Below are 50,792 nucleotides of genomic sequence, written 5' to 3' on the forward strand. Positions count from 1 at the left end.
TTCTGATTTTAGAGGATCGTACCAAAAACCACCATTTTAAATGGATAATGTAACATCAAGAACAGTATAAGTTTGTGTAACAAGTGAATTTTAAAAAAAAGGTGACTAGAAATTAATTTAAAGAAAGTAATTAAAGAAGGTAGGGTTAATGTCGAGTGTCCTGTTATAGGTATAGTAACAAACAAGTTAATTAAATAATTACTATGAAAACTCTAACAAAATTACCAACGTTTTTTTTAGCTATATTAAGTGTCTTCTTTCTTTTTTCGTGTGAGCAAGAGGCTGAAACGGAATCAGATATGGTTTTGGAATCAGAAATAGCCAAAGAAAATGAATGTCCAAATCCTAGTTTTGAAATAAAGACCTTTGAAGAAGAAAATAATTATGATATTTTATTAGTTGCTGCCCCTATTGAAAATGCAACTAGTTATGTATGGGAAGTAACTACTGGCAGCGAAAAACAAACATTTGAAAAAGATAGTAATACACTTGGTTGGGGTCCAAAAGAAGGGGATACTACATTTTGTTTGTCAGTGATTACCTCAGATTGTTCAGGTTCTGAAAAGGTTTGCCAAACATTTACAAGAAATAGGATGCTTGATGAAGATGCAGAAGTTTGTCCAGCAATAGAATTAACTGTAAATAATGGATTACCAGTAAAACAAGTAAATTTTTCAGAAGTTTCTGAAGCTAGAATTACTAAAATACCAGGAGCTGTATCATATGAATGGACCGTAAACGGAGTTGAAACGGAAGATTTTGAATTTGATTTTGATGACTTTAAAATTGACGAAAGATTACTTTCGGGACCTACAGGTAAAACAGCTCGTGAAATTATTGAAACTTTAGAAAATTCGTTAACTATTAGGTTTGATCGTTTTGAAGATGCCGAAATTTGTGTAACCGTGGTAACTGATGCTTGCAAAGAAGGTGTCACTGTTTGCAAAGATTATAAAAAATCTCCTCCTGTTGATTATTGTGCAATCCCTGATTATTTAATTGATTTATCAAAAGATTTATCAAATATGATTGTTACGCTAAGGAATTTTTCTGGAAACCCTAATTTTAAAGTTTGGACAGCTATTTTAACAACGGCTGATGGGGTGTCAAAAGAATTTGAAATAAGAAATGGTACTATTTTTAATTTAGAACTAGGGATTTACGAAATTTGTGCAAACCCAATACCTGTGACCTGTCCGGAGGGAACATCAATTTGTAAAAAAATTGAATTAACTCAAGAAATCTTAGATCAAATTAAGGAAGAAGCTAAAGATGATACATTGGGGCATATCAGAATAAAACTTAAAGAAAAAGAAGCAGGTTTGTACATTCCAATATACGCCAAATAGTATCGCGTTTTTAGAATATTAATTATTTAAAATTGCAAATGGAATTAAAAAAAACCGAGTAGTCTCAGGACTGCTCGGTTTTTTATATTTATGGTAGCGCCATAGTGAAATTGTTTGTAAAAATTAAATTTCTATTCAAAAAGGTTCTTTTTAGCTTGATGCTTCCACAAATACTACATTAACGTAGCTGAGGTTGCGCCTATTCAAAACGAAAAGGAGTGTAAAACTAAAAAAAGCGGTACCCTAAATTGATGCCCCAGTTGATAAAAAAATCAGGAGATGCTTTTTCAATTTTAAAATTACGACCCACATTAGCGCCAATATCTACGCTAAATCCATTTTTAGTTAACCATTTCATTCCTCCTCCAAAACCAATTCCAAGATCGTTATAATCATCAAGTTTGTCGCGTTCGGTAGTGCCTAAAAGTTTGGTGTCATCATTGCCAGTGGCATATTGTAATAAGGCTTCAATGTAAAATCCTTTTTGTCCATATTCGCGATTGTTATAAAAATACTGACGAAAAAAAGGAGCTATTGAAAAAGATCTAAAGTTATCATTGGGTTTATTGAATCTGAAAAATGAAGCTATACCTACGCCTGAGGTGTTTCCTATAGCGTATTCGTAACTAAGTTCAATTGCAGGAGTAACTAAGGCAGATAGCGCATCAATTTTTATTTCATGCGCCTTATCAGTTTGCGACCAACTTATTATGGTGTTCATGAAAAATACAAAAGCAAGAATTTTTTTCATAGTGTTAGTTAATATCGGCAATGATACAATTAGCTTTTTTTGAAAAACAGCATTGTTCTTAATTAAAATCTTAAACAATTGAAATACTTTTTTATTTGATCATTATTACAGCAAACATTTTTTTAACTAATTTATCTCCGATATTTCGGAAGTGAGTTCTGCAATTTTCACAATCACCTCACTGGCTTTTTGCATGCTTTCTACAGGAATGTATTCATATTTGCCATGAAAATTATGACCTCCTGCAAAAATATTTGGGCACGGAAGTCCCATAAAACTCAATTGAGAACCATCAGTGCCGCCACGTATTGGTTTTATAAGCGGTTTTATTTTTAAGGCTTCCATTGCTTTTTTCGCAATGGTCATAATATGCATATTGGGTTCAATTTTCTCCTTCATGTTGTAATACTGATCCTGTATTTCAATTTCAAACGTGCTGTTTCCATATTGGTTGTTTAGTTCATCAACAAGCGCAATCATTACTTGCTTTCTGGCTTCAAAATGTTCTTTTTCATGATCGCGTATAAGGTACTCTAAAGTCGTTTTTTCCACGCTTCCATTAATAGTGTGTAAATGAAAAAAACCTTCTCTGTCCGAGGTGTGTTCTGGGGTTTCCAGGCGCGGTAACGAATTGATAAAATCTTGCGAAATGAGCATGCTGTTAACCAGTTTGTCCTTTGCGTAGCCAGGGTGTACAATTTTACCATTTATGGTGACTACTGCTGCAGCTGCGTTAAAATTTTCATATTCTAATTCGCCAATTTGACTTCCGTCTATGGTATAAGCATATTCAGCACTAAATTTTTTTACGTCAAATAAATGAGCGCCACGACCAATTTCCTCGTCGGGGGTAAACGCAATCCTGATTTTGCCATGTTTTATTTCAGGATGGTTTATAAGGTGTTCGGCAGCTGTAATAATTTCTGTAACTCCAGCTTTATCATCAGCGCCTAACAAGGTTTCTCCGTTAGTGGTAATTAAAGTTTGACCAATGTATTGTTTTAAGTCGCTAAAATAAGAAGGAGAAAGAATGATGTTTTTATCTTCATTTAGTACGATGTCCTTACCATTATAGTTTTCAACAATTTGAGGCTGTACCCCTTCAGCGGTAAAATCAGGTGAGGTGTCATAATGAGCAATAAAACCAATGGTAGGCGTGGGTTTAGTTGTAGTAGCAGGAATAGTAGCCATAATGTAACCATTGTTGTCAATAGTAACTTCTTGGAGTCCTATGGTATTTAATTCTTCAATCAGTAAATGTGCTAATTTCCATTGTTTTTGGGTACTGGGAGTGCTGTCACTTTTGGGGTCACTTTGTGTGTCAATACTAACGTATTTTATAAAGCGATCAATAATAGCTTTTTTTGAGAACATGATGTCGATTTTATATAGTAAAGATACAAATAGTCCATATTTTTAAAATTGAATTTAAGTGGTATTGCAGCTTAAAAATAGTATTTTTGCAAAAAAAAAATCAATATGTATCAAACGTTAATTCGTCCGCTATTATTCAAGTTTGATCCCGAAAAAGTACATTACTTCACTTTTTCTTTAATTCGTTTTTTAAATAAAATTCCTGGAGTTCCGGCTATATTTAGAGGGTTGTATAATGTTGAAAATGAGCGTTTGGAGCGTAAGGTATTTGGGTTAACGTTTAAAAACCCAGTAGGTTTGGCAGCAGGGTTTGATAAAAATGCGGTTTTGTACAATGAGCTGGCAAATTTTGGATTTGGTTTTATTGAAATTGGAACAGTAACCCCCAAAGGACAGCAAGGGAATCCTAAAAAGCGATTGTTCCGCCTACAAGCAGATGAAGCTATAATTAACAGGATGGGGTTCAATAATGAAGGTGTTGAAATAGCTATTGAACAATTAAAAAAAATAAAAAACAGCTTATTATAGGTGGTAATATCGGCAAAAACACAGGGACAGCTCCCAAAGATTACACCCAAGATTATTTAGAGTGCTTTAATGCGCTACATCCTTACGTGGATTATTTTGTGCTTAACGTAAGTTGCCCCAATGTATCCAGTCATGCCAAATTGAACGATAAAGAATATCTGGAAGAGCTAATCGGTGTAGTGCAACAAGCCAACAAAACCTTTGATAAGCAAAAACCTATTTTGTTAAAAATTGCTCCTGACCTAAATCAACATCAGTTGGATGAAATAGTAGCACTCATTCAGGATACAGGTTTGGACGGAGTGATTGCCAGTAATACATCAACATCGCGTAGTAATTTAAAAACTTCAGCATCGCGATTAAAGGAAATTGGAAATGGAGGGTTAAGCGGAAAACCATTAAAAAATAAATCAACGGAGGTAATCCGATATTTATCTAAAAAAAGTAAGCAATCTTTTCCAATTATAGGAGTGGGGGGAATTCATACTGCAGCTGATGCTATTGAAAAACTGGATGCAGGAGCTATGTTGGTGCAAATTTACACTGGGTTTATTTACAGCGGACCGCAATTGATAAAAGAAATAAATAAAAAATTACTAAGTAAATAATAGTATTATCAGGAAGATTTAATCCGTTAAATGATATTATTTTTAGAATTAAACGGGCTCATATAGGGCTAATGGGAGGTCAAAAGATAGGAAAAGTATTCCCCATAATTTTAAGGTTTACAATCGAAAACTCACCACTCGCAGATCTCAATTTACCACCGACGACTGACAGCTTTCTCCAAAAAAATGAATGATTTATGAAGCCGTATTTTTTTGATTTTTTCACTTACTAAAACGATGTAATTGACTTTTTTTTGACAGAAAAACACGGTAAAAAACTGTAAATCACTGGTATTTTTATAAGAAATATTAATTTTTTATGTTAATTTTTTGATTTTTTTTACGCTTTCGCGTTTATATTTTGTTTTAATTTAATTTATTTAAAATAATGACAATCAATTAATTAAGGTTTATTCTTAAGGTATTTAACAAAAATATATTTTTTCTTACAGTAGTAATAGCTACCTAGAATTCTTGCGGAAGCCGTTGATTTTGTGTTGCGTAAATCTTTTTTTCTTACATTGATAGCCTATAAACCAACTAAGTGTATGATCAAAATTTTACGTTATGAAACTATTTCTACTCGCCTTTTGTATTTCCAATTCAATCTTTTCCCAGCGTTTTGTAGATTTATCTGACAGCCTTTCCAGTATTGATCGCGGAATGGTAATAAATGGAAACGATTACTCATCAAAAGAACAAGTAATTATCAATACATCTTCAATGAGATTTATAAAGCCAGCCTATGTTACTTTTTACAATGTGTTGGTAAATGTTGATGCCCCTATAAAAGGAAAGGGTAAATTTAAACTAGAAGGGAGTTCGCGCATTTTTATAAAATCGAAAGATGGGAATGTCGGAAATAGCAAACTGGTTTCAAAACAACCTTTTGGCGAAGAGTTTTTGTTAGATCAATGTACTTTATTTAAAAAAGTGCCACGAGGAACCAAATACAGAATTTGGTACTTAAGCGGTAAAGAATTTTTAAAGGGATACGTTGGTGATGGTCAATTGATACGTCGGATGTATTACACTGTTAAATTAGGAAATCGCTTTTTGGACAAGCAGCTATTTACGGATTAATACTTGCTAAAAGAGTTGCTAACACAGCTTCAACACCATTATTGTCGTTGGTTAAGGTGTGATATTTTGCCACCTTTTTAACATTTGGATGTGCATTTTCCATGGCGTAACTAAAAGATGCTTTTTTTAGCATTTCTAGGTCGTTATTATAGTCACCAAATGCCATGGTTTGCGCTTTGGTAACGCCGTGTTGTTTTTGTATTTGAGCAATGGCATTTCCTTTGTGTGATGAATCCTGGGAAATGTCAATCCATAGTTTACCCGAAATTTTAATTTGCCAGTCATTTTCAAGGTGTTTTACAAATGGATAAATAAATTCTTCAGAACCATCGTGATGACATAATGCAATTTTAAAAAAATCGTCGTCAGGCAGTTCGGAAAAACTGTTCAAAACCATATACTCAGTATAATATTCCGCAATGGTATTTTGAAATTGTTCCGATTCGTTTAAAATGTAGGCCTTATTTTTTCCACAAACCACTAAATGAACACCGTCAATATCAGTGCATAGTTGCAATAAGTTTTCAACATCAGCTTGCGAAATAGCGTTAACATATAATTCTTCGTCATTTTGTACAATGTAGGCTCCATTTTCAGCTACAATAGTAATATGTTCTTTAATTGCGGAAAGTTTGTCTAAAATACTGTGATACTGACGACCACTAGCAGCTACAAAATGAATATTATTAGCTCTTAACGCTTCAAACTGTTTGAAAAATAAATCACTCACTTGGTGCTTTGAGTTCAAAAGTGTGCCATCCATATCGGTAACAACTAATTTTACGTCAGATAAATTCATTTTTGTTAATTTAGTGAAATACAAATGTACAGTTTTGTAAACCATACAAACGTTATCCGTAAATTATCTTTAATGCATTTTTTTCAAAAAGAAATTCGGCTGAAAGCTTACCGCCGCGGTTTTCATTTAATTACTACCGAAATTGAGCGAGCCATGCCTGAATTTTCTCAAATTAAAATAGGTCAGCTTCAAGTATTTATTCAGCATACTTCGGCAAGCTTAACCATAAATGAAAATGCCGATCCTACCGTGCGCACCGATTTTGAAAGTCATATGAATGTTATGGTGCCGGAAAATGCACCTTATTATATACATACTTATGAGGGACCCGATGATATGCCAGCACACATAAAAGCTTCGTTAATTGGTGCTTCGGTACAAATACCAGTAACTAACGGGCAATTAAATTTAGGAACATGGCAAGGTGTTTACCTTTGTGAGCATCGAGACTATGGAGGTTCAAGATGTGTAGTTTTAACACTTTTTGGTAATTAATATTATGGCTAAGTTAAAATTGATAGAATGTCCAAGGGATGCCATGCAAGGGATAAAGCAATTTATACCAACTGAACGTAAATTACAGTATTTGCAAATGTTGGTAAATTGCGGGTTTGATACCTTGGATGTTGGTAGTTTTGTGTCACCTAAAGCTATTCCGCAAATGGCTGATACTAAACAGGTATTGGAGCAGTTGGATTTGTCCACTACCACAACCAAATTGTTAACCATTGTTGCAAATGTTCGGGGTGCATTAGCGGCGGCGGCAATGCCACAAGTGTCATTTATTGGATTTCCCTTTTCAATTTCGGAAACATTTCAAATGCGAAATACTCATAAAACTATGGCGGAATCGCAGGAAGTATTGCAACAGATTGTTGAAATAGCAGCTCAGGCTAATAAACAAATAGTAGTGTATATAAGTATGGGGTTTGGTAATCCTTACGGAGAACCTTGGAATCCAGAAATTGTAAGCAAATGGATAGCTAGCATTGCAAAAATGGGAGTACGTATTTTATCATTGAGTGATACGGTGGGGTCATCAGTTCCTGAAACTATTACTCAATTGTTCTCTACATTAATACCTAAGTATCCTAAAATAGAATTTGGTGCCCATTTACATACATCAGCAAGCACATGGCACGATAAATTAAATGCGGCCTACAAAGCAGGATGCCTGCGTTTTGATGGTGCCATCCAAGGTTACGGTGGATGTCCCATGGCGGGAGATGCATTAATAGGTAACATGCCCACCGAAAAAATGATTTCTTATTTTACCACTCAAAAAGAAGCATTTAATGTTGATGTTATGCGCTTTGAGTCAGCACACAATCAGGCAACTATATTATTTTCTGAATACCATTAATGAGAGTTTTTAATATAAGAAATCGACTTGTTTTTTCGACATCACATTCTTTATTAATTAAATTTTATAATTAATGAAAAGATCATACAAAGGACTAGGTAGTACTTTAAATTTGTAATCATTAAAAATTTTCGCTTCAATTATGCCGTAGCATTCTGTGGAGCCCAATGGGTGCATAGCATTCCAGGTGCTGCAGCTTGTGGGTTTGCGCAATCACTTTCGTGGAAGCGGGTGCAGGTAACACAATTTCTGTCATCTTTAAGGGTAGCCTTCATGGAAAAATGATCACAGGTATAATTGTTACTTACCGCAACCATATGAATTTTACAAGCGCCTTCTTGGGTCAAATTTTCGCAGTTAATACAACTGTTTCCTAATCTAATAGCCATAACGTATTTTTTTAAAATTAATATACCTTTAAAATACAGTATAATACGCTTAGAAACAATTTAAATAAATAGACTATTTATTGCTTGGTAATGGTGTTTTTTTGTAAAATGCGGTCTAAACCCAATTGAAAAATAGTACCCTGAACCAATTCGTACATTTCGTTAAGTTCCTTATAACTCATAGCAAAAGTAATTTGCTCAGCAGGAGTTTCCAGTAAAATAGATCTACAATTATTGCTAGCCTTACAACTTAAGCATACCGAAGGTCTTTTTAACGCTGCAGTAATTTGTTTGGAAAATACCACAAGTTCTTTATAATTAAGATACAAACCCGTACGATCAAATACCAATTGAATTTTATCCAAGTGCTTGGTTTTTTTCCATTTAAATGCAATGCCAAATGAATTGTTGTAAATAGTGATGATATCCGTGTCTTTCATGTCTATTAATTTTTAAATGTGATGTAATCAATTTCGTGCCCTTTTACAAAAAAGTACTGGTCAGCTGTACGCTTAAAAACCAGCTTTTTTATTTCTTTAAATTCTTGTTGGTTAAACAGCAAAAGTAAATTTTGTTGTGATGTAGGTATTTGAATGCTACGAGTAGTGGCATTATGGCACTGTTCTAAATTATTTTTTTCATCAATAAATTCAAGATAACCTTTAAAGCTTTCAAATTCATGTTCAGTAAATTCAAATGCAATATTGTTATAAATTAAATGGTATAAATTGGTTGTATTGCTTTTGTATAGCTTGCCGGCTCGCGTACGCGTTATTAGTGATAGGTGATGACACATGGACTTTATTGTTTTTAATTATTCCAAATAATAATCAAATTTAATATAGATTGATTCTAAATAAAAAGAAAAAGTTAATTATTTTTATTCAGAATTAATTAAAATAAATAGCAATTGAAATACATATTCGTTTTGTTGGGTGTTTTATTTGAGCGTTTTTTTTGGAAAGCAATGTGTTGTTTCAAATAGCAACCTCTCCATTTAAAATGATTTTTATGTGCTCATTTCTTGGCAAAAAAGTCTTAAGTCTTCGAGTAATTAATAATCCATATTCGTATTACTTCTAGCGAAAGCGAAAAAAAGTTGAATTATTTGAAATTGAAGTAGCAATAGCGCTAGATTTTAAGGTAACATTTAATGTTCGTGATGCTGACTAATATTTACTTTATTTTTTCAAAATTATTCTAGTAAATTTGAACTGGAACTAATTTTATATTTAATGAATATCAAAAAAATCATAGGTGGAGTGGTCGTATTAGTATTGGTGGTACTTCAGTTTTTTGTCAAAAAGGATAATATAGCTTCCTACGAAAGTGTGGCTAAGTTTGAAGCATCAGTTAATTTACCTAATGAGGTAAAAGCGATTTTTAGGGAATCCTGCTATGATTGCCACAGTAATCATACAAAATATCCGTGGTACGCCTCTATTGGAGCAATTAATTTGATGATTGATCACCATATAGAAGAAGGAAAGGAACATTTAAATTTTTCGGAATGGGATAAATACCCTGAAGCTAGGCAATTGCATAAATTGGCCGAAGTGCATGAGGAAGTGGAAGAAAATGAAATGCCGATTAAGGCATATAAATTAACTCATGGAGACTTAACTGCAAAGCAAAAGCAAACCTTATTGGAGTGGTCAAAAAAGTTTGAGGAATAAGAATTATTTTTTGATAAGTATAGTAAAACCCAATAAATAGTGTGTATTTGTTGGGTTTTTAGCTATATAATTAATTTTTTTTCAAAAAAATTCAAGTATAAATTAGAATATGAAATTAGTTTACTTTTATTTAGAATAATTTAAAATAAATGTTGTTTAGATTGATTATGGATAATATATTTGCAGCATCAACTTAATTATTCATATTAAATCTAAATAAATGAGATTAGCAAATATTTTAAAAATAGGATTTGTAGCTACAGCATTTGTTGCTTGTAGTTCTGATGACGATAGTCCTAGAGGAGCAAATCTTGAAGTGCCTGAAACTTATGTTTTTGAACGTAATGGTGAGTCAACAGTAAGTTTTGGTGGTCAAACAACTCGTTTGTTGCAAGGTGACGAAATATTAAAAGACTTATTAACTTTTGGAACAACAGAAGCAACGATTGACAGAAAATTTGCTGATGGCGAAGGATTTTCGGAAGCAACACTTAATAGCGATAAAAATATAAGAGGTAAAGTAGCGGAGTCTATTGATTATTTTAAGGATGCAAATGGGGGGATACTTACTGATAAGCAAACGCGGGTTGTTGAATATTTTGATAGTTTAATACAAAGCCAAGTAGATACTTTTTTAGGCGCATTTACAAGTAAAGAAGAAGTGCCAGTGGCTAAAGAAGGTGAGGCAGGTATTTTAGGAAAACGTTATGTAAATGCAAAAGGCTTGGAGTACAATCAGGCATTTAACAAAGGGTTAATTGGTGCTTTAACTTTGGATCAAATCATTAATGATTATTTAAGTTTAACTGAAGGTAGTACTATTCAAGCGGCAAATAACGCAGAAACTTTAGAAGAAGGTAAAAATTATACGCAAGCTGAACATTTTTGGGATGAAGCTTACGGATATTTATACGGAGCTTCTGATGAGGATGCATTAAGTAATCCGAATACAAAGCATTTGGATAGAGATAATATTCCAGATAAATTTTTGTATAAATATGTGCAAAGAGTAAATGAAGATGCAGATTTTAATGGTATTGCAGCTGAAATTTTTGAAGCTTTCAAAACAGGGAGAGCAGCTTTGGTAGCACAAGACTATGAAAGAGCAAAAAAAGAAGCGGATTTTTTACGTCTAAAATTATCAGAAGTGGTTGGAATTAGAGCCGTTTACTATTTACAACAAGGAAAGGATAAAGTGAAAGATGGTGCTACTGTGGATGATGGTTCGGCTTTCCATGATTTATCTGAAGGTTTTGGGTTTATTTATTCATTACAATTTACGCAAAATCCAGCTACAAATGAGCCGTATTTTACAGCAGAGGAAGTGGCAGGCTTTATTGCTAAACTTGAAAAAGACAATGGTTTTTGGGAATTTACTAAGGATCAATCAGTTTTAGATGAATTATCAGAAACTATAGCCGCAGCATTTGAGTTTACAGTCGCACAGGCTAAGTCCAATGATTTGGCACAATAAAAGATTGAAAAACATCAAAATTCTACTGGTTTATCGTTAAAATTTTGGTGTAAAAGAAATGTTAACAATAAATGAGTTTTGTTTAATTCAATAAGTAGAATTCTTACCTATATTTGCATAAATTTTTTTAAAATGAAAAAAGTATTTGTTTTTTTATTATCAGTTAGTTTTATCGTTGCTTGTAGTGATAGTGAACCGGGAGTAGGAGGTAGTACTGAAATAGCTTTTGATAGAGCAGGGTTGTTAAAAAGTTTGGTGAATAATCATTTTATCTCAGATTTTGAAGATTTTGCTGCGGAAACAGAAACAGTAAAAAATTTGACAAATACATTTACTGCGACGCCTACTCAGGAAAATTTAGTCACCCTGAGAGCGGCTTGGGTAAAAGCATATAAAGTGTTTCAAACGGTGGCTCCTTATGATTTTGGTAAAGCTTCCGATATTTCTTTTTATTTTAATTTAAATGCACATCCGTTAAATGTTGATGAAACTAAAACAAATATTTTAAAACCTGCTTTTGTAGCTAAGGATTTGCAAATTTCAACAAATCAGGATGCCCAGGGATTACCTGCTATGGATTACCTAATTAATGGTTTGGCTACATCCGATGAGGATATTGTTGCTTTTTATACTGGCGCTGACGCAGAAGATTATAAGGAGTACCTTACTGCAGTAGCAACACGTATGGATACGTTAACCGATGAGGTGTTGGCAAATTTTAAAAGTGAAGCTTTTAATAGTGAGTTTACCTCTAATACTTCAGCAGCAAAAACAGGAGCAGTGAATGTTTTTGTAGATCGATTTATTGTTTATTTTGAAAGAAGATTACGTTCAAGTAAAATAGGCATTCCTGCAGGGGAAATGGACAGAGATAAACGTCCAAATCAAATAGAAGCCGTATTTATGCCTGAAATTTCCAGAGAGTTAGCCTTGGATGCTTTGGAAAATACCAGAGAAATTTATGAAGGTGTTACTACTGATGAGGTAAGTTTATCTTCTATTTTAGTATTGCGCGGGAGGCAAGATTTAGATACACGAATTAAAAATGAATTTACAGCATCGCGCGAAGCTATTTTAAATTTAAATGAAAACTTACAGCTGCAAGCAACTACGGATGCAGCAAAAATGTTACAAGTAAGATCAGTTTTGCAAAAGTTAGTAGTGTCGCTTAAAAATGATTTAATATCAGAATTAGCACTAGAAGTAATTACCGCTGATAATGATAGTGATTAATATTAATATAACTAGTGCTAAATAATTATTTACATACCAATACAAAGGCAGCTCCATTAGCTGTCTTTCGTTTTTTGTTTGGTTGGCTAATGTTGGCTAGTACCTTGCGTTTTTGGTTTAATGGATGGATTAAAAGTATTTACATTGCCCCTAAATGGTTTTTCACCTATTACGGATTTGAATTTGTAAAACCGTTAGGGAATTTGACTTACTTATTGTTTTTTATTATTGGAGTAACTTCCGTGGCTATTGCCTTAGGGTATTACTATAAATATGCTATTGTTATTTTCTTTTTAAGTTTCACTTACGTAGAATTAATTGACAAAACCACCTATCTCAATCATTATTACTTTGTAAGTTTAGTGAGTTTTGTACTAATTTTTCTGCCAGCAAATGTTACATTTTCAATTGATGCCAGGAAAAGCACAGTAAGTAAAAGCGAAGTTCCAAGGTGGACCATTGATGTATTAAAATTACTAATTGCTATTGTTTACGTGTATGCGGGAGTAGCTAAATTAAATTCGGATTGGTTGTTGGAAGCCTTGCCTTTAAAAATTTGGTTAATAAATAAGACACACTTTCCTGTTATAGGAACGCTATTTCAGTATGAATGGTCAGCTTATGCTTTTAGTTGGTTGGGCATGTTGTATGATTTGACTATACCATTTTTTTTGATGTACAAACCTACAAGGAGGTTTGCTTTTATAGCAGTAGTTATTTTTCACATGCTCACCTATATGCTGTTTCAGATAGGGATTTTTCCTTTTGTAATGACCTTAGCGGTGTTCGTTTATTTTAGTCCAGCATTTCATGAAAAATTAATACACGTTGTTTCGAGCAAAATAAAACTCCTCAACGTGGCTAAAAGTAGCGTATTTGAATTCTCAGCGAAAGCGAAAAGAATAATATATCCAATTTTAGGTTGCTTTGTAATTTTTCAGCTGGTTTTTCCTTGGCGTTATTTATGCTATCCAGGCGAGCTATTTTGGACAGAAGAGGGCTATCGATTTTCATGGCGCGTAATGTTAATTGAAAAAATGGGTACTGCTGTTTTTACAATAAAAGATCCTATTGACGGAAAAAGTTTTAATATTAGAAATGCTGATTTTTTAACCCCATTTCAAATCAAACAAATGGCAACCCAGCCTGATTTTATTTTACAATATGCACATATGCTTAGGGATCATTATAAAAAAGAAGGGGTTAAAAATCCCGAAGTTTATGTGGAAAGTTATGTAACATTAAACAGAAGATTAAGCAAGCAGTTTATAGACCCCAAAACCAATTTAGCAAATGAAAAAGATTCTTTTGCCCCAAAAAAATGGATATTACCTTTCAATGGAACAATCAAAGGCCTTTAGGTTAACCCTATTATTTTTAACAATCAGTCAATTTATTTTTGCTCAAAACTTACTTGTTGGTAAAGTATTGGATGCAAAAACAAATAATCCCATACCAAATGTTGAAATTTACAACAACAGTGTAGGTAAAACGGTATACAGTGATAATTTAGGGGGGTTTTCAATAGCTCTACTTGATATGGATCAAAATATTGTAGTCATAAAATTAGGGTACGAAATTCAGGAAATGACTGTAAATGCTTCCAGTAATCAGCCACTCACAATTTTATTAGCACCTTTGGCGGAGAGTTTGAGCGAGGTAGTTATAGATCAACAACAAAAAAAGATTTTTGGGATTAAAAATTTGAAAGAAGTTGAGGGTACCGCAATCTATGCAGGTAAAAAAACCGAAGTGGTACTTGTGGAACAGCAGATAGCCAACAAAGCTTCGGGAAATGCTAGGCAGGCTTACAGCCAGGTGGCAGGGTTAAATATTTATGAAAATGATGATGCCGGTTTGCAGTTAAACATTGGAGGTCGTGGTTTGGATCCCAACCGAACGGCTAATTTTAATACACGTCAAAACGGCTATGATATTAGTGCCGATGTTTTAGGGTATCCTGAAAGTTACTACACGCCACCATTAGAAGCGTTGGAGGAGATTCAAATTATCCGTGGAGCGGCTTCTTTGCAATACGGAACACAATTTGGAGGATTAATAAATTTTAAATTAAAGTCGCCTAATTCTACTAAGGAACTGGAATGGGTGTCGCGTATTGGGGGGGGATCTTTTGGACTGCTAAATGTTTTTAATAGTTTTAGTGGTACAAAAGATAAATTTAGTTATTATACTTTTCATCAATTTAAAAAAGCAGATGGGTTTCGACCTAATTCTGAATTTGAATCGCAAAATTTATATGCCAATATTGGTTACCAAGCTACTGATAACACTAAAATTACGTTTGAGAGTACGTATTTACGATACTTGGCAAAGCAAGCGGGTGGATTAACGGATAGGCAGTTTGATTTGGATCCTTTATTCAGTAACCGAAACAGAAACTTTTTTTTAGTGGATTGGATTTTACTAAATGCAAAAATTGAACATGAGTTTAGTGCTAAAACCAGGGCAAGTGTTAATTTATTTTCCTTAAGCGCGCAACGAAATGCGCTAGGTTTTAGAGTGCGACGCGCATCGGTTGAAGATGACTTAGCTCAGCCAAGAGAGTTGATTATTGATGAGTTTACCAATTGGGGAGCTGAAGCTAAAGTGGTTTCGGAATACTCATTATTTAATAAAAAATCAATTTTTTTAGTCGGTGCTAAATACTACCAATCTAAAAATAAGTCACAACAAGGTATTGGAAGTTTGAGCAATCAACCGGACTTTGTTTTTAGAAATTCTGAATTCACGGAGTCCGCCTTACCAGAATCAACCTTTGACTTTCCGAATTTAAATTTGGCAGTCTTTGGGGAGCATATTTTTCGTTTTTCCGATAACTTTACAGTAACACCCGGATTTAGGTTTGAATATATAAAAACGGAAGCAGATGGGTTTTTCATAAATAAACCATTGCAAGCAAACGGTATTGTTGATGTGGATGGGATTACTGAGACACCCGAAGAACGAAAAAATGAACGCACCATTTTATTATTGGGCCTAGGGGCTAGTTTTAAACCTAGTTTGGCATTTGAGGCGTTTGCAAACATTTCTCAAAATTACCGATCTGTCACCTTTAATGATATCCGTATAGTTAGTCCTAATATTATTGTTGATGAAGATATATCCGATTCCGATGGTTATACTTTTGATATGGGAGTTAGAGGGACTGTGAAAGATATTTTTAGGTATGACGCGAGTGTTTTTGCTTTAATTTATAATAATCGAATAGGATTGACAAGGCAGTTACCTGAGTTTGATTTTAGAAGAATAAGAGGCAATTTGGCGGATGCTACGTTATTTGGAATAGAATCTTTGGTCACTGTAAATTTTAGCAACTGGTTTTTTGCCAATAAAAATTTCCACTGGCAGCATTTTTTAAATACTTCTTTTATTGAATCAGAATATACCCGTTCAACATTAGAAACAAGTAGTTCCAGGGTAGGGAATGAGGTGGAGTTTGTGCCTAAAGTAAATTTAAAAACAGGTATTGAGCTGGGCTACAAAAATTTTAAATCAAGTGTGCAATATACTTTTGTTGACAGGCAATTTACGGATGCAGACAATATTACTTTGGCCGATAGGTTTGCAGGTGATGGTACTATTGGTGAAATTCCGGCATATAGCGTTATGGATTTTTCAGCGGAATACAGTTATAAAAATTGTAAGCTAGAAGCAGGAGTGAATAACTTACTGAATGCATCCTATTTTACAAGGAGGGCTACGGGATATCCTGGGCCTGGAATTATACCCTCGGCACCAAGAAACTTTTATGCCGTTTTACAATTCAAATTTTAGTTATATTATTTTTAAGTTGAAATGTTTAATTTTACTACTAATATTATAATTGCAGGAGTAAAAGTTATCAACAATCACTTAACAAAAGTTAAATCAAATAGCTTTCAAAAGATATTAACAGTTGTTTTTAAATATAAACATCTATTCTATTTAATTTTGCTCAAAACAACAAATAATGAGCTTTTTAGATAAATACGAAGACAAAGTTGCAGAATACAGCGGCGAAATCAAGCAAAATTTAATGCCTTTGATTAGTTGGGATATTCATATGATGAATTTTACCAACCAAAATCAATTGAACAGGGACATCATTGGACTCAAAAAAATTACTGAAAGGTTAAAAATGGATGTTGATGTTATTGAAGAGCTTGTAAACAATAAAGCTGTAATTGTTGTTACTGATGCCAATTTTGTCATTGAGTATGCTTCTAGTAACATGATTGATATGTCGGGATATTTAAATGAAGAGGTGTTAGGAAAAACGCCAAAAATGTTTCAGGGACCAAAAACAGATAAAGTGCTTTCAAAAAAAATTAGAGCATCCGTGGATAAACAGGAGCGTTTTGAAGCAATGCTTGTAAATTATAAAAAAGATAAAACTGAATATAATTGTTATATTAAGGGGTATCCTATTTTTAATAGTAAAGGAGAATTAGTCAAGTACGTAGCAGTAGAACATGCTGCTTAATGATTTAAAATTTTAAAAAAAAGCCGATTGTGAAAACAATCGGCTTTTTTTTGGCAAATAGGTGTTTTCTAAAACTTCACTATTTTTACTAAGAATTCAAATGTCACTTTTTGTAAATGTCTTTTTTTGAATGCTTTAAATTCTGTAATTTTTTAAAATAGTATGCAATCAGTAATTAAATGGTTTGAAAATTCTGAAAATGTCACCAATAAGGCAACGCAAAACTACCGTTCAAGTTTTGAAGTTGAGTTGGCTATACGCAAAGAAATGCTAAAAACATTTACCCAAACCGATTACGAGCTTAATGAGGATATAGATATTGGAATGTTCAAAATTATGGGTCAAAACCCAGATGATCCAGAATCTTGTTACATAGGTAACGTAGTTATTGAGTTTGATGATGGTGTTTGGCTAGCCACTTGGTATATTTCAGGATTTAGGCACTATGCTTATGGCATGCAAGTGAGTTCAAATATTTTGGTGTTTAACTTTTCATATCTCGATTCTGATGAAAACCCTCATACAGGTTTAGTCTCATATACTTTTTTGTCTGAAAACATAGTAAGGGGGCAATGGATTGAAGAAGGGTATTCCGAAAAAGGAATAGAAGAATTACGAAAGTTAGAGGATGATGAGATAGATTTTAATGACATGCATGATGCTAATTTTGGTTTTAGTCTCAATTAATTGTTGTCATTAAAGTAACAGTTTAATTTGTTGAGGTTGGCTTTAAGTGCATAAGCAATTTTTTGGAACAATTTCGTGGATTTGTAATGGTGTTGCTAAATGTACGGTTCACTTTTCTTAGTATTTTCTATTCAGTTATTTTTAGTAACGTTTTGATAGTGTGTTTTTTACTTAGGGTTTGATTTAATTTGAAACACCTTGTTCTTCTTGTGTAATTTGCTGTTTTTTCTTACAAAATGTATTTCAGCATAGATTAATGGTTTGGGTTTGCGTTATATATTTGATCAACTAATTAAAAATATAGATTATGAAAGCGTATTTGCCATTTTTGGTGGGTTTATTAACGTACCAAGTTACCCTTGCTGGTCCGCCTGAACCTAAAGTTGGATATCGTTGGGTGTTAAATAAACAATACTCAGATGAATTCAACGGTAATAAATTGGATGAATCTAAATGGGATAAAAGGTTTAAAGGTTGGAAAGGAAGAAGACCAGCTAAATTTGAACCAAAAACAATCTCAGTAAAAGATGGTACAATGCGAATCAAAAATCAGGTGTCTACTGACCCAGGTGATGGGTATACCATTGATGGCGGTGCGGTTCAGAGTAAAGAAACTACAGCGCACTTTGGTTATTACGAATGCCGATTCAAATCATCAAGAATTGTAATGTCAACCACTTTTTGGTTGTCTAACCCTAAAAGAAGTGTCAACTTCCCAACTAAAAAAAGTAATGGAAATAATTGCTCAAAAGATAGTTTTAGTCAGGAATTAGATATTGCTGAAAGTATAGGTGGTGTTTTTAATGGAACAAGTTCTTTTAGAAATAATATGAACTTTAATACGCATTACCGATACGTAGATTGTAATGGCGGTAGAGAAAAATTCTTTTCCAGAGGAAATAATTCTATTGAAGGAAGCGGGAAAAATAATGCTAAATTAAGTAGCGAATCATGGCAAGACTTCCATACGTACGGAGCGTATTGGAAAAATGCGAATGATGTTTCATTTTATGCGGATAATAAATATGTAGGTGATGTAAAAGTGAGTACTGAAGTAGTAGATAAGCCTTTTCCTGATCCTATGCGAATTAATATGGTAACTGAAACGTATGATTGGGCAAAACCACATCCTTCACCACAGCAATTGCGAAACAACAACATCAATACTTCGTATTATGATTGGATAAGAGCATACGAGTTGGTTCCAATTGATCGTGCTCCAAAAGCAACACGATTTAAGGCGGATCCAGTTTTTAAAGAAAGTGTTTCATTTTTTGAAAATGCGAAGTTAACTGATAGTAACAGAAAATTACAAATTTCGTATACCTACAAGGCAAATACAGACAGAGAGTTTTATGTAAAGGTTTTGGATGCTAACAATAAAGAGGTTTACAATTCAAAATTTAAGGTTTTAGAAGGCTTTGGTAAAAACAGAAAAACAATAAATATTGGACGATCTTTGCCAAATGGGAAATATACTTTTGTAGGAGAAGTTAGAGTGACAGGAACTAATAGAGTTGTTGCAACTACAAGTAGTCAAGGAGTAGTTTCTGGAGGAAATCCAGCACCAGCTCCAAAACCTGCGCCAGCGCCTAAGCCAAATCCAGCACCAGTAAATGGAAGTAATCCAGTAGTTAGTTTTATCAAACCAACAGCTTTCAATTTGGTTGAAGGGAATAATGTAAGCGTTGAGGTTAATGCTACTGACGCCGATGGAATTCAAAATGTAAGCTTGTACATAAATAATACTTTTGTAGGTAGACAAGGTTCCGCTCCCTACAGATTTGGTTTTAGAGAACAGGCATTAAAAAATATGAAACCTGGTTCTTATGAGTTAAAAGCGGTTGCAACTGATAAAAAAGGGAATACGGGAGAAACTAAGATAGTTTTAAATGTAGCTTCAAAAAACGCTCCAAAACCAGCTCCAGCTCCAGTGGCTAATAATAAGCCTAAAGTAAGTTTTTCAAAGCCTACTAATTTAAATGTAGCAGTAGGAGCAACAATTAATGTTGACGTAAAAGCTACTGATGCTGATGGTATACAAAATGTTAAGCTATATGTTAATAATAAATTTGTTAGACAGGAAAATATATTACCATATACATGGGGAGGAAATGATGCCGCTTTAAAGAATTTGAAAAATGGAACGTATGAACTGAAAGCTGTAGCAACTGATAAAAAAGGAGACACGGGAGAGGCTAAAATAACGCTAACGGTATCAAACTCTAATTCAAGTTCAGCTTCAGTAAGTTTAAATGGAACATACAGCATTAAATTTCCATTAACCAATCAGCGTCTGTTAGCCAGAGGACTTGAAGGGTTTAATGCCATTACACATAACTATGGGAAGTGGGATGATCAATTGTGGACAATTAAGCCCGCAGGTAACAATTTGTTTACAATTAAAAATAATGCCAATGGCAGGTATTTAGCGGTAACTGCAAATTGTAATGGCGGCACTAATGTTACAGCAATTAATGGTAAAAACGGAGCAAATACGAATTGGGAAATTGTAAAAGTTGGTAACTTATATTCTTTAAGGCCTCAAAAATGTAAATCATTTGCATTAGATGTAGAACAAGGAGCTGTAGATGGTAACGTACAGCTTTGGAACTTGAATGTGAATAGTAATAATCAAAAATTTGAATTAATTAAAGTTAACGGAAGCAAAATTTTAGATATCAATGATATCAAAATAACTTTAGCGCCAAATCCAGCACAACTATATGTTGATGTTATTGGAGCTTCAATTGATGATGTTATTGTAATTACAAATATTCTAGGGCAGCAATTACAAACTGTGGTGGCAAAAAGTGACGCAGAGCGTATTTCATTATCAAATTATGCAAATGGTGTGTATTTTGTTAAAATCGGTAATACGTTAGCTAAGCGATTAATTATCGCTAATTAAGTTATCCGCGAGCTCTTAATAGGAGTTTGTAAAATATTTATACTGAAAATCAGTTTGTTGTGTTATATTGAAGTAACATAACAAGCTGATTTTTTGTTTATCATACTATGAAAGAAGATTTCCTGTATTATTTATGGAAGTTTCAAAAATTTGAAACTAAGCAACTTAAAACTACCCAAGGAGAAACTGTGGTGGTAAGCAGTGTCGGTTCGCATAACACACAAGCTGCTGGTCCAGACTTCTTTAATGCGCTGGTAAGTATTCAAGGTCAAAAATGGGCAGGCACCATTGAGATTCATGTAAAATCCAGCGATTGGTTTGTACATCAACACCAAAATGATACGAATTATGATAATGTTATTTTGCACGTAGTGTGGGAGCATGATATTGAAGTTTTTAGATCTAATAATACAAGCATTCCAACATTACAGTTAAAAGACTATGTTTCGGTATCAGCACTTAAAAAGTATAAGGACTTGTATGCTAATGCAGGGAATAAATGGATTAACTGCGAAAATCAAATAAAAGAAGTGCCAAAGTTTATCCTTGAAAATTGGTTAGAGCGCATTTATTTCGAACGTTTATCTGATAAATCTATTCCTGTCAATAATCTTTTGAAGGAATGTAAAAATAATTGGGAAGCGGTATGTTTTATTACGTTAGCTAAAGCTTTTGGCGGGAACTCTAATGGAGTAGCTTTTTCTAAAATTGCACATTCTATTCCATTTGGAGTGGTTCAAAAGGCAACCACTTCATTTGAGTTAGAAGCCTTGTTTTTTGGTCAGGCAAATTTACTTATTAGTCATCAGGAAGATCCGTATTATATATCCCTCAAAAAAGAATATGAATACCTAAAACACAAATTTAAATTAACGCAGCAAGCCGGGTTGCAAGTTCAATTTTTTAAACTGCGTCCTTCAAATTTTCCAACCATTCGTTTATCTCAATTGGCAGCTTTTTACAGTTCTGTAAAAAATGTATTTAGCGCCATTTTTAATTGCAATGATATTGATGCCTATGAAAAATTGTTTGACGTAGCAGCAGCTGAATATTGGAAAACCCATTACACATTTGGAAAAATTTCTAAAAAAAGCAGCAAAAAAATAACCAGGATTTTTGTTGAATTACTACTCATAAACGCCATACTGCCATTAAAATTTGCCTATGAAAATTCATTGCAAAAATTTGATGCTATATCCTCTCATTTAGCATTATTAAGAGGTCTAAAACCAGAAAAAAATAGGATCAGTCAACACTATAAAGAGTTCGGTTTTCCTGTTGAAAATGCATTAGATTCACAGGCCTTGCTAACTTTAAAAAAGAGTTACTGTGATCAGCATAAATGTGTAAATTGTGCTATAGGATTTCATTTATTAAATGCTAGTAAGCCGTAGTGTATTGTCATTAAATCTTTCTGATAACACTAAAATTATCCTAATTTTTGCTAATAAAATTACCACGAGTGTTTTTGTAGGTTTTTTCTTTGTTGTTTTGACACTTTGTTGTGTTTAATTAACTTTAACGATATAACCAACTTGAATATAAGCAAAAAGCAGTTTTTTAACTATCGATAATAGGTTTTTTATGCCAGATAAATAGCTGTCTAGTTTGTTTTATTCTTTCCCAAATCTAGTAACACTCAGTGTATTGTGCCTAATATACGCAGTTATGTTAATGGTAACTATTATTTAATGATTAGTAACCAAAAAAATACAGTATGAAGAAAATTACAATTTTAAGCTTTTTAGTAATGCTATCTCAAATATGTGTAGCGCAAACGGAGGATGTATATGACTTGGATCAAATGCATACGCGCCGAAAAATAAGAGGACACAAGCAAATTCCTATTTTAGAATACGTGGTGGAAACAGCAGTTGGTTATTCCGTAAATGGAAGGGTAGATAACCCTTCTAAAATTTCAGGGCAATTTAAAAAAATCGGAAGGTATTTTGTAGTAAACAAAAAATTTTCAAATCTATTCTTTCCAGGTCAGTTAATTACCATTACTGAAGTTTCCAAACATAACTTATTGGTGAGTAATCATGTAGATGTAGCTCAAATGTTATTTGAAGATGTGGCCACAAAAAAACGATACATTGCTGATACAAATTTTTTACAACACTATGCATTTTCCATCAATGGTAAATACAACAAGCATGGTGATCGGTTTGTTGCCTCCAATTAGTTTTAATTAATTTTAACAAATTAAAATTCGAATAAGATAAAAATTATATTTCTGAGTTTGAAAGGCGGTTTTTTACTGCCTTTTTTTATAACGGTAATTGAAATATATGTAAGCTATAGCTACTATAAGGTTTTAGCTAAGGGTTAAAGTTGAAAATATTTAAATGATAATACTTACTTTTGAGTAAATTAACATGAAATGTATAATTTAAGGCATTTTTTAGAAAGAAGAGGATATTACGTATGTTCAAGATTGGCTGACAGTTTAGGTATGCGTACCAAAAATGTTAGGATTTTTTTTATTTATGCCACTTTTGCAACTGTAGGGTTAAGTTTTTTTATCTACCTCACTTTAGCTTTTTGGCTTAAATTGAAAGATTTAATTTATACCAAACGAACATCGGTATTTGATATATAGTCATGCTTACATTTCTTAAGAATAAAGTGTGCCTCGCAATAACGCTATTAACTACATTATTGTTAGTAGGTACAATTGGTTTTCGATTTGTTGCAAATTACAATTGGATTGATTCCTTGTATATGACTGTAATTACGGTAACTACAGTAGGCTATGGGGAGGTGAGTCCTTTAGATGATACAGCAAAATTGTTTGCTGTTTTTTTAATTTTAACCAGTCTGGGGGTAATTGCATTTTCACTTTCTGTTTTAACAGAATACATTATTAGTAAAAGCAATCCTAAATTAATTGAATATAAAAAAATTCAAAAAATGATTTCAGCTTTAGAAGATCATGTAATTATTTGTGGTTATGGACGAAATGGAAAGCAAGTGGCAAAAAAATTAAGTGCACATGAAAAACCATTTTTAATTATTGAAAATAAAAAAGAAATTGTGGATAAATACCAATCAGTAAATCTACCAATGCTACAGGGCAATGCTATTGATGATGCTATTTTGAAACAAGCGGGTGTGTATAAAGCAAATTGTTTAATTACAGCGTTACCAGAGGATGCTGATAATCTATTTATCGTTCTGTCAGCAAGACAAATGAATAAAAATCTCAAAATTATAAGTCGGGCCTCTAAAGCATCATCGTATAAAAAACTGAAACTAGCAGGGGCTGATAATGTGATAATGCCAGATACTATTGGAGGTGATCACATGGCGTCATTGGTGGTAGTACCAGATTTAATTGAGTTTCTGGATAAAATTTCTTTAGTTGGTAAAGGATCGGTTAACGTGGAGGAGGTGCCTTCAGAAAAGATTATTAGCAATGGGGAGATCCAAAGTATTCGTGATTTGGATATTCGATCACGTACGGGATGTACCATCATTGGGTATAAAACACCGCAAGGTAAGTACGTAGTAAATCCTAATGCGGATCAGGTGATAGAGCAGGGTTCGCGTGTAGTGGTGCTTGGTAACGCAAAACAAATTGAAACATTAAACGGAGTTTACAACATATCGTTAAATTTTGATTAGATAATTATTTTAATAGTAGGCATGATAAAAAAAATGAATTTATTAGCATTGTTTTTGCTACAAAGCATGGCAATATTCGCTCAAGAGAAAAAAGGAATTGATGAACAAATCAATGAATGGTTTACACCAATTGCAGGAGCTTGGGAAAAAATTGTACTTTATGACATGCCATTTACAAGCATTCCAATTATTATATTTCTTTTAGTTGGAGGGGCGCTATTTTTTACTATTTATTTTGGATTTATCAACATAGCAAAGTTTGGAACAGCAATCAATGTGGTGCGTGGCAAGTATGATGAAGTAGATGGTCACGGTATTGTTTCTGACAAAAATATAAATAGCGTTGATGGTGATTTACCAGATACTATTAAGGATGAGTCTCAGGAAGGGGAGGTTACTCACTTTCAGGCGTTGGCAACTGCTGTATCGGGAACCGTAGGGAATGGAAATATAGCGGGTGTAGCGCTAGCAATTGCTATTGGGGGTCCTGGAGCTACATTTTGGATGATTCTATGTGGTTTGCTCGGAATGTCGACAAAGTTTGTTGAATGTACCCTAGGGGTTAAATACAGGGATATCGGAGATGACGGCACGGTTTATGGTGGTCCTATGTACTATCTGTCAAAAGGACTCAAAGAGCGAGGATTCGTGCAGTTAGGTAAAGCTTTGGCTGTGGTGTTTGCTATTTTATGTGTTGGGGCGTCTTTTGGTGGTGGTAATGCAGCACAATCCAATCAAGCTGCTATGCAAATTGTGAGTGCTTTCGGAATGTCAGGAGGGAGTGCGCGTACAATTATTGGGCTAATAATTATGGTATTAGTGGGTATAATAATTATTGGAGGAATCAAACGTATTGCTTCGGTAACTGAAAAAGTAGTTCCTTTTATGGCGCTTATGTACATTTTATGTTGTTTATACATTATAATTACCAATATTGGATTTGTAGATGATGCTTTTGGACAAATATTTTCGAAAGCATTTAGTCCTCAAGCAGGTGTTGGTGGTTTAATTGGGGTGTTAATTACAGGATTTAGGCGAGCAGCATTTTCAAATGAAGCAGGGGCTGGTTCAGCTTCTATTGCCCATTCAGCAGTAAAAACAAAATATGCAGCTTCCGAAGGGTTGGTTGCATTGTTGGAGCCTTTTATTGATACTGTAGTTATTTGTACCATGACGGCTTTGGTAATTATAATATTTAATGGTGATGGTTCTCAATTTGCCTATGGTGGCGAAGGGGGAGTGGTAACCATTGCAGGGCAGCAAGTGGAAGGATCAGGGATTACGGCAGCAGCTTTTGGAAAATACATCTCATTTTCAGGGCCATTTTTAACTGTAGCTGTAGTATTGTTTGCTGTTTCAACCATGATCTCATGGTCCTATTATGGCTTACAGTCTTGGATGTTTTTGTTTGGTAAAAGTAAAATAGCTGATTTAGTATATAAAGTGTTATTCTTACTATTTATAGTAATCGGTGCGGCGGGAGATATGTCAGCAGTTTGGGGGTTTTCAGATGCTATGATATTGGCCTTAGTTTTTCCTAATATGATAGGCTTATTTATATTGGCTCCAAAAGTTAAAGATGAAATAAAACGCTATCTGAAAGCAATAAGTATGACTACTGTAAAGGAAAGTTAATGGTTTTTACCCAATCGCATAAAATAGGGATTATAAAACTAGGAATTTTGGTAACAAGCATAATTTTAGGTATTGTGCTTTATACTAAAATTCCTAGAAATAACCCTTCATTTATTCTTGATAAGGAAGCGCAATGCTTTATCGATAATAAAAAACTTGTGCTTGCTGAGTTGGATAAAAAAAAGCAGCATACTTATTATGTAAATTCACTATCAGATTTCACGGGATATCAATTGGGGTTATCTTCAGCTGAAATTGATCGTTTGCTTGCTTATCGCGAAACTGGAAAACGGATATATTCGCAAAAAGAATTTCAGAAAATAACCCAGATAGATCAAACGAAGCTGGATAGTATTAAGTCTCTTTTGAGGTTTCCAAAACAAAAGCTTTCTAAAAAGCAACGTTTGAAACGGAAGCCAAAAAATTCTTATAAATCAATACGGTTAACTAAAAAGCTAAATTTAAATACAGTTTCTGCAAAAGAGTTGCAACAAAAACTTCAATTGCCAAATTTTATAGCCAATAGAATTGTAAGATTTAGGGCTTCTTTAGGAGGATTCAATTCAATTGATCAATTGGATAAAGTTTATGATATTTTACCTTATCAATTGGTGCGGTTAAAAACCAATGGATTTGTAAAAAATACTTCAGAATAACTTAAGTAACTACACCGATTTTTACCAAACAATGAAAAAAATTATAATATTTTTTGTTTAATGATTTTTATTGAACAATAAACATTATGAACAAATCATAAAGTTTGTAAAAATCAAGGAATAAAAGCTAAAGTTTAGTTTTTTGAATAAAATTGAAGGCTGCTCTGCGGATAAGATTGCAAGATTACCCCTATATTTGACTTTAATTTGGGAATAAGCCTATCAATAATTTGGTTCATTATTCAATTTAATAAAATTAAAGGGATAAAAGCAAGGCCAATTATCAATATCAGAATTTAGTTAATATATGAATTTCGATTATTCAGAAACGCAACAAATGGTTGCTGAAGCTGCAAAAAATTTTGCAATACAATACGTAAAGCCTTACGTGATGGAATGGGATGAAAGCCAGTTTTTTCCTGTTGATGTCTTTAAAAAAGCGGGAGAATTAGGTTTTATGGGGGTGTTAGTTCCTGAAGAATACGGCGGATCTGGTTTAGGGTATCACGAGTATATTGCTATCATTGAAGAGATTTCTAAAATAGACCCATCAATTGGTTTGTCGGTGGCTGCACACAACTCTCTGTGTACAAATCATATTTTGCAATTTGGTAATGAAACGCAAAAAAAGAAATGGATACCAAAACTAGCAACTGCTGAATTAATTGGGGCTTGGGGATTAACTGAGCACAATACTGGTAGTGATGCTGGAGGGATGAATACCACAGCTGTTTTGGATGGAGATAATTATGTACTAAATGGGGCAAAAAACTTTATTACCCACGGCCAGTCGGGCGATATTGCTGTAGTAATTGCACGTACGGGTGAAAAAGGGGATTCTCACGGAATGTCTGCTTTTGTTGTAGAGCGCGAAACGGAGGGGTTTCTAGCAGGAAAAAAGGAGAATAAGCTTGGAATGAGGGCGAGTGAAACTGCTGAGTTAGTATTTCAAAATTGTAGAATTCCAAAGGAAAATTTACTAGGTGAATTAGGAGAAGGTTTTATCCAATCAATGAAAATTTTAGATGGTGGAAGAATTTCAATTGGAGCACTTTCTTTAGGTATAGCTAAAGGAGCAGCTGAGGCGGCTAATCAATATTCTAAAGAACGAGTGCAATTTGGTAAGCCTATTAGTAAATTTCAAGGAATCAGCTTTAAACTAGCCGATATGGCTACAAAAATAGAAGCTGCCGAATTAATGGTTCATAAAGCAGGTTATTTGAAAAATAATAACAAAAATATGACGCAAATGGGCGCAATGTGTAAAATGTATGCAAGCGAAATTTGTGTGGAAATAGCTACCGATGCAATACAAGTTTTTGGAGGTTATGGGTATACTAAAGATTACCCGGTGGAAAAATTTTTCAGGGATTCTAAACTATGTACCATAGGAGAAGGAACTACAGAAATACAAAAGTTAGTAATTGCTAGAGAGGTTTTAAAATAATACAAAGCAAAACTAGCAGTCAAAGGGGTTAACAACTCCTTTAAAATAAAAATAAAACAAAAATACTTTGTAGGTTGCAAAAAGGTAGTATATTTGCACCCTAATAATTCTTAAAGAAAGGAGGTCAAACTATGTTAATTATACCAATTAAAGACGGAGAAAATATAGATAGAGCGCTAAAGCGTTTTAAAAGAAAGTTCGATAGAACTGGAACAATGCGCGCACTTAGAGGGCGTCAACAGTTTACGAAGCCTTCTGTAGTTCGTAGAGCTCAAATTCAAAAAGCTCAGTATATACAAGGACTTAGAGATGCAGAAAATATTTAAGTCGTTTGTGTAAACAACGTCTTTTTATGATATAAATAAAAAGCCTTACTTTTTTTGAGTAAGGCTTTTTTTTGGTTTTATAAGTTTGTAGTACCTTTTGTTTTGTATTGGTAATTCAGATAAATATGTTTTACACTGGTTCTGATATTATGTGTCTAGGTAAAGTCAGTAATTTTTTGCTTTGATGAAAAAGAATATAAGCATAGCTTTAGCTGTCCTTGGTGCTTTTCTATTATAGTTATTCGGTAAAGAATATTTTTGGTAGAGAAACTTAATGTAGAAAAAAATAATAAGGATATTTCAAAGGAGTCATGTAATTTAGAGGAAGATGCATTCTATATAAATAGAACCTTAATCAAAGTAAAAAAAATCACATATGGTAATTGATCAATTTAAGGACTATATGCTCTTGGAACGAAATTGTTCTGAGTTAACGGTAAAGGCATATACTGCTGATATTTCTAGTTTCTTGGTCTTTATTGAAGAAGTGTTTGATCACGGTAATTTAATGAAGGTTAATTACGCTGAAATTCGGCAATGGATCATTGTTTTGGTGGATAAGGGAGTTTCGAATCGAAGTGTAAATAGAAAAATAGCATCTCTAAAAGCGTTTTATTTGTTTCTTCAAAAAACCGAGGCTATACTGGTAAGTCCTTTGGTAAAGCATAAATCATTAAAAACGGATGTAAAATCCAAATTACCGTTTTCAGAAGTTGAAATTGCAGATGTGTTTGAGTTGTTTAATGAAGGTTTAGAAGATTTTAATAAGCTACGTGATCGGCTAATTATTGAGGTGTTATATACTACAGGGATTCGTAGGGCGGAACTGGTAGGTTTAACTATTGGGAGTGTTGATATTTCTTTAAAAACATTAAAGGTATTGGGTAAGCGAAATAAAGAACGTATTGTGCCCTTGATTGAGGAGACGGTTTTTTTGTTAAATCGCTATATAACAGTATATAAGCAGCGGTATTCTGCTGATTTTTCAAGTCCTTTGTTTGTGACTAATAAGGGTGTTAAAATTTACGAAAACTTTGTGTTTCGCTTAATAAATTCGTATTTTGGTAAAGTATCTGTTAAAAATAATAAAAGTCCTCATGTTTTGCGTCATTCTTTTGCAACCCATCTATTAAAAAATGGAGCAGATTTGAACGCGGTAAAAGAATTATTGGGACATTCGAGTTTGGCGGCTACTCAAGTATATACGCATAATAATATTGCGGAATTAGCTGAGGTGTACAGGCAATCTCATCCGAGGAATAAAAAAGTTTAAAACGGTTACATATTGTCTAATTATTAAATATATCGTGTATGAAAGTAAATGTTCAATCAGTAAACTTTAATGTAGATCAAAAGTTAGTTTCGTTTACAAATGAAAAATTAAACAAGCTAGAGGGGCACTTCAATAAAATAATTTCTGCAGAAGTTTTTATGAAAGTGCAGAATACAAGTGCTAAGGAAAATAAAATAACAGAAATTTTATTAAATATTCCTGGGGGAGAATTTGTGGCAAAAAAGACGTATAAAACTTTTGAACAGGGTGTAGATCAGTGTCTTAATAGTTTAGAGCGTCAATTGGTTAAATTTAAAGACAAACAAAAAATGAGATTAGTTTAAAATTTTTTCAAAAAAAGTTTTGGCGAATCGTAAAACAGTTATATATTTGCATCCCGTTAGCAATAACGGGGTGCTTTTTTTTAGAAGCGCAATCAGTTAAAAGCCGATATAGCTCAGCTGGCTAGAGCAGCTGATTTGTAATCAGCAGGTCGTGGGTTCGAGTCCCTCTATCGGCTCTTTTAAGTTAAGGTGTTAGGCCTTATGTTTTGAAATATTGATTTTGGGAAGATACTCAAGCGGCCAACGAGGGCAGACTGTAAATCTGCTGTTTTTAACTTCGCAGGTTCGAATCCTGCTCTTCCCACTTTTTTTAAAATAAATACATATATTTGCACGCAATTATGAGTGTAATATAGGCGGGAGTAGCTCAGTTGGTAGAGCGTCAGCCTTCCAAGCTGAATGTCGCCGGTTCGAACCCGGTCTCCCGCTCAAAGATATAGAACTGCACATGGTGTGGTTCTATGTCTATATAAGTAACTCATGTTGCATCAAGCCGGTGTAGCTCAGGGGTAGAGCGTTTCCTTGGTAAGGAAGAGGTCACGAGTTCAACTCTCGTCATTGGCTCATTTTGTAAAGAACAAATTACTTTTACTAAAAATAAAACAAGAATTAAATAACATTCATTATGGCAAAGGGAACTTTTGATCGTTCGAAACCACACTTGAATATCGGTACTATCGGACACGTAGATCACGGTAAAACAACTTTAACTGCTGCAATTACTAAGGTATTAGCTGATGCTGGTCTTTCTGAGGCTAGAGATTTCGATACTATTGATAATGCTCCTGAAGAAAAGGAAAGAGGTATTACTATTAATACATCTCATGTTGAATATCAAACAGCTAACCGTCACTACGCACACGTTGACTGTCCAGGTCACGCCGATTATGTAAAAAACATGGTTACTGGTGCTGCGCAAATGGATGGAGCTATTCTTGTTGTTGCTGCAACTGATGGGCCTATGCCGCAAACACGTGAGCATATCTTATTGGGGCGTCAGGTAGGTATTCCTCGTATCGTTGTTTTCTTAAACAAAGTGGATATGGTGGATGATGAAGAGTTATTAGAATTAGTTGATATGGAGGTAAGAGATTTGCTTTCTTTTTACGACTATGATGGTGACAATGCGCCTGTAGTTGCTGGTTCTGCACTTGGAGCATTAAATGGTGAAAAGAAGTGGGTAGATACAGTATTGGAATTAATGCAAGCTGTTGATGATTATATTGAAGAGCCATTAAGAGAGGTGGATAAAGATTTCTTAATGCCAATTGAAGATGTATTTTCTATTACTGGTCGTGGTACTGTGGCAACTGGTCGTATTGAGACTGGTATAGCTAACACTGGTGATCCTGTTGAAATTATAGGTATGGGAGCTGAAAAATTAACTTCTACAATTACTGGTATCGAAATGTTCCGTCAGATTCTTGATAGAGGTGAGGCTGGAGATAATGCAGGTATTTTGTTAAGAGGTATTGAAAAAACACAGATTTCAAGAGGTATGGTTATTACTAAGCCTGGATCTGTTACTCCACATAAAAAATTCAAAGCTGAGGTATATATCCTTAAAAAAGAAGAAGGTGGACGTCATACTCCATTTCATAATAATTACCGTCCACAGTTTTACGTACGTACAACAGATGTAACTGGTAACATTGCGTTGCCTGATGGAGTTGAAATGGTTATGCCTGGAGATAACTTAACTATTACAGTTGAATTAATTCAGACTATTGCAATGAATGTAGGTTTACGTTTTGCTATCCGTGAAGGAGGTAGAACTGTAGGTGCGGGTCAGGTTACTGAAATTCTTGACTAATTTATTGTAGTGAATAAATAAAAAAGCAAGGTGTTCTTATTTTTTTAGAATACCTTGCTTTTTTTAAATAATATTTTATATTTTTGCACTCCCGTTAAAATACGATTTTAGTGGATGGTGTAAAATAAACGGGTTTAGCTCAGTTGGTAGAGCACTGGTCTCCAAAACCAGGTGTCGTGAGTTCGAGTCTCGCAACCCGTGCAAATACTTAGCAATATGGCAGGAATAGTAAATTATATAACAGAGTCCTTTTCGGAATTAAAGAATAATGTTTCTTGGACTCCAAGGGCTGAAGCACAACGTTTGACAGTAATTGTTGTTGTGTTTTCTGTGTTGTTTTCGTTGGCTATTTGGGGTGTTGATACGGCGTTTAGTAAAGTGATCGAGCAGTACTTTAATATAGTAAAACAGTAATTGCGGATTATGGCTGATTCTAACATTAAGAAATGGTACGTAGTGCGTGCTGTTAGTGGTCAAGAGAACAAAGTTAAAGATTATATAGAGCGCGAAATTTCTCAACAAGGTTTAGATGATTTTGTTGATCAAGTTCTAGTTCCTACTGAAAAAGTTGTTCAAGTACGTAATGGAAAAAAAATAAATAAAGAACGCGTTTATTTTCCTGGTTATATAATGGTTGAGGCTAATTTATCAGGGGAGGTTCCACACATCATTAAGTCTATCAATGGTGTAATTGGTTTTTTAGGTGAGGTGAAAGGTGGAGATCCTGTGCCTTTAAGGAAATCAGAAGTTAATCGGATGTTAGGTAAAGTTGATGAGTTGGCTGTTAAGGTTGATAGTATAGCAATACCGTATACAGAAGGGGAAACGGTAAAAGTTATCGATGGACCATTCAATGGATTTAACGGAACTGTTGAGAAGGTAAACGAAGAGAAGCGTAAATTAGAGGTGATGGTGAAGATTTTTGGACGTAAGACGCCTTTGGAGTTGAGCTATATGCAAGTAGAGAAAGTATAAATAACTATTTTATTTTATATCGGAGTTGTGTTTTTTCTGAGCTTCCACTGAAAGGATGCAATTTCAATAATTATTTTTAAAAATGGCAAAAGAAGTAAGTAAGGTTGTAAAACTACAAGTACGTGGTGGGGCGGCAAATCCATCTCCACCTGTTGGGCCTGCTTTAGGTGCTGCTGGAGTAAATATCATGGAATTTTGTAAGCAATTCAATGGTAGAACTCAGGATAAAGCTGGTAAGGTATTGCCAGTTGCAATTACGGTTTATAAAGATAAGTCTTTTGATTTTGTAATTAAAACTCCTCCTGCAGCGGTGCAAATATTGGAAGCAGCAAAAATTAAAAAAGGTTCAGGAGAGCCTAATAGAAAAAAAGTGGCTACGGTTACTTGGGATCAGTTAAAAGTTATCGCTGAAGATAAAATGCCTGATTTGAACGCTTTTACAGTAGAGTCGGCAATGAGAATGATGGCTGGTACTGCGCGTTCCATGGGTATTAATGTTAAAGGCGATGCGCCATCTTAATCTTTTAAATAGAAAATCATGGCAAAATTGACAAAAAAACAAAAGGAAACGCAAGCTAAAATTGATACTAATAAAGCGTATACAATTGCTGAGGCAGCTTCTTTAGTGAAAGAAGTTTCAACAGTAAATTTTGATGCATCAGTGGATATTGCGGTTAGATTGAATGTTGATCCTAGAAAAGCAAATCAAATGGTACGTGGTGTGGTAACTTTACCGCATGGTACAGGAAAAGATGTGAAAGTGCTTGCTTTAGTTACACCAGATAAAGAAGAAGATGCAAAGGCAGCGGGAGCTGACTACGTTGGGTTGGATGAGTATTTGGCTAAAATTAAAGGAGGTTGGACTGATGTTGATGTGATTGTAACAATGCCTTCAGTAATGGGTAAGTTGGGTCCTTTAGGTAGGGTTTTAGGGCCACGTGGTCTTATGCCAAATCCTAAAACTGGAACTGTAACTATGGATATTGCAAAGGCGGTATCTGATGTAAAAGCTGGTAAAATAGACTTTAAGGTTGATAAAACTGGTATTGTACATGCAGCTGTTGGAAAAGCATCTTTTGATGCGGATAAGTTAGAAGGAAATATAAAAGAACTTGTTAGTACTTTGGTGAAATTAAAGCCGCAAGCTGCTAAAGGAGTTTATGTAAAATCAGCGTACATATCAAGTACAATGAGTCCTGGGATACAATTAGACACTAAAGCATTTGCTGGGTAATTAAGAATAACGATTATGACAAGAGAAGAGAAATCAATAGTAATTGAAAACTTAACTGCTCAGTTAGCTGAAAATAGCAATATTTATATTGCTGATATTTCTGGATTGGATGCAGGTACGACTTCAAATTTACGTAGAGCTTGTTTTAAAGCTAACGTATCACTTTCAGTGGTGAAAAATACATTGCTGGCAAAAGCAATGGAAGCTTCAGATAAAGATTTTGGTGATTTGCCAACTACATTGGTTGGGAATACGTCAATAATGTTTTCTGAAACTGGTAATGGTCCAGCAAAAGTAATTAAAGAATTCCGTAAGAAATCTGAAAAACCTTTATTAAAAGGAGCTTTCGTGGAATCAGCAATATTTGTTGGTGATGAAAACTTAGAGGCACTTGTAAATATCAAGTCTAAGGAAGAAGTTATCGGAGATATTATTGGATTATTACAATCTCCTGCTAAAAATGTTGTTTCTGCGCTTAAATCAAGTGGTGGTAAATTGGCAGGTATCTTAAAAACGTTATCTGAAAAATAGATAACATTAGCGTTTGCGCACAATTATTATATTATATAAAACTATTTAAAACGGTAGAAAATGGCAGATTTAAAAGAATTCGCAGAACAATTAGTAAACTTAACTGTTAAGGAAGTAAATGAATTAGCAGATATCCTTAAAGAGGAGTATGGTATTGAGCCAGCAGCAGCAGCAGTAGCTGTAGCAGCAGGTGGTGGAGCAGCTGGAGGTGATGCTGCTGAAGAAAAAACTGAATTTGATGTAGTATTAAAAGCTGCAGGAAGTTCTAAATTAGCGGTAGTAAAATTAGTTAAGGAATTAACTGGTTTAGGTCTTAAAGATGCTAAAGGATTAGTTGATGATGCTCCAAGTAACATCAAAGAAGGTGTAGCTAAAGATGAAGCTGAAGCATTAAAAGCGCAATTAGAAGAAGCTGGTGCTGAAGTAGAGCTTAAGTAAGCTTTATATTTAAAAAGACAAAGGTTTAGGCCCTGAGATTGTTCTCGGTGGTCTAGACCATTTTGTGTATATAAAACTTTGGTTTTATTTAGTAGTGATTGGCAATTAAACTTGCTAATTGTATAACGAGCAAATTAGCTCAATATTTTTTTTGCAAAACAATATTTTGTTTTGTGTTATTGTGTGTTAATAAAAACTGTCGTAAATTATAAAAAAACAAATTTAAAACTTAGTTTTTTATAATTTGATAGCCTACATACTAATTATTTGATAATTTAATTCTATCCATTGATGTCAGCAACGCAAACTGAAAGATTAAATTTTTCTTCCGTAAAGAACATCCCTGCTTATCCAGATTTGTTGGATATTCAAATAAAGTCTTTCCAGGATTTCTTTCAATTAGAAACGAAATCAGAAGAGAGAGGGAATGAAGGATTGTATAATACCTTCATGGAAAACTTTCCAATCACGGACACTCGTAATCAGTTCGTACTTGAATTTTTAGATTATTTTGTTGATCCTCCACGTTATGATCTACAGGAATGTATTGAGCGAGGATTGACTTATAGTGTACCTTTAAAAGCGCGTTTAAAATTATATTGTACTGATCCCGAGCATGAGGATTTTGAGACTATCGTGCAGGATGTATATTTAGGTACTATACCGTACATGACTCCAAGTGGAACTTTTTGTATAAATGGAGCTGAGCGCGTAGTGGTATCGCAATTACACCGATCACCTGGTGTATTCTTTGGGCAGTCATTTCACGCCAATGGAACCAAGTTATATTCAGCTAGAGTAATTCCATTTAAAGGCTCATGGATTGAATTTGCAACCGATATCAATAGCGTTATGTACGCATATATTGATCGTAAAAAGAAATTACCAGTAACTACTTTATTTCGCGCAATTGGTTTTGAGCGTGATAAAGATATTTTAGAAATTTTCGACCTTGCGGAAGAAATTAAAGTGTCTAAATCTGGTATTAAAAAAGTATTAGGACGTCAATTGGCCGCTCGTGTTTTAAATACGTGGCATGAAGATTTTGTGGATGAAGATACTGGAGAGGTGGTGTCAATTGAGCGTAATGAAATTGTGTTAGACCGTGATACAATTTTAGAAAAAGATCATATTGAAGAAATTTTAGAGAGTGGTGTAAAAACAATACTACTTCATAAAGAAGATAATGAAAAAGGGGATTATGCTATTATTCATAATACGCTTCAAAAAGATCCAACGAATTCTGAAAAAGAAGCCGTAGAGCATATCTACAGACAGCTACGTAATGCAGAACCGCCTGATGAGGAAACTGCACGTGGTATTATCGATAAATTATTCTTTTCTGATCAGCGTTACAATTTAGGTGAAGTTGGTCGTTACCGAATGAATAAAAAATTACAATTGGATATCGCAATGGATAAGCAAGTGCTTACCAAAGAGGATATCATTACCATTGTAAAATATTTAATTGAATTAATTAATTCCAAAGCTGAAATTGATGATATTGATCACTTATCTAACCGTCGTGTACGTACTGTTGGTGAGCAATTGTCGCAACAGTTTGGAGTAGGTTTAGCGCGTATGGCGCGTACCATTCGTGAGCGAATGAATGTTCGTGACAACGAAGTATTTACACCTATTGACTTGATTAATGCTAAAACATTATCATCAGTAATTAATTCGTTTTTTGGAACCAATCAGTTATCTCAGTTTATGGATCAAACCAATCCATTAGCTGAAATTACACACAAACGTCGTTTATCGGCTCTTGGACCTGGTGGTTTATCCCGTGAGCGTGCTGGTTTTGAGGTGCGAGATGTACACTACACGCATTATGGACGTTTATGTCCTATTGAAACTCCTGAAGGACCCAACATTGGATTAATATCTTCACTTTCTGTTTATGCAAAAGTGAACAGCATGGGATTCATTGAAACACCATACCGTAAAGTAACTGATGGACAGGTAGATTTGGAAACTGTGCCAAAATATTTAAGTGCAGAGGAAGAAGAGGGAATGAAAATAGCACAGGCTAATATTCCAATGGATGAAAATGGAACAATTACTACAGAAAAGGTAATCGCTCGTGAAGAGGGAGATTTCCCAGTGGAAGATCCAAAAAATATTCATTATACCGATGTAGCACCAAATCAAATTTCATCTATTTCGGCATCTTTGATTCCGTTTTTGGAGCATGATGATGCTAACCGTGCACTGATGGGATCAAATATGATGCGTCAGGCAGTACCTTTATTACGTGTTGATTCGCCGATTGTTGGAACAGGTCTTGAGCGTCAGGTAGCTTCTGATTCACGTGTATTGATTAATGCAGAAGGCGCTGGTGTTGTAGAGTATGTTGATGCAGAAAAAATTGTGATCAAGTATGATCGTACCGAAGATGAACAACTAGTAAGTTTTGATTCGGATTCAAAATCATATGACCTGATTAAATTCCGTAAAACGAATCAAGGTACAAGCATTAACCTGAAGCCAATTATTAAGGAAGGTGACCGCGTTTCAAAAGGAGAGGTGTTATGCCAAGGATACGCAACTGAAGCAGGTGAACTTGCCTTAGGGCGTAATATGAAAGTGGCGTTTATGCCATGGAAAGGATATAACTTTGAGGATGCGATTGTAATATCTGAAAAAGTAGTTCGCGAAGATATTTTTACATCAATTCATATTGATGAATACTCTTTAGAAGTTAGAGATACAAAACTTGGTAATGAAGAGCTAACAAATGATATTCCTAATGTATCGGAAGAGGCTACCAAAGACTTGGACGAAAATGGAATGATTCGTGTTGGTGCTGAAGTAAAACCTGGGGATATTTTAATTGGAAAAATTACTCCTAAAGGAGAAAGTGATCCAACTCCTGAAGAAAAATTATTAAGGGCTATTTTTGGTGACAAAGCCGGTGATGTTAAAGATGCTTCTTTAAAAGCCTCTCCATCATTACACGGAGTTGTTATTGATAAAAAATTATTTTCTAGAGCTGTAAAAGACAAGCGTAAGCGTGCTCAGGATAAAGAGGATATTTCTAAATTGGAATCTAAGTACGATGTTAAGTTTGAAAGCTTAAAAAATCAACTTATTGACAAGCTTTTTGCTATTGTTGGAGGTAAAACTTCACAAGGAGTTTCTAATGATTTAGGTGAAGAAGTACTTCCTAAAGGTAAAAAATATACCCTTAAAATGTTAAATAGTATTGATGACTATTCGCATTTAACTAAAGGTGTTTGGACTACTGATAAGGAGTTGAATGCTATGGTTGCTGATTTACTTCACAACTATAAAATTAAGGAAAACGACTTACAAGGAAATTTACGTAGAGAGAAATTTACTATTTCGGTAGGAGATGAGTTACCAGCAGGTATTTTAAAACTTGCTAAAATTTACGTAGCCAAAAAGCGTAAGCTTAAAGTAGGGGATAAAATGGCAGGACGCCACGGGAACAAAGGTATTGTTGCGCGTATCGTTCGTCAGGAAGATATGCCATTCTTAGAGGATGGAACTCCTGTTGACATTGTTTTGAATCCATTAGGGGTACCATCACGTATGAATATCGGACAGATTTACGAAACTGTTTTAGGATGGGCAGGTCAAAAATTAGGACAAAAATATGCTACACCAATATTTGATGGAGCATCTTTAGATCAAATTAACGAATTGACTGATAGTGCAGGAATTCCAAGATTTGGACATACACATTTATATGACGGAGGAACAGGAGAACGTTTTGATCAGGCAGCAACTGTAGGAGTAATCTACATGTTAAAACTAGGTCACATGGTGGATGATAAAATGCACGCACGTTCTATTGGACCATACTCATTAATTACACAACAGCCATTAGGAGGTAAAGCTCAGTTTGGAGGTCAGCGTTTTGGTGAAATGGAGGTTTGGGCACTTGAGGCCTACGGAGCTTCAAGTACATTACGTGAGATCTTAACTGTAAAATCTGATGATGTTATTGGTAGAGCAAAAACATACGAAAGTATTGTAAAAGGTGAGCCAATGCCAGAACCAGGAATTCCTGAATCGTTCAATGTATTAATGCATGAATTAAAAGGTCTTGGATTAGACATTCGTTTAGAAGAGTAACCTATTAAAGCGTATAAATGCCGCTCGTAAATTACGAGCGGCTATTTTCACAATATACTAATATTCTTAAGTAGCATATACTATGGCTAGAAATAATGATAAGAATCAAGTAAAGAGGTTTAATAAAATCTCAATCGGTTTAGCATCTCCAGAATCAATTTTGGAGGCTTCGCACGGCGAAGTGCTTAAACCAGAAACTATAAATTACCGTACACACAAACCTGAGCGCGATGGATTGTTTTGTGAGCGTATTTTTGGTCCTGTTAAGGATTACGAATGTGCCTGTGGTAAATATAAGCGTATACGATATAAAGGAATCGTTTGTGACCGTTGTGGAGTAGAGGTTACGGAAAAAAAGGTGCGAAGAGACCGTGTGGGACACATCAATCTTGTTGTGCCTGTTGCGCATATTTGGTATTTCCGTTCATTGCCAAACAAAATAGGTTATTTGTTAGGACTGCCTTCTAAAAAATTGGACATGATTATTTACTACGAACGTTACGTAGTAATTCAACCTGGTATTGCTAAAAATGAAGAAGGTGAGGCTGTTCAAAAAATGGATTTCCTTACGGAAGAAGAGTATTTGAATATTTTAGACAGTCTTCCTCAAGAAAACTTATATTTAGATGATTCAGATTCAGAAAAGTTTATTGCTAAAATGGGGGCTGAATGTTTAATTGAAATATTAAAGCGTATCGATTTAGATGATCTTTCTTATGAATTACGCCATAAGGCCAATAATGAAACATCTAAACAACGTAAGGCTGAAGCGTTAAAGCGTTTACAAGTTGTAGAATCTTTACGAGATGCTAATAAAAATAGAGAGAACAATCCAGAGTGGATGATCATGAAAGTAATTCCGGTGATACCGCCTGAATTACGTCCATTAGTACCTTTGGATGGGGGGCGTTTTGCAACTTCTGATTTAAATGATTTGTACCGAAGAGTAATTATTCGCAACAATCGTTTAAAGCGTTTGGTTGAAATCAAGGCTCCTGAGGTGATTTTGCGAAATGAAAAACGTATGCTTCAGGAATCTGTAGATTCGTTATTTGATAATACGCGTAAATCTTCAGCAGTTAAAACCGAAAGTAATCGACCATTAAAGTCGCTTTCTGACTCGTTAAAAGGTAAGCAAGGACGTTTCCGTCAAAACTTACTTGGGAAACGTGTGGATTATTCAGCACGTTCGGTAATTGTTGTTGGGCCAGAGTTAAAATTATTTGAGTGTGGTTTACCAAAAAATATGGCGGCTGAGTTGTATAAGCCTTTCGTTATCCGAAAGCTTATTGAGCGTGGTATTGTAAAAACGGTTAAATCAGCTAAAAAGATTATAGATCGTAAGGAGCCAGTAGTATGGGATATTTTAGAAAATGTGCTTAAAGGACATCCTGTATTACTAAACCGTGCTCCTACGCTTCACCGCTTGGGTATTCAGGCGTTTCAACCAAAATTGATAGAAGGAAAAGCTATCCAATTACACCCATTAGTATGTACGGCATTCAACGCCGATTTTGATGGGGATCAAATGGCGGTGCACTTGCCATTAGGACCAGAGGCTATTTTAGAGGCTCAGTTACTAATGTTGGCATCGCATAATATATTGAATCCAGCAAATGGTTCTCCGGTAACGGTACCATCTCAGGATATGGTCTTGGGACTGTATTATATGACTAAAGCACGTAAATCAACTCCTGAGTTAAAAATTAAAGGAGAAGGATTAACATTTTATTCTGCGGAAGAAGTTACGATAGCTTATAACGAAAAGAAACTAGATATTAATGCTGTTATCAAAATCCGTACTATGGATTTTAATGACGCAGGTGAATTAGTACCACAAATTATTGAAACCACTACAGGTAGAGTGCTTTTTAATGAAAAAGTGCCAGCAGCAGCAGGTTACATTAATCAGGTATTAACTAAAAAAGCATTACGTGATATTATTGGTGATATTTTAAAGGTAACTTCTGTGCCTGAAACTGCTGATTTCCTTGATGAAATTAAGGGATTAGGTTACGGATTTGCATTTAGAGGGGGGCTTTCATTTAGTTTAGGTGATATTATTATTCCTGCGGAAAAGCAAGGTATGATTGATGCAGCTAATGCTCAGGTTGATGGTATTATAGGAAACTATAATATGGGTCTGATTACAAATAATGAACGATACAATCAAGTTATTGATATATGGACATCAACAAACTCTCAATTAACTGAGTTGTCAATGAAACGTATTAGTGAAGATCAGCAAGGATTTAACTCTGTATATATGATGCTTGATTCAGGAGCACGTGGATCTAAGGAACAAATTCGACAGTTAACTGGTATGCGTGGATTGATGGCGAAACCAAAGAAATCAGCTGATGGAGGTGGAGCAATTATTGAAAATCCAATTATATCAAACTTTAAAGAAGGTCTTTCAATTCTTGAGTACTTTATTTCTACTCACGGTGCTCGTAAAGGACTAGCGGATACGGCATTGAAAACGGCCGATGCAGGATACTTAACGCGTCGTTTGGTAGATGTTTCTCAGGATGTTATCATTAATCAAACGGATTGTGGTACACTTCGTGGAGTTGAAGTAGCAGCTTTGAAAAAGAATGAAGAGATTATTGAATCATTAGGGGCACGTATTTTAGGACGTACCGCATTAAATGATGTGATCAACCCATTGACTCAAGAAGTGTTAGTTGAAGCAGGGGAGGAAATTAATGATGAACAAGTTGAATTAATTTCTGCTGCGCCAATTGAAACTGTAGAGGTGCGTTCAGCATTAACTTGCGAAGCGAAAAAAGGGATTTGTAAAAAATGTTACGGAAGAAACTTAGCTACAAACAAAACGGTACAGTTGGGTGAAGCTGTTGGTGTAGTAGCGGCTCAATCTATTGGTGAGCCGGGTACACAGCTTACTTTACGTACGTTCCACGTGGGTGGTATTGCAGGTAACATTTCAGAAGATAATAGCCTGAAAGCACGTTTTCCTGGTGTTGTTGAAATTGAAGAATTGAAAACAGTCAAGGGCGAAAATAATGAAGGGAATGAGGTGGAAGTAGTAATTTCTCGTACTTCCGAAATAAAAATCATTGATCCTAAAACTAAAATTGTATTAAGTACCAACTTAATACCTTATGGTTCCGAGCTGTTTGTACACTCTGGAGATACAATTTCAAAAGATGATACTATTTGTTCATGGGATCCTTATAATGGTGTAATTATTTCTGAATTTGCAGGAAGAATTAAATATGAAAACATTGAACAGGGAATTACATATCAAGTAGAAATTGATGAGCAAACTGGTTTCCAGGAAAAAGTAATTTCTGAATCAAGAGATAAGAAAAAGATTCCTACCTTAATTATCATGGGTAAAGGGGACGAAGTTTTACGTTCATACAACTTACCAGTTGGAGCACACTTGATGATTGAGGATGGTGACAAGATTAAAGAAGGTAAAATTTTAGTAAAAATACCACGTAAGTCATCTAAAGCAGGTGATATTACAGGGGGTCTACCCCGTGTAACTGAATTATTTGAAGCACGTAATCCATCAAACCCAGCGATTGTTTCGGAAATAGATGGTGTTGTTTCATTTGGTAAAATTAAGCGTGGTAACCGTGAGATTATTGTTGAATCTCGTTTGGGGGATATTAAAAAGTACCTTGTTAAATTGTCAAATCAAATCCTTGTACAAGAGAATGATTTTGTAAGAGCAGGAATGCCATTATCTGATGGTGCAATTTCGCCAGTTGATATTCTTAAAATTAAAGGACCTTCTGCGGTACAGCAGTACTTAGTAAATGAAGTTCAAGAAGTATATCGTTTGCAAGGGGTGAAAATTAATGATAAGCACTTTGAGGTAGTAGTACGTCAAATGATGCGTAAAGTTCAAATTCAAGATCCAGGTGATACTATTTTCCTTGAAAATCAATTAGTACATAAAATAGACTTTATTGAAGAAAATGATGCTATTTTTGGAAAGAAAGTTGTTGAAGAAGCTGGAGAGAGTGAAAACTTGAAAGCTGGACAAATTGTAACACCACGTGAATTGAGGGATGAAAATTCGATCTTACGTCGTGAGGATAAAGAGTTAGTTGTTGCGCGTGATGCTACTCCTGCAACTGCGACACCAATTTTACAGGGTATTACCAGAGCGTCGCTTCAAACAAAGTCATTTATTTCAGCAGCATCCTTCCAGGAAACTACTAAAGTATTGAATGAAGCTGCTGTAAGTGGTAAAGAAGATTACTTAGAAGGATTGAAAGAAAATGTAATTGTTGGTCATAAAATACCTGCGGGAACTGGTATGCGTCACTATGATTCTATAATTGTTGGTTCAAAAGAAGAATTAGAAAAGCGCACCAAAGAGACAGAACAATTAAATTTTAATTAATTAGATAGTACAAAGAATGGCAGAACACAAAAAAGACAATGCGCAAAGCATTAATATAGAAATTGATGAAAAAATTGCTGAGGGTATTTATAGTAATTTAGCAATAATCAATCATTCATTATCGGAGTTTGTTGTCGATTTTATAAATGTGATGCCAGGTAATCCTAAAAGTAAAGTAAAGAGCAGGATAATTTTAACGCCTCAGCATGCGAAACGTTTGGTAAAAGCATTAAATGACAATGTAAAGTGTTTCGAAAATGAACATGGCGAAATTAAAGATTATGATAAAGCTTCCATTCCTTTAAATTTTGGGCCTACTGGTCAAGCATAACTTTTGTCATTAATTTATAAAAAAATCCCTTTGAATATTCAAAGGGATTTTTTTATAAATTAAATATATTAAGAATAGCTATTACATAGTTTTTAATTATACCGTTGTTAAATTTTGTTGTTTTAAAGCCTTATTTTAGCTTGATTCATAATTAATACAAGAATTTGCATAGAATTAATAAATTAAGCTATAACAGTAGCTTAAAATCTAAAATTCAGAAGTAAAATGGAATTTTAAGGTTTTAAACTTGTTTTGTGTCATTTGAAGACTAAAATGTGAATCGGATAAAAATACCAGTTGATTTCTTTTATCTTTGGCTAAAAATTTGCTTTTAACGCGTTTAAATTCTTTAAATTCTTCGCTCTTTTCATCTTCGGGTTCTATCCAGCCAAGCTTTGTGAACGTTTAGGTTTTCATAACTACATTTGGCGCCATATTCGTGTTCTAACCTATATTGAATCACTTCATATTGCAGCGCACCAACCGTTCCAATGACCTTTCTCCCATTTAAATCAAGGGTAAATAACTGAGCCACTCCTTCGTCCATTAACTGGTCAATCCCTTTGGCTAGTTGTTTGGATTTCATAGGGTCGGCATTGTTTATATATCTAAAATGTTCAGGTGAAAAACTAGGGATGCCTTTGTAATTCATTAATTCGCCAGCAGTAAGTGTGTCCCCTATTTTAAAGTTACCAGTATCATGCAAACCAACAATATCACCTGGATATGAAATATCTACAATTTCCTTTTTTTCTGCAAAAAAGGCATTAGGACTAGAGAATTTTAATTTTTTACCTAATCGAGTGTGTAAATAAGGAGTGTTTCGTTCAAAGGTTCCAGAAACAATCTTTATAAAAGCTAAACGATCTCGGTGCTTAGGATCCATATTTGCATGAATTTTAAAAACAAAACCTGTGAATTTTTTTTCCGTAGGAAAAACCTCTCTGATGTCGCTTTCTTTGGGTCTCGGCATAGGAGCTATATCAACAAAACAGTCTAGTAATTCACGTACTCCAAAGTTGTTTAAAGCTGATCCAAAAAATACAGGTTGTAGATCTCCATTTTGATATTCAGTTTTATCAAATTCAGGATAAATACCAGTAGTTAACTCTATTTCTTCACGTAAAGTATTGGCACTTATTTCGCCAACTAATTGATCTAGTTTGTTGCTTTCAAGGTCTTCAATTTCAATGGTATCCAAAATATTTTTCGAGGATTCGTCGCTAAATAAGTTGACATTCTTCTCCCATATATTATAAATTCCTTTAAAATCGTAACCCATGCCAATAGGAAAACTAAGCGGAGTTACTCGTAAACCTAGTTTTTGTTCTACTTCATCAAGTAAATCAAAGGCATCTTTTCCTTCCCTATCCATTTTATTTATAAAAACAATCATCGGAATTTTACGCATTCTACAAACTGATACTAATTTTTCAGTCTGTTCCTCAACTCCTTTAGCGACATCGATAACTACAATAACACTATCAACAGCGGTAAGGGTTCTAAAAGTGTCTTCGGCAAAATCTTTATGCCCAGGAGTATCTAATATGTTTATTTTTATGTCTTTATATTCAAAAGCTAAAACAGAAGTAGCTACGGAAATTCCACGTTGTCTTTCTATTTCCATAAAGTCACTAGTAGCGCCTTTTTTTATTTTATTAGATTTCACAGCGCCTGCTTCTTGTATAGCTCCTCCAAAGAGTAATAGTTTTTCAGTAAGTGTTGTTTTTCCCGCATCAGGGTGAGAAACAATGCCAAAGGTACGTCTTCGTTTAATTTCTTCTTCAAAGGATAATTTCATAAGTTTTTAGTAAAAATATGAAGCAAAATTGGTTGTTAATTAGTTAAAAAACAATTTAATTTAATATTTTTTAAGCATTTAAACGAATATATAGGTTTTTTGTCGAAAAAAAATAGAGTGTTTCATTTTTTTTTATTTAACAATATTTTTTGTATTTACTTTGATAAAAATTAGGTTTTTTACTTTTTTTTAATAAGTGATTGATACACAGCAAATTGAAATTATATGAAGATTTTTACTAGCACAATAAGTAGTTTAAAATTAACATCTACACTTTTTTTAGTATTGTTTTCTGTTTCATTTGGACTTTTGGGTCAAACGGCAGTAGAGTCAATAAGACTTAACAGTATAACTCCAACAAATACAAATTCGTATTCAGTAACTGGAGAAAATGATACAACTCCAGTGCCAAATACGCAAAATTATCAATGGGGACAGGGTGCAGACCTTCAAATTGAAGGAGTAACAGTAGGTGGCGCTTTTTATAGGTCAGACCTTTCTAGAAAAATTAATGCTGTTATTGTTAGGGTTGATAATGCTAATGCCGTAGGAGATTTATGTAGTGTGGTGGCACAGACTATTACAGATGATTATACATTTGCAGGTAGTTTTCCAGGTACAATTGATAATCCTAGTACGCTCATTGATGAGTCAGATCCAGCTAATTGTTCGTTAGTTGAAGCGCTGACAAGCCCTTTTATAAACAGGGGAGCAAATGATTTATTTCGAAATGTTTTTTCAACAGCCAATAATATTGAGCGTGTTGATGTTATTTATGAAAATATAATCACCACAACTTCATCAGATTTAGATAATATTGGTTTTATAGTTAGTGAGAAAGACGCTAATAGTCCGTTAAAAGTTGCGGGAGTAAGAGGGATTTCATCAGCTGGAGTTATTACAGATTATTATCCGCTCCAAAGCATTGTGTCAACTGATTACGGAACTACATTAGATGTCACAGGTGATGGGCCTTCTGATGTCGATGGGGATTTGAGTTTCTCATTAGCTTGGGCCATTGATAGAGATGACGTAACATTACCCAATACAAATCCAACTAACAGGCCTGAAAGAATTGATGGAGGAGTTTCTAAAATAGGAGTATCCTTTATCTCATTGAGAGATTTAGGCTTAACTGTTGGGGATCAGCTTTTGGGAGTTTCATTTTTTGGAAATGATATAACATCGACAAATACATTAACAGATCCAACAACATTTCCACAAGATACTAATGCTGGTGGCGCAGATATTTTGGGTGGTTTAGGAGTGTTGGTAACTAATCAAGCAATTGTTACGGGTCTTGTGTATGAAGATACAAATGCCAATGGGACACAGGATGGAAGTGAAATTGGAATCGGTGGAGTAGGTGTTGTAGTAACAGATTCATCAGGAATTGAATATCTAGCAATTACAGAAAGTGATGGATCATGGTCTACTTTTGTTAACGTACCAGGAGATGTAGATGTAGAAATCTCGTTGTCAGATCCAGCTTTGATAGCTCAGTTAACCAATCCCGCTCAAACAGAAGGCATAAATCCAAGAACAATCACTAATGGTGCGATTTTAGGAAATTCAACTAATGTAGGTAGTGATGGATTTGTGTCTGTTAGTGTGTTGAATGTGACAAGTGATAATACGTTAGAGGGAGAGGCGTTGAGTCATATTGTGACTTTAAATAATAGTGCAACAGTAACTGTTGAAGTTGAATTTTTATTAACGGACGGTACGGCTACATCTCCTTTGGATTATAGTGTCATTCCTGTTTTTACTAATGGGGTAGTTTTAAATGCTACGGGGGATAAGCTAATTATTCCTCCAGGGCTGAGTGAGTTTACTATTTCGTTGACTACCGAATTAGATACTGTTACTGAAGCAGCACATGCATACAGCATTAATGTAGGTGGGCAAATAGCTACTGGTACAATCAATGATAATTTAGATAGTGATCTTGATGGTGTGGCAGATTTTGTGGATTTAGATGATGATAATGATGGAATATTAGATGAGCTAGAGTGTCCTACATTAGGTAGGTTGGAAGATGGAACGCTAATAAGTATTATTGTTAGAGAAGGTTTTGAAACAGCTACTGCAATAAATACTCCAACCCAAACATTAGATAATCCATCTAATAATCATGAAAGTAATTTTGCATTTGCAGCTCCTTTAACAAGAGTGCGTACGCCTGATTTTATTGCTAACGCAAATGCTAGTCCTTGGTATCAATTGGATGAAGGAGATTCTTTTGGAAATATTCAGGCAACAAGTAATAATGTGACATCAACGACTGAGAATGACGGATTAGCCATTGTATATACCGCTGTTGAAATGGCAGCGTTTGGTTTTCAAACGGGAGATTTAATATATATACAGTTTGATTATTCTGAAGGAAGAAATTATAGCACTGATCCTGGGGGTAGGCCTTCAGATGCGGATACAAATATAGCCATTTGGTTTGGAAACAATACTTTCAGTTTTGGGGCTGGTGTTAATGCACCAAATGATAGTGTAGTGCCAGGGGCATGGAGTCCAAGTGGTACTATAGATGATAATACAGCTACTCCTAGGGATGTGATGAATATTAATACATGGGATACCTATGGGGCGTCATTTACGTATACGGGTGGAGATATTCATTTGGCTTTAATGGCAAGAGTAGGGACTATTAATAGCGGTTCTGAAAATTTATATATAGATAATATAATAATTGGTAGTGATAGATTAGGTATTAATGATATTAATGGGGATGCAATACCAAATTGTTTAAGTGTTGATTCTGACAATGACAATTGTAATGATGTTTTAGAATCTGGAGGTGTAGATCCAAATAATGACGGTATTTTAGGAGATTTGCCATTAGTTGTAGATAATTTAGGGAGAGTAACTGGGGCAGCACCAACAACCGGAGGATATAATGGCGTTAATGGAAATGAAATTATTGCTACAGAAGCATCAGTTGTTACGGCTCCCTCAAATGTAAGTGTAGCCCCAGGAGGCAGTGCAAGTTTTGAAATTGTAGTAAACGCTATAAATACGACTACTTTTGCAGGAGGAGTGCCGGATTTTAATGTTCCACCAGGAATTGATTCTTCATCTAATTTAGAATACCAGTGGCAAGAAAATGGAGCGGACCTTTCTAACGGAGGAGTATATTCGGGAGTTGATTTGGCTACTCTTACTATTTCCGATGTTACTGGATTAGATGGCAACATATATACGGTAATTGTAACTCATGCGGATAATGCTTGTTTTTTAGAATCAAGAGATGCTACACTTACTGAGCAAGCAAGCATATCAATAAGTGATGCAGTAAGCTTAGAAGGGAATGATCTGGCTTTTTTAGTAACATTAAGTGAACCAAGTGCAAATGATATTTCGATAGTATACACAACTAATGATGGTACGGCAACATTAGGGAATAATGATTATACAGATAACGATGGTACACTGGTAATCCCAGCGGGAGTAACATTTGGGATTATACCAGTTGTTACAACATTAGACACTGTTAATGAAGCTGATGAAAATATTACATTAAGTTTAGTAAGTACAACCGAGGGAGCTATTATTGATAGTGAGGCATTAGGAGTGATTACTGATAATACAGATGTTGATAATGATGGGGTAGCAGATATTGTGGATGTAGATGATGATAATGATGGGATTTTAGATACTATTGAATTGGGAGCAGGTTGTTCTTCTGCGGATAATGTTTTGGATTGGGAACAAGTGCCAACTATATCTAATTCGTTTACTCAATTGGCTAATGGAGTTAATTTTACAATAACCACTAGCAATAATAGAGCAGGAAACCCAAGAACACTTTCTGTTGAGCCTGCCCGTGAAATAAAAGGGGATGTATCTGGCGATCAAGTTGTTTTTGAATCTAGAATAGATAATGTATTTAATGGTGCCAATGCCAGCACTGTTGTAAATATTGATATAGCTATGGATGTTCCTGTAGCTAATATTAATTTTTCTATTGGAGATTTGGATGTTTCAGATTACATTATTATTTCAGGTCAAGATATTGAAGGACGAGCTATTTTTCCAGTTGCGTCTTCTGTTTTAGGTGTAACTCCAACATGGGTTTTTTATGATACGGCTTCTGTAAACAATCCTTTTCCAGGAGAAAGAGTGTATACAGGTGGCGGATTGAATAATGTAGCTTCTGATTCTACAGTTAACTTCGACTTTGGACAACAATTAATTCAAAGTATTACCATAAGAACTGGATTTTTAGATTTAGATGGGTTTTATGATGTTCCAGATACTGATGTAAGATTAAGCGGACTTCCGCAGGTAGGATCTGTAATTTATATTGGTGATATATTCTTTTGTACGCCAACAGATACTGATGGAGATAATTTACCAAATACTATTGATTTAGATTCTGATAATGACACATGTAATGATGTTGTGGAATCTGGAGGTGTTGATGCAAATAACGACGGAGTTCTTGATGGAGATGGATTTAATAATCAAGGACAAGTTACCACTGCGGATGTTATTTTAGCTACTAGTTATAATGGAGCAACCGGAAACGAAATCATAGCAACACAAACAAGTGTTTCTACTGCACCATCAAATGTAAGTGTGGATGCAGGTGATGCAGCAAGTTTTAGTGTTGTGGCTGAAGCTATAAATACAACAACATTTGCAGCGGGAGTACCTAATTATACAATTCCACCTGCTGTTGATGCTTCTTCTGGATTACAATATCAGTGGCAAGAAAACGGAGGAGATCTTTCTAATACAGGAGTATATAGTGGAACGAATACAGCCACTTTAAGTATTTCTGATGTTACGGGTTTAAATGGGAATACCTATACAGTAATTATTACGCATGCAAATAATGTTTGTTTTAGAGAAACAAGAGATGCAGATTTAGATGTTAATGATGCTCCGGTAGGAAGTCCAGATGCGATCACGGTAGCCGAAGGCGGAACACAAACAGTATTGGATAGTGGAGCAACGACTTTACAAGCGAATGATACGGATTCCGAAGATGGTACACCAACAGGCGATGTAGTTATAGCTACTAATCCAACCAACGGAACGGTAACGGTAAATACCGACGGAACCTTTAGTTATGTACACGATGGTAGTGACACCACCACAGATAGTTTTACCTATACAGTAACAGATAGTGATGGTAGCACAAGTGC

39 protein-coding genes, 5 tRNA genes and 2 pseudogenes are annotated in these 50,792 nt (G+C 34.5%); 39 read left to right on the forward strand and 7 right to left on the reverse strand.

Annotation, left to right across the window (positions count from 1 at the left end; genetic code table 11):
• Positions 1-203: 203 nt before the first annotated feature.
• The gene (locus GMC_RS0116850) at positions 204-1,349 is read left to right on the forward strand and encodes a hypothetical protein (protein WP_010523259.1); all 1,146 of its coding nucleotides are present in this window, start codon (positions 204-206) and stop codon (positions 1,347-1,349) included.
• A gap of 226 nt (positions 1,350-1,575) precedes the next feature.
• Here GMC_RS0116850 and GMC_RS0116855 read toward each other — a convergent pair whose 3' ends face one another.
• Entirely contained in the window at positions 1,576-2,100 is a 525-nt protein-coding gene (locus tag GMC_RS0116855; RefSeq protein ID WP_138940665.1) for a DUF3575 domain-containing protein, read from the reverse strand.
• Positions 2,101-2,226: 126 nt separating this feature from the next.
• The gene (pepT, locus tag GMC_RS0116860) at positions 2,227-3,474 is read right to left on the reverse strand and encodes a peptidase T (RefSeq protein ID WP_010523261.1); all 1,248 of its coding nucleotides are present in this window, start codon (positions 3,472-3,474) and stop codon (positions 2,227-2,229) included.
• 105 nt (positions 3,475-3,579) lie between these two features.
• On the opposite strand from pepT, the pseudogene GMC_RS20220 reads away from it, so the two are divergent.
• Positions 3,580-4,610, forward strand: a pseudogene (locus GMC_RS20220) (quinone-dependent dihydroorotate dehydrogenase).
• A 567-nt stretch (positions 4,611-5,177) separates the two neighbouring features.
• The gene (locus tag GMC_RS0116870; protein ID WP_010523264.1) at positions 5,178-5,693 is read left to right on the forward strand and encodes a hypothetical protein; all 516 of its coding nucleotides are present in this window, start codon (positions 5,178-5,180) and stop codon (positions 5,691-5,693) included.
• Here GMC_RS0116870 and GMC_RS0116875 read toward each other — a convergent pair.
• Complete coding sequence (locus tag GMC_RS0116875) at positions 5,683-6,492, reverse strand: HAD family hydrolase (RefSeq protein ID WP_029489869.1); 810 nt, start codon at positions 6,490-6,492, stop codon at positions 5,683-5,685. The genes GMC_RS0116870 and GMC_RS0116875 overlap by 11 nt on opposite strands.
• A gap of 72 nt (positions 6,493-6,564) precedes the next feature.
• On the opposite strand from GMC_RS0116875, the gene GMC_RS0116880 reads away from it, so the two are divergent.
• Positions 6,565-6,987 (forward strand): secondary thiamine-phosphate synthase enzyme YjbQ, encoded by a 423-nt coding sequence (locus tag GMC_RS0116880; protein WP_029489871.1) that lies wholly within the window; start codon positions 6,565-6,567, stop codon positions 6,985-6,987.
• Between the two features lie 4 nt (positions 6,988-6,991).
• Complete coding sequence (locus GMC_RS0116885) at positions 6,992-7,855, forward strand: hydroxymethylglutaryl-CoA lyase-like TIM-barrel protein (protein ID WP_029489872.1); 864 nt, start codon at positions 6,992-6,994, stop codon at positions 7,853-7,855.
• 140 nt (positions 7,856-7,995) lie between these two features.
• Here GMC_RS0116885 and GMC_RS0116890 read toward each other — a convergent pair whose 3' ends face one another.
• The 3 genes from GMC_RS0116890 to GMC_RS0116900 all read right to left on the reverse strand — a co-directional run bounded on the left by GMC_RS0116890 (position 7,996) and on the right by GMC_RS0116900 (position 9,040).
• Positions 7,996-8,244, reverse strand: a complete 249-nt coding sequence (locus tag GMC_RS0116890) for a hypothetical protein (protein WP_010523268.1) — start codon at positions 8,242-8,244, stop codon at positions 7,996-7,998.
• 77 nt (positions 8,245-8,321) lie between these two features.
• The gene (locus GMC_RS0116895; protein ID WP_010523269.1) at positions 8,322-8,684 is read right to left on the reverse strand and encodes a hypothetical protein; all 363 of its coding nucleotides are present in this window, start codon (positions 8,682-8,684) and stop codon (positions 8,322-8,324) included.
• 5 nt (positions 8,685-8,689) lie between these two features.
• Positions 8,690-9,040 carry a DUF6686 family protein gene (locus tag GMC_RS0116900; RefSeq protein WP_010523270.1) on the reverse strand — a complete coding sequence of 117 codons (351 nt, stop codon included), beginning with the start codon at positions 9,038-9,040 and terminating at the stop codon, positions 8,690-8,692.
• Positions 9,041-9,479: 439 nt separating this feature from the next.
• Between GMC_RS0116900 and GMC_RS0116905 the strand changes: the two genes are divergently transcribed.
• From GMC_RS0116905 to GMC_RS0117075, 33 genes are all read left to right on the forward strand, one after another.
• Positions 9,480-9,920, forward strand: a complete 441-nt coding sequence (locus GMC_RS0116905; RefSeq protein ID WP_010523271.1) for a heme-binding domain-containing protein — start codon at positions 9,480-9,482, stop codon at positions 9,918-9,920.
• A 220-nt stretch (positions 9,921-10,140) separates the two neighbouring features.
• Positions 10,141-11,394 (forward strand): DUF4856 domain-containing protein, encoded by a 1,254-nt coding sequence (locus GMC_RS0116910; protein ID WP_010523272.1) that lies wholly within the window; start codon positions 10,141-10,143, stop codon positions 11,392-11,394.
• A gap of 132 nt (positions 11,395-11,526) precedes the next feature.
• Positions 11,527-12,627: an imelysin family protein gene (locus tag GMC_RS0116915; protein ID WP_010523273.1), complete on the forward strand. Its 1,101-nt coding sequence runs from the start codon at positions 11,527-11,529 to the stop codon at positions 12,625-12,627.
• A 14-nt stretch (positions 12,628-12,641) separates the two neighbouring features.
• The gene (locus GMC_RS0116920; protein WP_010523274.1) at positions 12,642-13,988 is read left to right on the forward strand and encodes an HTTM domain-containing protein; all 1,347 of its coding nucleotides are present in this window, start codon (positions 12,642-12,644) and stop codon (positions 13,986-13,988) included.
• Entirely contained in the window at positions 13,966-16,422 is a 2,457-nt protein-coding gene (locus GMC_RS0116925) for a TonB-dependent receptor domain-containing protein (protein WP_010523275.1), read from the forward strand. Before GMC_RS0116920 ends, GMC_RS0116925 begins: the two co-directional genes overlap by 23 nt.
• A 175-nt stretch (positions 16,423-16,597) precedes the next feature.
• Entirely contained in the window at positions 16,598-17,110 is a 513-nt protein-coding gene (locus GMC_RS0116935; protein WP_010523276.1) for a PAS domain-containing protein, read from the forward strand.
• Between the two features lie 162 nt (positions 17,111-17,272).
• Positions 17,273-17,797, forward strand: a complete 525-nt coding sequence (locus GMC_RS0116940) for a hypothetical protein (RefSeq protein ID WP_010523277.1) — start codon at positions 17,273-17,275, stop codon at positions 17,795-17,797.
• Between the two features lie 307 nt (positions 17,798-18,104).
• Positions 18,105-20,708: an Ig-like domain-containing protein gene (locus tag GMC_RS0116945; RefSeq protein ID WP_010523278.1), complete on the forward strand. Its 2,604-nt coding sequence runs from the start codon at positions 18,105-18,107 to the stop codon at positions 20,706-20,708.
• A gap of 107 nt (positions 20,709-20,815) precedes the next feature.
• Positions 20,816-22,102 carry a DUF2851 family protein gene (locus tag GMC_RS0116950; protein ID WP_010523279.1) on the forward strand — a complete coding sequence of 429 codons (1,287 nt, stop codon included), beginning with the start codon at positions 20,816-20,818 and terminating at the stop codon, positions 22,100-22,102.
• Between the two features lie 323 nt (positions 22,103-22,425).
• Positions 22,426-22,893 (forward strand): hypothetical protein, encoded by a 468-nt coding sequence (locus tag GMC_RS0116955; protein WP_010523280.1) that lies wholly within the window; start codon positions 22,426-22,428, stop codon positions 22,891-22,893.
• Positions 22,894-23,091: 198 nt separating this feature from the next.
• Positions 23,092-23,310 (forward strand): PspC family transcriptional regulator, encoded by a 219-nt coding sequence (locus tag GMC_RS0116960; protein ID WP_010523281.1) that lies wholly within the window; start codon positions 23,092-23,094, stop codon positions 23,308-23,310.
• 2 nt (positions 23,311-23,312) lie between these two features.
• A complete protein-coding gene (locus GMC_RS0116965) occupies positions 23,313-24,335 on the forward strand; it encodes a potassium channel family protein (protein WP_040472604.1) in 1,023 nt (340 codons plus the stop codon).
• Positions 24,336-24,368: 33 nt separating this feature from the next.
• Complete coding sequence (locus tag GMC_RS0116970; protein ID WP_010523283.1) at positions 24,369-25,970, forward strand: alanine/glycine:cation symporter family protein; 1,602 nt, start codon at positions 24,369-24,371, stop codon at positions 25,968-25,970.
• A gap of 47 nt (positions 25,971-26,017) precedes the next feature.
• The gene (locus GMC_RS0116975) at positions 26,018-26,626 is read left to right on the forward strand and encodes a ComEA family DNA-binding protein (RefSeq protein ID WP_238528033.1); all 609 of its coding nucleotides are present in this window, start codon (positions 26,018-26,020) and stop codon (positions 26,624-26,626) included.
• Positions 26,627-26,933: 307 nt separating this feature from the next.
• On the forward strand, positions 26,934-28,073 hold the full coding sequence (locus tag GMC_RS0116980) for an acyl-CoA dehydrogenase family protein (protein WP_010523285.1): 1,140 nt from the start codon (positions 26,934-26,936) through the stop codon (positions 28,071-28,073).
• 131 nt (positions 28,074-28,204) lie between these two features.
• Complete coding sequence (gene rpsU / locus GMC_RS0116985; protein ID WP_010523286.1) at positions 28,205-28,399, forward strand: 30S ribosomal protein S21; 195 nt, start codon at positions 28,205-28,207, stop codon at positions 28,397-28,399.
• A gap of 376 nt (positions 28,400-28,775) precedes the next feature.
• Positions 28,776-29,672 (forward strand): tyrosine-type recombinase/integrase, encoded by an 897-nt coding sequence (locus tag GMC_RS0116995; protein WP_010523287.1) that lies wholly within the window; start codon positions 28,776-28,778, stop codon positions 29,670-29,672.
• 38 nt (positions 29,673-29,710) lie between these two features.
• Complete coding sequence (hpf, locus tag GMC_RS0117000; protein WP_010523288.1) at positions 29,711-30,016, forward strand: ribosome hibernation-promoting factor, HPF/YfiA family; 306 nt, start codon at positions 29,711-29,713, stop codon at positions 30,014-30,016.
• Between the two features lie 102 nt (positions 30,017-30,118).
• A tRNA-Thr gene (locus GMC_RS0117005) sits at positions 30,119-30,192 on the forward strand.
• A gap of 46 nt (positions 30,193-30,238) precedes the next feature.
• A tRNA-Tyr gene (locus GMC_RS0117010) sits at positions 30,239-30,320 on the forward strand.
• A 52-nt stretch (positions 30,321-30,372) separates the two neighbouring features.
• Positions 30,373-30,445 (forward strand) — tRNA-Gly (locus GMC_RS0117015).
• Between the two features lie 63 nt (positions 30,446-30,508).
• Positions 30,509-30,580, forward strand: a tRNA-Thr gene (locus GMC_RS0117020).
• A 61-nt stretch (positions 30,581-30,641) separates the two neighbouring features.
• Positions 30,642-31,829 (forward strand): elongation factor Tu, encoded by a 1,188-nt coding sequence (tuf, locus tag GMC_RS0117025; RefSeq protein ID WP_010523289.1) that lies wholly within the window; start codon positions 30,642-30,644, stop codon positions 31,827-31,829.
• A 128-nt stretch (positions 31,830-31,957) separates the two neighbouring features.
• Positions 31,958-32,030 (forward strand) — tRNA-Trp (locus GMC_RS0117030).
• Between the two features lie 15 nt (positions 32,031-32,045).
• On the forward strand, positions 32,046-32,243 hold the full coding sequence (secE, locus tag GMC_RS0117035; RefSeq protein WP_010523290.1) for a preprotein translocase subunit SecE: 198 nt from the start codon (positions 32,046-32,048) through the stop codon (positions 32,241-32,243).
• 9 nt (positions 32,244-32,252) lie between these two features.
• Complete coding sequence (gene nusG, locus GMC_RS0117040; RefSeq protein ID WP_010523291.1) at positions 32,253-32,804, forward strand: transcription termination/antitermination protein NusG; 552 nt, start codon at positions 32,253-32,255, stop codon at positions 32,802-32,804.
• 82 nt (positions 32,805-32,886) lie between these two features.
• Positions 32,887-33,324, forward strand: a complete 438-nt coding sequence (gene rplK, locus GMC_RS0117045) for a 50S ribosomal protein L11 (protein WP_010523292.1) — start codon at positions 32,887-32,889, stop codon at positions 33,322-33,324.
• 18 nt (positions 33,325-33,342) lie between these two features.
• A complete protein-coding gene (gene rplA, locus GMC_RS0117050; RefSeq protein WP_010523293.1) occupies positions 33,343-34,038 on the forward strand; it encodes a 50S ribosomal protein L1 in 696 nt (231 codons plus the stop codon).
• Between the two features lie 15 nt (positions 34,039-34,053).
• Positions 34,054-34,569 (forward strand): 50S ribosomal protein L10, encoded by a 516-nt coding sequence (gene rplJ / locus GMC_RS0117055; protein ID WP_010523294.1) that lies wholly within the window; start codon positions 34,054-34,056, stop codon positions 34,567-34,569.
• Positions 34,570-34,629: 60 nt separating this feature from the next.
• The gene (rplL, locus tag GMC_RS0117060) at positions 34,630-35,007 is read left to right on the forward strand and encodes a 50S ribosomal protein L7/L12 (protein WP_010523295.1); all 378 of its coding nucleotides are present in this window, start codon (positions 34,630-34,632) and stop codon (positions 35,005-35,007) included.
• Positions 35,008-35,298: 291 nt separating this feature from the next.
• Positions 35,299-39,111 (forward strand): DNA-directed RNA polymerase subunit beta, encoded by a 3,813-nt coding sequence (gene rpoB / locus GMC_RS0117065; protein ID WP_010523296.1) that lies wholly within the window; start codon positions 35,299-35,301, stop codon positions 39,109-39,111.
• Between the two features lie 82 nt (positions 39,112-39,193).
• The gene (gene rpoC / locus GMC_RS0117070; RefSeq protein WP_010523297.1) at positions 39,194-43,495 is read left to right on the forward strand and encodes a DNA-directed RNA polymerase subunit beta'; all 4,302 of its coding nucleotides are present in this window, start codon (positions 39,194-39,196) and stop codon (positions 43,493-43,495) included.
• 16 nt (positions 43,496-43,511) lie between these two features.
• Complete coding sequence (locus GMC_RS0117075) at positions 43,512-43,826, forward strand: DUF3467 domain-containing protein (protein ID WP_010523298.1); 315 nt, start codon at positions 43,512-43,514, stop codon at positions 43,824-43,826.
• A gap of 207 nt (positions 43,827-44,033) precedes the next feature.
• On the opposite strand, the pseudogene GMC_RS20225 reads toward GMC_RS0117075, so the two are convergent.
• A pseudogene (locus GMC_RS20225) lies at positions 44,034-45,627 on the reverse strand (peptide chain release factor 3).
• A 225-nt stretch (positions 45,628-45,852) separates the two neighbouring features.
• Here GMC_RS20225 and GMC_RS20230 point away from each other — a divergent pair.
• Positions 45,853-50,792: beta strand repeat-containing protein (locus tag GMC_RS20230; RefSeq protein WP_010523300.1), on the forward strand; the 4,940-nt coding region annotated here is incomplete at its 3' end.

The organism is Aquimarina agarivorans (genome assembly GCF_000218485.1).
Classification (GTDB): Bacteria; Bacteroidota; Bacteroidia; order Flavobacteriales; family Flavobacteriaceae; genus Aquimarina; species Aquimarina agarivorans.

Coding starts and splice junctions, on each gene's coding strand:
- GMC_RS0116880 (WP_029489871.1), top strand. CDS start 6,565: ATGCATTTTTTTCAAAAAGAAATTCGGCTGAAAGCTTACCGCCGCGGT.
- rplK (WP_010523292.1), top strand. CDS start 32,887: ATGGCAAAAGAAGTAAGTAAGGTTGTAAAACTACAAGTACGTGGTGGG.
- GMC_RS0116890 (WP_010523268.1), bottom strand. CDS start 8,244: ATGGCTATTAGATTAGGAAACAGTTGTATTAACTGCGAAAATTTGACC.
- GMC_RS0116925 (WP_010523275.1), top strand. CDS start 13,966: ATGGAACAATCAAAGGCCTTTAGGTTAACCCTATTATTTTTAACAATC.
- rplL (WP_010523295.1), top strand. CDS start 34,630: ATGGCAGATTTAAAAGAATTCGCAGAACAATTAGTAAACTTAACTGTT.
- GMC_RS0116960 (WP_010523281.1), top strand. CDS start 23,092: ATGTATAATTTAAGGCATTTTTTAGAAAGAAGAGGATATTACGTATGT.
- secE (WP_010523290.1), top strand. CDS start 32,046: ATGGCAGGAATAGTAAATTATATAACAGAGTCCTTTTCGGAATTAAAG.
- GMC_RS0116950 (WP_010523279.1), top strand. CDS start 20,816: ATGAAAGAAGATTTCCTGTATTATTTATGGAAGTTTCAAAAATTTGAA.
- GMC_RS0116915 (WP_010523273.1), top strand. CDS start 11,527: ATGAAAAAAGTATTTGTTTTTTTATTATCAGTTAGTTTTATCGTTGCT.
- hpf (WP_010523288.1), top strand. CDS start 29,711: ATGAAAGTAAATGTTCAATCAGTAAACTTTAATGTAGATCAAAAGTTA.
- pepT (WP_010523261.1), bottom strand. CDS start 3,474: ATGTTCTCAAAAAAAGCTATTATTGATCGCTTTATAAAATACGTTAGT.
- GMC_RS0116850 (WP_010523259.1), top strand. CDS start 204: ATGAAAACTCTAACAAAATTACCAACGTTTTTTTTAGCTATATTAAGT.
- rplJ (WP_010523294.1), top strand. CDS start 34,054: ATGACAAGAGAAGAGAAATCAATAGTAATTGAAAACTTAACTGCTCAG.
- GMC_RS0117075 (WP_010523298.1), top strand. CDS start 43,512: ATGGCAGAACACAAAAAAGACAATGCGCAAAGCATTAATATAGAAATT.
- rpsU (WP_010523286.1), top strand. CDS start 28,205: ATGTTAATTATACCAATTAAAGACGGAGAAAATATAGATAGAGCGCTA.
- GMC_RS0116910 (WP_010523272.1), top strand. CDS start 10,141: ATGAGATTAGCAAATATTTTAAAAATAGGATTTGTAGCTACAGCATTT.
- GMC_RS0116945 (WP_010523278.1), top strand. CDS start 18,105: ATGAAAGCGTATTTGCCATTTTTGGTGGGTTTATTAACGTACCAAGTT.
- GMC_RS0116965 (WP_040472604.1), top strand. CDS start 23,313: ATGCTTACATTTCTTAAGAATAAAGTGTGCCTCGCAATAACGCTATTA.
- GMC_RS0116885 (WP_029489872.1), top strand. CDS start 6,992: ATGGCTAAGTTAAAATTGATAGAATGTCCAAGGGATGCCATGCAAGGG.
- GMC_RS0116980 (WP_010523285.1), top strand. CDS start 26,934: ATGAATTTCGATTATTCAGAAACGCAACAAATGGTTGCTGAAGCTGCA.
- GMC_RS0116900 (WP_010523270.1), bottom strand. CDS start 9,040: ATGTGTCATCACCTATCACTAATAACGCGTACGCGAGCCGGCAAGCTA.
- GMC_RS0116940 (WP_010523277.1), top strand. CDS start 17,273: ATGCAATCAGTAATTAAATGGTTTGAAAATTCTGAAAATGTCACCAAT.
- GMC_RS0116875 (WP_029489869.1), bottom strand. CDS start 6,492: ATGAATTTATCTGACGTAAAATTAGTTGTTACCGATATGGATGGCACA.
- GMC_RS0116970 (WP_010523283.1), top strand. CDS start 24,369: ATGAATTTATTAGCATTGTTTTTGCTACAAAGCATGGCAATATTCGCT.
- GMC_RS0116905 (WP_010523271.1), top strand. CDS start 9,480: ATGAATATCAAAAAAATCATAGGTGGAGTGGTCGTATTAGTATTGGTG.
- rpoC (WP_010523297.1), top strand. CDS start 39,194: ATGGCTAGAAATAATGATAAGAATCAAGTAAAGAGGTTTAATAAAATC.
- GMC_RS0116955 (WP_010523280.1), top strand. CDS start 22,426: ATGAAGAAAATTACAATTTTAAGCTTTTTAGTAATGCTATCTCAAATA.
- GMC_RS0116855 (WP_138940665.1), bottom strand. CDS start 2,100: ATGAAAAAAATTCTTGCTTTTGTATTTTTCATGAACACCATAATAAGT.
- GMC_RS0116870 (WP_010523264.1), top strand. CDS start 5,178: ATGAAACTATTTCTACTCGCCTTTTGTATTTCCAATTCAATCTTTTCC.
- GMC_RS0116935 (WP_010523276.1), top strand. CDS start 16,598: ATGAGCTTTTTAGATAAATACGAAGACAAAGTTGCAGAATACAGCGGC.
- GMC_RS0116895 (WP_010523269.1), bottom strand. CDS start 8,684: ATGAAAGACACGGATATCATCACTATTTACAACAATTCATTTGGCATT.
- GMC_RS0116995 (WP_010523287.1), top strand. CDS start 28,776: ATGGTAATTGATCAATTTAAGGACTATATGCTCTTGGAACGAAATTGT.
- tuf (WP_010523289.1), top strand. CDS start 30,642: ATGGCAAAGGGAACTTTTGATCGTTCGAAACCACACTTGAATATCGGT.
- rplA (WP_010523293.1), top strand. CDS start 33,343: ATGGCAAAATTGACAAAAAAACAAAAGGAAACGCAAGCTAAAATTGAT.
- rpoB (WP_010523296.1), top strand. CDS start 35,299: ATGTCAGCAACGCAAACTGAAAGATTAAATTTTTCTTCCGTAAAGAAC.
- nusG (WP_010523291.1), top strand. CDS start 32,253: ATGGCTGATTCTAACATTAAGAAATGGTACGTAGTGCGTGCTGTTAGT.